Here is a 57,671-nt window from a genome sequence, read left to right on the forward strand (position 1 = left end):
GAAACGATTAAATACTTCACTTTTAACGTGAATAAAGTTGTCGAAGATTCATATGATAGTTTTACGTGGCTCACCCATTCAACAGATTACTTTTGGGCAGTGGATATTGTAAATATTAATCATGAATATGAATTTATTTATAGGTTTGTAGTAGAGTATTTTCAACATAACATGGAAGATTACTTATGGTTTGATGATGCTGAGTGGTATTACACAGCTGACGATATCTTGAAATTAAGTCAAAGGCCGTATAACCCAAAGTGGTGTAGCGAAAAGGTTGTGTAAATACGAGGGTGGAGGATTACTCTAGTGCATTAAAATTTAAAAAGGATACTACTTAAATGCACTTCTACACACAAGCGTAGAGGTGCTTCTTACTATAAAAAAAATTAGGAGAACAGCTTGCCATGATACTAAAGAAACGACTTTTAATGATCGGATGTTGTATTGCCTTTGTGATCTTACTTATTCTAACCTATAGCTTTTATAAAGAGAAAAGAATGTATGAACAGTATCTAACGATGAATGTCCGCCAAGATCTTGTTGATCTGAAGAGTGCGATTATCAATAATGATAGTTTATTTAACCGAATACTGGAGAATGACAAAATAACAAACGAGATGGTTGAGGATGGAGAGCAGGCTAGCCAGCTTTATTATAACTTTACAGATATGATACAGATAATCAATAAGTATAATTTGATGAATCTAAGTTTCAGTCAAGAAGCCAATTGGTTGGTCAAACCTGCAGCATTATTCACAGATGGCTTAGGTCCAGACGACATAATGCCACTTACCCTTCACCGTATGGGAATGACATTCGTGAGGCTGGATATAGCCAGTTATCCTGTAACAGCTGAACTTAAGGCTAGAATTGAGGAGTATCAGCAGTTAAATCAGCGATGGCTGAACATTGTTGGGGACTTTGAATCCAAGGAAACAAACGAAAAGGAATGGCCCCAAATATTGAATGATCTGGAGCAAGAGACCCGAAATTATTTTCAAGAGAATAATGTAAATTTTGTTGATGATGACGTTTGGAGAGAGGCTTTGAATCCAAGGTACGAATGATGAAGAAGAGTCAATTGATGCTAGATATGCGTTGCACCAAAGTGAGTACTCCTGCCGTTCATAGGCAATAGAGAGTGCTCTTTTTTTATATACAAACAACTAATGAATTTTTTTCCATGCTGGACGATAATAAAGTAGAGACCATATAACCAATACCAAGCATTTAATGATATCACATACATATCCACAACCATCCTAACTCTCGCGAGGTACATTCATGAAACAAGGCATATATGAACAGCTTATCAACACCATCACCAGACAGGAGATTTCGGCGCTGGACCCGGATGTGTATAACATTGGGACCGAGAAGTTGGATGCAGAGGAAGCGCGCAAGCTGCTGTCCACGTATTTGGCGGCGGTGACCCGGCGAGCGCTCAAGATTGTACGGGAACAGACGGAAGATAAGACAGCAGTGTTGGCGCAGATCCGAACGTGTAATGAGATTATTGCTACGCTGAAAGGCACGCTTGGGGAAGAAGAGTACAACGAATTGCAACTGGATGAGCAGGGGGAAGTGTTGACCCATGTGTATTCCAAGTTGAACAGCATTCGTGCGGTCCGGGATACCAAAATCGTTCGTCCAGATACGCCGATCTCCCAAAGCTCTTTGTTCACAGGTGCCAAGTCCGAGCCGAGTATGTTATTGGAGTTGCAAAAGGAGATCGTGACCGCCGATCGGATCGATTGGCTGGTGTCATTTATCAAATTCAGCGGACTTCGTCTGCTTCTGGAACAGCTTCAGCAATTTACGACTGGCGGAGGCAAGCTGCGGATCATCACGACGACTTATATGGAAGCAACCGACCTCAAGGCCATTACTGAACTTAGCAAACTGCCTAACACGGAAATCCAGATTTCCTATGATACCAAAGTGACCCGACTGCACGCCAAAACGTACATTTTTCACCGTGATACTGGATTCACTACTGCCTATGTCGGCTCTTCCAATCTGTCCAACCCGGCGCTGACCAGTGGTATGGAGTGGAAGCTCAAGGTGACGGAGAAGGATTCACTCGACGTGCTACGCAAGATTGAAGCGACCTTCGAGAGTTACTGGAATGACCGTGAATTTACCCGGTATATGGCTGAGGATGAAGGCCATGAGGCACAGTTGAAGGCGGCTCTGAATCGCAAAAAAGATCAGTCTAACCACTTTCACCTCGACATCCAGCCTTATGATTATCAAAAAGAAGTGCTGGAACAGCTGGACGCCGAGCGTACGCTGTATGGACGAACCCGCAATCTGATCGTCGCCGCCACAGGCGTTGGCAAAACAGTCATTTCTGCCTTCGACTACAAGCGATTCCGGACAAGCCATGCGGGAGCAAAGTTGCTTTTTGTCGCCCATCGGGAAGAAATCTTGAAGCAAAGCAGGGATACTTTCCGGTATATCCTGAAGGATATGAACTTTGGGGAGCTGCATGTCGGGAATCACCGAGCAGAGGCGTTGGACCACTTGTTTGTTAGTATTCAGAGCCTTAACTCCATGAAGCTGACGGAGATCACCAGCCCAGACTATTACAATTACATCATTGTGGATGAATTCCACCATGCCGCAGCACCTTCATACCAGAAGCTGTTGTCCCATTACGAACCGCAGATTCTACTCGGACTCACTGCAACACCGGAACGGATGGATGGCAAAGACATTACCGCCTACTTCGATCATACGATTGCCGCCGAGATCCGTCTAACCGATGCCATTGACCGGAAGCTGCTGAGTCCTTTTCAATATTTTGGCGTCACCGATACTGTCGATCTATCCCAGGTAAAGTGGTCGCGCAAAGGCTACGATCTGAATGAACTTGAGAAGCTCTACACTCATAACAAAATCCGTGCCAACCAGATCATCCAAAGTCTGAACAAATACGTAACCGATCTGGACGATGTGAAGGGGCTTGGGTTCTGCGTAGGGGTGGATCATGCGATGTATATGGCCAAAATATTTAACGAAATCGGCATTCCATCCATAGCCCTGCATGGCGGGTCGAGCGAACAGGAACGTCATTCTACGAAAGGACAACTGGTGAACGGGGAACTGCGCATGATCTTTGTCGTGGATCTGTACAATGAGGGCGTGGATATCCCTGAGGTGAACACCATTCTATTCCTGCGTCCTACCGAAAGTCTGACCGTATTCCTGCAACAGTTGGGACGTGGACTACGGATGGCGGAGGGCAAAGAGTGCCTGACCGTGCTCGACTTCATCGGACAAGCGCATCAGGAATACAGGTTCCAGGATAAATTCCGCGCCCTGATCGGCGCTACCAAACATTCCATCTCGTACTACGTCGAGAACGGCTTCTCGAACTTACCACGCGGCACGTTCATTCAATTGGAAAAGCAAGCGAAGGAATACATTATGCGCAACCTCAAGCAGATGAGTCGTAATCGTAGAGCGCTGATCCAGAAGCTGCAAACGTTCCAGCAAGACACCGGACTGCCGCTAACTTTGGCTCATTTTGTAGAGCATCACGGGATGACATTGTATGAATTGTATGGTGGACGTACGGGGAAAAGGTATTTCCGGGGCATGTTGGCCGAAGCAGGACTGACAGAGCCAATCGAGAGTGAGCAAGATGAGTACATCCGCAGACTGCCATCTGTGCTGACGATCAACTCCCGAAGCTGGCTGACGTTCCTGATCGACTTTATTGAAAAAGGGAAAGAACCGACCAACGCTGATGAACAGCGCATGTTGATTATGTTCTATTACACCTTCCACCGGGCCGCGCCTGAAAGATTAGGGTTGAGCAGCATCGAAGAGGGTGTGCAGCGTGTGTTGTCTTGTGAAGCATTCCGAGCAGAGCTTGTGGATATTTTCCAATATAATCGGGCTCATCTGCGATTTGTGGATAAAAGTAATTCGTTCCCGTACACTTGTCCACTGGATATCCACTGTATGTACTCCATGGACCAAGTGCTCGCCGCCTTCGGTTATTGGAATGCTGAGCAATCACCCGCCTTCCGCGAAGGCGTGAAGTATTTTGCAGATGAACAGACGGATATTTTCTTCATTACACTGAACAAATCGGACAAAGATTTCTCACGATCTACGCTGTATGAGGATTATGCGATCAACGAGCGTCTATTCCACTGGCATACTTAGAGCAGGGTATCAGAGCATACGGCTACTGCACAGCACTATATCCATTACGGGGAGACGGGCAACCGGATTGTGCTGTTCGTGCGGGAATATAAGGAGGAGCATAACTACACGTCACCATTTGTGTTTCTGGGTGAAGCCGATTATGTGAGTCATGAGGGGAACAAACCAATGAGCTTTGTATGGCGACTGCGGGAAGAGATGCCTGCGAAGATGGTGGCGGTGGCGAATAAATGTATTGTTTGATAGAGCACTATAAAGAAATCTGATATGTTAAGCAGGCTTTTTGTTCTAATCATATTAAAACATGCGTAAGTCGCTTGGAAATAATACCTATAAATCTTAATTTTGTACCTTAAGAACCATAAGTGTGGTATATTTATCCTATAAAAGGTCATTTATTGTAGATTAGTGCTTCGCATTATTGCATGTATTTAATTATTTCTTTTTTAACTTTATGTATGCGGGACCAAAGCATGGTCTATTACACAGTAAACAGCGTATGATGACAGACATGGTTCCTATAGGAGAACTATGTCTTTTTTTGCGAAGATTTATAAAAATGTGTTTTGGAGGATGGGGCATGTCTACAAATACTCATTTCATTGATGTTCTTAAGCGCTGTAAGCAGTCTTCTAAGGAAGCTGTTGAAAATCTTGAGGGGTTCAGTGAATTTAAAAAATATATGCATGTTCAGAGGCCAGTAGAGGAAGAGCTTGAGACGTATATCAAAGATGCCAATCAATCGAATCGGGCACAATTGATTTTGGTGTGTGGCGGAGTTGGTGATGGAAAATCACATATCTTATCCTATCTAAAAAGCAAATATGACTTTTTGGCTGATCCTGACCGTTTCTATTTACATAATGATGCTACTGAAAGTTTTTCTCCACGAAAAACTTCTGTTGAAACTTTGGCTAAAGTTCTTGAGCCTTTTTCTGATGAAGAGATTGATAGAGAGCAGAAGAAAAGTATCATTTTAGCGATCAACCTTGGTGCTTTAAATAACTTTATTGATGCTGAGGAAGGTAAGAAGTTCACTAGACTTAAGGAATATATTTATGCAAAAAAAATTATGGAATCCGTGATCACAGAAGAGGCTTTCAAAGATGATCATGTTTTCAAATATGTTAACTTCAGTGATTATCATATGTATGAATTGACGGAGAGTGGATCAAGTTCAAGCTACATTAAAGGGATCTTGGAGAAAATCACTCGGAAAACGGAACAAAATCCATTTTACGAGGCTTACCTTAGAGAAAAGAACGAAAATCCTGACGTCGCATTACAAAATCCGATTATTCAGAATTATGAATTACTACAATATGAAGATATTCAAGAAAAAATTATCGACTTATTAATCCAGGCAATGGTCAAAGAAAAACTGATTATTTCTACCCGAGCGTTACTGGATTTTGTTTACAATATACTTGTTCCTTCTTCACTCGATAATCTTGATCATAAAAGGATGATGGAATTAATCCAGATTCAGGGTTTTCAAACCTATATAGCATGTCTGTTACCTTTCCAATTATTTAATCGTGAAGATGCATCTTCTATTCATCAGGCTATAAATCAAATTAATCCTACTAAGTATCGTACAGAGTTACTGGATCAACATCTAATAGATTTTAAATCCAGCAAAGATGGCGCAGATCTATTTAGTCAATATATTGATGTGAATCGTATACCACATTTTGCGAAATCTCTGCTTTCTCATTCTCCATGGAAGAGTGAGGACAAGAAGGACATGTCCTTTAGAAATGAAATGGTAAAATTATTTATTTATTTATACTACTTAATTCCTCAAGAACCCCATAATTCATTTGAAGATCAGGTATACGACCAATACATGAATTATCTGTACCATTGGAATAGGAAAGCGTGGAGCAAGTTATCCAAGCTCTACAGGGAAGATGTTCGTGATGCCATTTATAAGTGGAATGGTGAGGGACATGGTGGACTTATTTATGTTCAGATTGGACAGCCTCAAACTCATTATTATGCGCTACAAAAATTAGATATAGAACCTGCCCTGGAACGTGTTGAACCGCGAGAAGAAAGCATATTAACAAAATTTATCCCTATGTTAACGATTGCTTTCAAACCCAAAGGCGGAGAGCCTGTTGAAATAGATATTGATTTTTCACTATATTCTTTACTAATTCAGATTAAGAATGGGTATCGCCCCAACAAAAAAGACAAATTCCAATTTATTAAGTTTGTTGAATTCATTGATCAATTAAGTAGTAAAGGTAATGACCAAAATGAATTGATCTTCGAAAGTAAGAAATTTGGAAAGTCACAACGATATCGTCTGAATTACGATGATCAATTTGACCAATACTCATTTACGGAGATGTGAGAAAATGGAATATAAGATAGATCTGCAGGAGATCAAAGACAAGTTTAAATTTGATTCCTCTATTAGACATAACCCTAAGATGTCTGTCGAACTCTTACCTTACAATACGAAGTTTAAAGACACTCAGTTTAACTTTAGAGAAGTTATAGGTGAATTTTTACGTCTGGTGGGGCAAAAGAAAATATCTTCAGAGGCTAATCCAGATCAGTTAGTTGAACAGGTGCTTGATTCTATTGAGTTTAAACATGTAAATCAAAAGAGCGAATTTAAACAGATGATTAAAACATTGTTCATTGATGAGAATAACCAGCTTTTTTTATTCCACCCTCAAACGCTTTACTATATCAACACTGTAGAAAACGAAAATAAAAAATTGGCCGAATTTCTTTACATGGTTTTATGGAATGGGAAAGAACCGTGGGAAATTAACAAAACAGAACGTCATACAGAAGATCTGATGAGTTCTTTAATTTTTAATGCTTTACCAGAATTACAAGATTCACAGGGCCAATCCAAAAAATACGATGTGTTGTTGCCTGAAATATCGTCATTATTTGCTTCTGATTTTGAATGGCTTTCAACGAAACAGGACTTATTTACACAACAATTAGAAAAATTATTATCGTATTATTACTTTTTTTATATGACTCAAATATCACGAAAAAACGAAACTCTTTTTGCTAAATATGAGCAGGGCATAACGCCTGTCTACTTTACATTTGAAGAGGAAGAACGGTTGTCAAAGACGAGAATCAGTTATGAATATGGATGGAAGAACATCGAGAGATCCATTAATCGGATGTTCACTCATGTGAATTTTCTGAAAATGCTTAATGTGTCAATGGAGGAAGTAGGACGTTATCTTTCCTATGATGAGATTGCGGAATTGATTCGCAACCATTCATATGAGAAAAATCTTGAATTAGAAGAGATCGTAGATACAGTAATTGAACAATATCGTGCAGGAATTTCAGATGTGAAATGGTCTCAAATGAATATGCATCCTGAACAATATGAAATTCCGTTGTTGAATAAATTGACACTACTTTTCCACATGATAGATCATCAGTTTAATAACTCATATAGATCAAAATCATATAATGGATACAGAACGTGGTTTGTACATTTTTGTCAGAAAACATTCCTTAAATCTAGGGGGAGATCTGGGAAAATGTTGATTTTAGATACGGATTATTTGTTATTCCTTACGAAAGTTATCATTAAAGACGAACCAAAAATAAGGATGAAAAAACTATTTGAGGAATTTGAAGTAAGAGGCATGATTTATGACCGAGATACAGAGGTTGCAATCATTGAATACTTTGAAAAGTTAAATCTGTTAGAGAAAAAAAGCGATAGTGGGGATGCTATTTATGTCAAAGCATTTTTATAGTTATCTTGCTCACCTTATAGATCGATTTTTGAGTGGAGTGAACATTCAACCGGGGGAAAAATATCATATTCAATTTGAGCGTGAAGAACAAGTAGTGAATCTAGTAAATGAAATTAAGAGTATACATCGAGTTAGCTCGTTCTCCATGTCAACAGAGGATGGAGATTATGAATCTCACACTTTAGATTATGATCAAACTAAGGTGTTGATCGCATCCAATATGGAGGAAACTACCCCGGACTTTCTGACAACATTACGAAATAAAGTTGGCACACAAGAAGAGCGATTCGAAAATCTTGCTATGCTCTTAATTCATAATTCGAACTTAGATAGTTTGGTTCAGGGAATGACCTCGTTTGCAAAAGAAGGTATGCCTTTCCATATCAATTCTATTGAAAAAGATCTACAAGAAATGATGAAGCAATCTAATCTATCATCAGAAGAGAAGCAAATTCTTAACTTTTCGATAGAGTCCATGAAAGCACAGCAGGGGCTTCATGAGAAAGTTGCTTTATTCGATTATGAAAATATACTTACTGTACTGAACAATGAAAAACTGGAAATGGATGAATATAAAAATTTCGGACTTTTTTATGATGCTGAACTTTTTAACACGCCTAGAACACCTAAGGAAATAAAAGAAAGACTGAAGGAAAATCATTTGTTATATGGTGCAGTCGAGATAGCTCACCAGTATGGTTCTGCTGAGATCAGCCTGGAGCGCCATTTTGATGATCAGGGAATTAAGGTATTGACAGAAGCTGAAACGTGGCAAGATGTTGATTTTGGTTCAGTACGAAGATCGAATCAGAAGAAATTAGAAGGAAAAGGCCTGGAATATGTAGAGGCTAGTAAGAAATTGACTTTGGAAGGGTTAGAGTATTGGGAGAGAGCCGATGGCGAGACGAAGAGTAGACAACGTAAAAGAAACATTATCGTATTCAATCCTGATCCAATAGAGAATATTACTTTAGAGTTTACATTTAATGATTTTATTAAAAATCAGTATATCACTGAAAATAAAATCAAACATGCGATACAAGGAGAACAAGCAGGTAAAAAGATCCGTTTACACCTGAAACATGAAATCGGACAGACTACATTTTACGGTGTGAAATACAAGACAGAGGTATCTCCAGCATATGAATTTAAAATTACGGTTGTTGAGACACAACCTAAGCTTCTCCAAACGATCCAAACATCTTATGCAATCAACTTATCAAAATCTAAATCAAAAGGGTCATCCCTATTGATTAACTCGGATGCAGAGCATTGGTTCTTCAATAAGGATGCTGCTGAGATCATTAAGGTTAATTTGACCGAATCTCAAAGTACCTTTGACGTCACGGAAGACCAAGAGTTAGTTGTTTCTCGCAATGATGAAAATAATAGTGATGAAGAAATGATTTATTTTAACATCCAGCTTCCTCATACAAGTATTCCATTTGCTGTACAAGATTTAGTTGAACGTCCTGTTCCTATTGGAGGGTTCAGTGTCTGGAAGTTGAAACGCGAGAAGGAGGAACATTTCAAATTCCGAATTGAGAATGAAAAGATGAAAATTGTTCAAGGAACAAGGGAGACTTTTGCTCAAGGGGAGTTTAAACGTAATTTAGAGCGAGAACGTAAGCTTTTAGAGACCAATCATCTGTATTTTTATGAAGATAACTTAGGCAAAATTGTTCCAGAGTCTATTTCGGTTTCGGAACCTTTAAAAGAAGCATATTGTGATCTTCTCCGATATTTCAGAACGAATGATTTGCTCCCTAGCTTAGCATATTTTGATGAGGATTATACTGCATTAGCCAGTAACTATATTGAAGCATATATACAGGAGCTTGAGCAGTTACAAAATGGCCAGTCGCTTAACCAGACTCAAAGGGATCTTGCTTTGATTGGAACGATTCGGAAAGAACATGTGAATCCAGAATGGTTGTTCACGCCGTTGCACCCTCTTCATTTGGCTTACCAACTACAGTTAAATCAATTGGTGGGTGACGAGCCGATCAGTGATGAATTATTGCATTCAATGAGACCAACTAATTTATTGCCTTACGTCAATTTCAATTCCAAACTGTACAAAGCAATTGAGATGATGGATTCGTATGAGTGGGCTTCTTACATGGATCAAAGCTTGCCAAGATTTGAATCTTCCAAGATATTTGTGAATAAATTGGTGCAAGAAAAAATCGAAGAATTTACGGGCCACTTTGGATATCTTTTTGAATTGGATCGTCGAGCGCCACTTAAAATCAACACGATTAATATGGGAGACTGTCAAGAAATTCTGCAAGGTCTTTTTGAATATTACAAGAAGCAACTAAAAGATAACTTGGAAAAAGGGAAACTCCTGCCGATTGAAATTCACATTTATGCTGAAAAAGGAATCAATAATGCATTCGAGGAGATGTCATATTATTCAGATGCTGAAGAGATCGCTAAACATTTCAATCTTAAATTGGAGCTGGAAGGATATCATCCGGAAGAATTGTTAAATGTTTTTAGAGACAAGGTGAGATTCTACTCTAAAAATGTGGATACAACGAGTTATGAATACAGTCATGTTACATTTTATCAAATGAATAAAATTGAGCAGATTGCTACAAGTAATGCTTCTGAAATGATTACAGGAGTATCGTTATTTGGACTGGTATCAGGTATTCCTTCCGTTTTCATCAACGAAGATTATAAAACGGGATTTGGAACCAGATATTATCCGACACAAGACGTACCGCTATTGAAAATGGTACCTAAATTGAATTCCTTATTGAGAGTAGCACGAACTCTGGATAATTACCAAGAGGATATTAATATTGTTACAGCGATCTCGGCAGATCACAAACAACAGCTAGATCAGGTGTACGACTCTGCTCATTGGGTTACCTTCATAGAGCCTAAAGTGGATCTAAGTTTCTTTAAGAATAGTGACGCTCAAAAAGATTTGCTGGTTATTCACTACAGTGACCAATTCACAACATCCAGTGGTTTTGATGCAATTACAGTCACCAGACGTTCTAAACAATACCAGCGTCTGATCAAAGAATTTCTGGGTCAGCAGACAATTTATGTTGAGGACCAGATGTTACCTCCAATCATTAATTTTTTTAATGCCATTAACGGGAATTGGTTGCTTCGTCTGTTGGCACAGAAAAACTATTTTCCCAAAGAAAAGATTAGTATTCTTTCTGCGGTAAAATTATCTCTTGCTGTGTATGCACATAGCAACATTATATGGATTCCCATTTCAATGGAAGAAATCCTTAGAATTTCGGGTGGAACGGGTCTTCGACAATCGGAAGGTTTATTTTCTGCAAGAAAACTGGGAAGATTCGGATCTTATAGCGATGACTTGTTATTGATCGGAATTGAGCCGCACGAAGAAGAAGTATTGGTTCACTTTTACCCAATCGAGGTCAAAATAGGCCATAATGGTGCCAAAGTGCAAGAGAAAGCTATGAACCAAGTCAAGGAAACGAAACAGTTATTAATGGAGTTCTTAACAGGTGACGAGAAGAGTTTCCAATCGGTACTTTATCGAAATTTCTTCATGCAATTAGCGATTGCAAGTGCGGAAAAAATGAAGCTCTATTCAGTTTGGCCTGAACAAACGTGGAATCGGATTACAGAACATGATGTTCGCGAGCGTCTTCTTAATGATAAATACAAGATTGTAAATACGTTGGATCAACACATTGGTCAAGGTGCTGTGATTTCCTTTAAAAAAGATGTCGTGTTTACAGATATTAAAATGAACGACAATGTTATGATCTTTGATTACCCTGAGAAGAGTGGATATGAATTCATACTCAAGAGTGTCGAGGAGATGAAGGAGTATATCCAGAGCAGTAAGGGGGACTTGTCTCCTGAGCAATTGCTCAGTAATTTATATGATTCTTCCAAACAAGATGAGAGGACTCAGATTGAAGACCAAGTCTTGCTTGTTACTGAAACTCGTGAACAATATGATGCAGGACTAGATGAAGTAGCAGCTACCACGAACATAGCTGATGACACACCAGTTGAATTAGAATCTGCTGAAGATTCTCACAGTTCTGTAGTCTCTAAAGAACCCGTGAAACCATTAGAAGTTCTATTTGGACATCATGCATCTTCCAATGAAGAGGTGAAATGGTTCCCTACTTCAACTGATCAGATTATGCACACCAATACAGGAATCATTGGAACGATGGGAACCGGGAAAACACAATTTACAAAATCATTAATTACTCAGTTGAGTCGTAACAGCTACGATAATGTTAATCAAACACCAATAGGCATATTGATCTTCGATTATAAAGGTGATTATATTAAACCTGATTTTACAGAAAAAACAAATGCGAAGGTCTATAATTTATATCATTTACCATTCAATCCGTTGTCTTTGTATAAGGCGGAAGCATTTAAACCCTTGTTGCCCCTTCACACAAGTAACTCACTAACAGATACGATTGTACGGTCTTTCAGTCTTGGGCAAGTTCAAGCGAATACTTTGAAGGACTTGATGATGGAAGCTTATTCTAAAAAGGGAATTATAAAGGGAGATTCTTCAACCTGGGATTTACCTGCTCCTACGATGAGTGATGTATATGAACTATACGTTGGTAAAGAAAATACAAAAGTTGATTCTCTCTATGCAGTACTTAAAGAGTTATATGAAAACGAAGTGTTTGAAACTGACTCGTCTCAAACGATCTCTCTTTTCGATATGATTGATGGGATCACCGTAATTAACTTGTCTGGCTACAGTGAGAGCATTCAGAACCTGGTAGTTTCCATTACGTTGGATGTCTTCTACAGTCAGATGCAAATGTTTGGACACAGCGCAATTGATGGAGCCTATCGCGAAATTACACGTATGATCTTAGTTGATGAGGCAGATAATTTCCTCAGCAAAGATTTCACTTCCATTAAGAAAATCCTGAAAGAAGGACGTGAATTTGGGGTAGGAACGATTTTATCAACACAGTTCTTAAGCCACTTCTCAACATCGGATAATGATTATGCGAATTATATTCTGACCTGGATTGTGCATAACGTCTCTGAAATGTCTGCGAAGGAGATTCGAATGGTATTTAGCACACAGAGTAAGTCTGAGGAAGAAAACATTATGAATCGGATCAAGTTGTTACAGAAGCACTTTAGTATTGTGAAGGCTGGTTCAAGACAGCCGATTTTGATGAGGGATAAGGCATTTTGGGAGTTAAATTAATTACAGATTCGTTTGTCACGGTTAGTTAAAAATGTTGTATTAATAAAGGCTATAAACAGTAATCAGTGCTTGACTTAATAAAACACTTATGCTGCACTGTTTATTGTGGAAATTAGGTTGTGTAGATGCTCAGACAACTAAATTTCGTTGGATACAATTTGTCAAGCACTGATTGTATAGGTTAAGCCTTAATAAATTCAATTAATTCCTTGTTTTGTATTTGACATAAAGCATAAAATTTGGCGGAGGGTTATAAATGGACTTTCATTCAGAACAAAAAACGATAAAAGAAATATTCACATCTGATAAAAAATATATTATACCAAGGTTTCAAAGAGAATATTCATGGACGATTGATGAGCTTACTGAACTATGGAAAGATATATTAACAAATATTCAATATTTAGATGATAGATTTGTTACAAGAAATTACTTTGTCGGCTCTTTAGTTATGGTCGGTGATCAGAGTTCTTCCAATCTACAGGTTGTAGATGGGCAACAAAGATTGACTTCAATTACAATTTTATTTAGCGCACTTGTTCAAACATATAAAGATTTAGATGAAGAAAAAAAAGCGAATGGTTGCTATAATTTTATTGAGGGAAAAACTCCTGATGACGATTCATATTTTAGACTTGAGAATAAAGCTTCTTCTGATTTTATTAAACAAGCTATTCAGTATGAAAAAAAAGAAGATTTAATTCCGAAAAAAGCTGAGGAAAAAAACTTAGCATTTGCATATAATTTTTTCAAAAAAAAATTAAAACAGCAAGATTTAATTGAAGAAATGAATCATTATACTAATTGTGGAAATGACAAAACAAAAGAAAATCATATTAGATGTGTTACGGCAATTAGAGACCAAGTACTTGCTTTTAAAACCATTTATATAACAGAGCCGAATGAAGATGAGGCTTATAATATTTTTGAAACATTAAATGCAAAAGGCCTTGATCTTTCAATGGCTGATTTGATTAAAAATCAAATATTTAAAGTACTTAAGGATCAACATCCAATAGATTATGCAAAGAATCAGTGGAAAACTCTCTTGAAGAATTTACAAGAAAGAGAGAATCAAATTGATATTAAAATTTTTATGAGGCATTTCTGGATTTCAAAGTATGAACATACAACTGAAGCTAAAATCTATCAGTCCTTCACTAAACATGTCTCAAAAGATAATAAAAAAAATATGAAGTTATTTTTAGACCAGTTAGTGGATGAATCAGAACAATATAAATTAATAACCTCACCAACTACAGATGATTGGAAACAACAACAGGATTTAGAAATTTATCAATCTTTGCAAGCTTTAAGTGTTATGAGGGTGATTTCCCCTCGACCTTTACTTTTATCTTTGTTAGAAGGAAAGAAAGATGGGAGGGTCTCATTAGATTCTATTAAAAGGGCTTTTAGAGCAATTGAGGAGTTTCACTTTGTTTTTTCAACAATTTGTTCGTCGAGTGCTTCAGGTTTAGAAAGTAAATATTCTAGATTTGCTAGAGATTTTAGGAAAGTAAAGAATAAACAGGAAAGTAATAAGGTGATAAAAGAATTAATCAATGATCTTTATGAAAAAAAACCAACCTATGACGAATTTCAACAACAATTTGTAAATAAGTTGCGTTTTTCAGATTCCTATACTAAAGAAAAAAAAGTTATTCAATATTTCTTTAAGAAAATGGAAAGATACTACAGAAAGAGTAATGAGTTGGATATAACTAACATTAGTATTGAGCACATACTGCATCAATCTAAAAAGGTTGAAGAAGCCTACTCTATAGGTAATCTATTACCACTTTCCCAAGAGCTTAATACAAGATGTGGAACAAAAGCTTACTTTGATAAGGTGAACATTTATAAACTTTCCAATTTTAAAGTTGTTAATGAGTTTGTTAATGATTACGATGGAAGAACTGATTGGAATGTAAAAGATATAAGAGATAGATCGTTATCGCTTGCTTCGCTAGCTTATAATGAAATATTCAAAATTAAATAACAGATTTTGAATTTATTGTAGGGACCTTCTTTTAGGTTGGTCCCTATTTAATTAAACCTGAATTTCAAAAAATGAATTGATTAAATCAGACATGTCAAGGAATACAAGTGCTTTTTCTTCCACCAATTTGGTGCACGTTGTTTTTAGCAAGAAACTCAGTAATGTAAAGTCCTATAGCTGATTTGTCAACGTCTGTTTTCGAAATTTGGGTTAGAATTAAATCCCACTTATTTTGTTTTTATTAGTTAATCTCTCTAAACAAATCCAAATCAGATTCACTTACATCAGCGCTTAACGTGATTCTAATGGTCTGTCTAACCTCCTCTAACGATTTCCTCGCCGCGCTTAGAACATGACTTGGTTTACTTGAACTACATGCTGAACCAGATGAAAGTGCAATGAAGCTGGATAATTTTTTTAGCAGTAGCTCATTATTTACACCGATAAATTGAAGGCTAATTAATCCTGGAATTTTATCTTGTGTGTCGCTATTGAAAGTAATCTTGTTACCTAAATTTGTCTTAAGAATATCGACAAGATAATTTTCCAACTGAGTTAGACGCTGAACATTTTCCTCTAGCTTCTGTGATGCAAGCTCAGCAGCTTTGCCCAATCCAACAATATTGTGTACAGCGAGAGTTCCACTTCGATAATTGTTTTCCTGTCCTCCTCCGTGAAGGAGGGGGGTTAGGCGAGTGAAAATCTCTTTCGATTGTTTCCGTATGATGGCGGCTCCGATGCCTTTGGGGCCGCCTATTTTATGTGCTGACATCGAAAGGAAACGAATTCCTTTGTGTTTCCGCAAATCAACGGGTACTTTTCCGATAATTTGAGTTGCATCAGTATGAAAGAATAACCCGTTGGCTGCGTATAATTTGGAAAGTTCACCAATAGGATTCAGTGAGCCAATCTCATTATTTCCCCACATAAATGAAGTGAGCAGAGGTTGGATCTGGGTAACTGCTTCTGTGACATTTTCAATAGTTACTCTTGCAAAAGAATCGACACCAAGGAATTTCGTACTGAAACCACGATCACCCAAGAATTGAACTGTTTCGAGAACAGATGGATGCTCGGCAGCAGAAGTCAACAAATAATTGGATGCGTTCTGTCTATGACCGTAGTAGTCAGCAACGCCTTTAATAATCATATTATTGCTCTCGGTAGCTCCACTTGTAAATACAACCTCGTCTGGATCACATCCTAATAGTTGAGCGACTTGTTGGCGAGATTTAGCTACAGCTTTTTTAGCGTTCTCTGCCAGAGAATAAAACTTACTGGATGGATTACCATATTCCTCTTGAAGATAGGGAAGCATTGCTTCCAAAACCTCAGGATGGATCTTAGTTGTGGCGCTATTATCCAGATATAACATTGGGATCACTACTTTCGTTAGATTAACAAATTACGAATGAATTTTTCGTAATTTCCTGCGCTTTTATACTCTGAAGCCAAAGCGCGTATGCCGCGTTCCAGATGAGCGTTAAAATAAGAAGGAAAGAATTCTTCATCTGTTAATTCGCAACCAGCGGCTTGTGTAACCATTGCACGAAAGGCGTAATCAAACTCTCCTGTAACTGTGCTCCGATTCAATACAAGCCCATCTGTAAAATCCTTTGTAATAGGTACAATTGGATTACTTGAATCATTATTTCTCAGAGATAGAGCAACTGCATACCGGATCAAAATGTTGGGAGTAATACCGGTTGAGGCATGAAGTTGTGTTAGTGTCTCTTTAGCATATTTGGATGTTTTTAATGTAAAATTCATGAATTTTGTCCCGCCTCTCTAACGATATCAAAGTAGCGGTTTTTCACAATTACTGCACTCTCTTGAGAGGCATCATATTCTAGCGTGTAACAACGAGCCGTAATTTCTTCAATCACATGAAACTGTTCTGAAGTGATTTCAGAATCTGTTGTGAACATAAGGACTTGTTCTCCACAACGCGGTATAAAATGTTGAATAAGAGACTTTTTGTGGTCCTGGTCAAGTCTTCCCATGAGGGTGTCGAATACAAACGGCAGTTTCCAACCTGACACTTTAAACATAGCTAGTATTACTGTTAACATCAGCATTTCTTTTTCACCAGCAGAAAGACGTTCTTTTGAAATTTCTTGGTTCATCAAGTTATATAGCTTTAATTCGAAAGTCGTGTGATCAATATGAATTCGTTTTATGAAATCTTTCTTACGGAAGAGTACGTCAATCATACGCACAGTTTCATTAGCAACGTCATCAAGTTTTTTACGCCATTGGCGTTCTCTAAAACGTTGACTAACTTTTAGTAATTTCTCAGTCATTTCATATGACTTTTCAGATTTATGATATTCTCGAATCTTGTCTTCTACTTTTTCTTTTTGCAGTATTTTAGCATGCAAGCTTTCAGACAGGGCTTGAATTTCAAATTCAATTTGTTCCATCATCATATTGTGTTGCTCAGCTTGTTTTGTTTTCTGTTCAATTCGTTCCAGAAGTTCTTTGAATTCGCTGGCTTGATCATTCGTTTCTAATTGAGTCCTTAATTCTTGAGATTCTTTTAACAAGATAGCATTTTCATCAAAACGGCTAACATATTCGGTTACATTAAGTGCTTGAATTTGTTTATTCAAATTATGAATCTCGCTACGCTGCTCAAACGATGCACGATGAATTAATTTGGTTTGATCGGGTTTTATTAAATTCAGTAGACCTTCAAATACAGATGTTACTTCACGTTCATCAACCTCTTTGCTTGGCCCAAGTACATTATTAAGAAGAGAAGCTAGCTTTTCTTCTACTAGTGAGTTTGCAACATAATCGTATGACTCAAATTGTTTTTCTCCATTTAGCTGATGATATACTTGTCTGAGTTGTTTCCTCGCTATAAAGAAGGGAAGAAGAGATGAGACGAAATGCCGTACATGTTCTGAATTCGTTTTGCGTTTGTTCTCAATAACGTTTATTCTAGAAACAATTTCTTGTCTTTTTTCCTGAAGTAAGCCACCGTGAATTTCGAAATCCTTTTTATCTTGTTTAATAGCATCATTCAGATTGTTTATCTCTTCTTCATGCAGCACTGTAAGCTGTTGTTTTTCGTCGATTGTTGCTTTGAGTTGATCAATCTCCATCTCGAGTTTTTCATACTGAGCAACTTCTTCTGCTGCACTGGCATTTTGCTGAGCATATTGTATTCGGTATGTGTTCAAATCCTTTTCCAAATTTACGAATAGATCCAGATTAAATAGAATCTTACCTGACTCTTTCAAGTACTCTGGAATTTTTTCTTCAGAAACAATACGCGAAATATCCTCACCATCAAAAAGGCAAAGTTCAAATAATTTTGGAGGCATTTCTTCACGTAATCGACTTTGGAAATCAGAAGTTTGTTGAGCAGATAAGAATTGATTATCACGTTTAACTGCAAAACTCTCACGAATACGATCATTTTTTATTCGCCAGCTTCTTACTAATGAATATTCATGTAATTCGAAATCCTCAGTGGAACTGTAATCAAGAGTAATCTGAAATGCGTCAGTCACATTCTCATTAATTGCTTTACGATTCAGTAATGTTCTAATTTTACGATAATAGGGTTCATTCTCAGTAACAAAACCATATGCCATAGAGCCAAATAAAACGATTCTTAAAGATTCTAGTATTGTCGTTTTACCAGCACCATTTTTCCCACCAAGTAGTATTACGTTACGGTTAGTCTTTGTACGGAAATCAAATTTATTGAGCTCTCCATAGTAAGCACCTATATTTCGGAGAGCCAGTTTTTGAATGTGCATTGATTATTTATCCACCTTTATAAATGTAAGAAATCTTGTCTGAGTGTTTTATCAAATGCCTGGAATAGTCCTCTTCTTACTTTTACACCGGAGTATTCTTTCTCAACAGATATTAATTCTTTAAGAAGGTTAAGGTTGACTCCTTCTTCTTGACAAAGAGATTCAAGATCGGTAACTTGGTCTTCTTTGAATACAGGACGATCATTTTGATGCCAATCGTAAACTATACCTGTTTCTTCTTCGACGATCAGAGGAAGTCGATCTTCCCACTGTAGGTCGTCATGCCAATATTTCCGAATCGCCTTAAGCTCTTCAAATGTGATTAATTCAACGTTAGGGTCATGCATTTGGCGAATTTCTTCTTGAGTTTGTAATAATTTTCGAAGAATTTCTTCCCGAGCTTTCATTGTGAAAGGACCGACGCCAAAACGTTTAGGAAGAGCATCTGGATTCTCATCATCAACGATTAAAATATCCAATTCCTCCACAGAAGCAAGGTTAATTTTATTTTCTTCAATATAATGCTTCATTTCAGATTTGTAGATTCTCGGATGACTCAAATCATCAGGATCTATTCCGCCTAAATTTGTTGTCAGATAGACTTCGCCATTCATACGATGTTTTTGTCTTTTCGTACGGTCTTCACGTATTTGAACAAGGAAATTTCTAAAATCATATAATGGACGTAACCAATCTACACCGTTATTAATAAATCCGCTTAACGCCTTATCTTCATTAACAACTGTACATGTCCAACACCCAAAACGACTGTTTCCACAAGAACCTGCACTTTCTTTTATCTCTTTGTCTACCACGAGAGGGCATTCACTACTTGAATCTTGATAGAGCTGAAGCAGTTCATTATTATCATCGCCCCATGGTGACTCATACTGCAATAAAAATTCCCATACATCATCAAGAGTGTAGGAGCGAATCGGAGCAAAAACAAATGCGTTTCGAAGTGTAGAGTGACGCATTAAATTTGAACCTTCTATAGTATGAGACTGCATTACTCCTGCTCTTGTAGAACTTTCGGAATCTCGAACTCCTAGTAACATAACCACTTCACCAAACTGATCTACTTTATCAAGAATGAAGCGGTTAGCAGGCTCGATTTTCAAACGATCCGTACACCATCTGAACTTTTGACGAGGAGTAGGATAACCTTTTCCAATAATAGAGGCCCAAAAGGTTTGCTCAACTTTTGGACGTACCTTGTGTGTTTCAATAGGCAAACCTACAGCGAGTGCTTTATTTTGTATGCGTCCAAGAGTTCGCGTGATTTTGTCTATAATTAAAGGAGTTTCTACTTGAGTATCTGATGAAATGACGTACACTTTTTTCTTCAGAAGAGAAGGTTCTAGCTCAGATAAGGCTTGAAAGACTAGTTGTACAACTGCCGTTGAGTCTTTTCCCCCACTGAAACCTACGACCCAAGGCTTCTCATCTGCTAAATAGACTTCTTTGACTAGTTCTTTGGCTTCAACGAACTTGCTTCCAGTATTAAATATATTAAACATCAGTAGATGTACCTTCTTTTATTTTATTTTCAATTTTCTGCTCGGCTTCTGTTAAGGGGAGCCCTAATTTAAATTTTATGAGATTTGCAGTCAATTGAATGGTCTCATTTGTCTTGTTAATACGTCCGGTTTGTCCATAAGCACGACCTAACCAATCCGCTTTATTATCGCGGCTCCAGTCGATTTTGGATAGTTCTTTTACGTACAATTCCCATTGATCTGCATGATAACGATAAAGATAGTGCCCAACTATACCAATAGCTTCGAGAAATACACCATGCGCTACAACCGAACCAATACGAAGATCTCTTGGCGAGGTTCGCTTATTGAGTACATCTTGCCATTCCAATATAGAAACACAAAGTAGAGCCCAGAACTCAGAAACAAATTTTTTCTCCGGTTCTGAGATTAACTCACCTTTGCGCTTACCTAACAGTTTACAGATCGTATTGAAAATGTGATTCAGAGCAAACAATTTAGGAGAGTTTTTGGACAACGACACTTTCTCACGATCCGTATATCGCTCCAATAAAGGAATTTCATTAATTAAACTTTTAGTGATCAAAGATAGTTGATCACGGTGATCGTATAGAATTCCGATTGAAGATGTGGTATTCACTGCATGACGATTCAAATCCGAAAACATTTGCTGAGAGCGCAGAAGTCCAAGGTCATGAAAGAATACTACTGATATTGTTTCGTCACCAAGTTCAGGCGAAATTTTGAGAGCTTCTTCAATAGCTGCACGTCTATGTTGACCGTCATTAATGAGAAATTGAGCATCTAAAGAAATATTCAAATAACCAAGATCTTTAAACTCTTCTGATTGTGGCTGGAAAATTAGCTCGCCGTTTACTGATGCAGTTAACGAAGAGAAAATATAATCTTTAGGATTCTCAAGAATATAGTTCGTAATATCCGGAATTCTTGATTTATTCATTAAACGTTGTGCACGGTGGTCGGCCGGAATTTCCTCCTCATCAAAAAGGAATATCCGAGGTATTAATTTCAATGGGCACATTACTGTATAAAAATCTCTTCCAGCTTGAATCCCGCGAATCGCTGGAAAACTATAACTGAAGTTCATAGGCATCCCCCTGTTTTACGTACGTAATAACGTAGAATGTATATTGATTTTATCGTAAGACGAACAAATGTTCAATGTCTAAATTACATAATAAAGTAAATATAGTACGTAATTACGTGAATAAAAGATGAAGGAATAATGAAAATAACGAGGTAACATTCCGGTCGTGTACGATCGGCGTGCTCCTCGTTATTTTAGTTTTTATCATAAGTATCGAAGATCTCAGTAATTATATTAAGCACCATTAAAATGTGCTTAGGTTCATGGGTTCTTAATAGAGAAATGATCTTAGTAATATTGGAATCATCCTGCGAGAGATCTTCACGCTCCTTAACGTATGTAAACAGTTCATATACACCGACATCTAAAGCGGCAGCAATCTTTTCAAGATTTTTTAAAGATATATTTCGTTCTGCTCGTTCAATAAAACCAATGTAACTTGGATTAAACCCCGCATTTTCAGCTAATGCTTCTTGAGACAGATCTCTAGATTTTCTTAGATCTCTTATTCTCGCGCCCACTAATTCTAAAAGTTCGGACATATGAACACCTCTCTTTAATTAGAAGTGTAGAGAAAGAATCATCGTTAATTAACCGATAGATAATAAGTAATTTGTATTTAAAACTACTATGTAGTAATATTTGTTTGTATCTTGCCCAAAAGTTTTAAAAAATTATGCAGAGTGTTCAAATGTAGTGTGGATTCTAAACTAAAATATTGAGGAGTTGATTACCTTGAATCACGCTTACTCCTACACGAATCGGCAGAATGATGAATTTGAATATCAACGACTTTCCCAGTATCACATCAAACTTGCTGCAATTATGCATAATCACAATCAGTTCAAAGCCTGCCTGATTCTCTGCGATTGGGCTCTAGCCTCCATGATCAAGGCGCTTTATATCCATAAGTATCATTCAGTTCATCCACCCAAGGAACTCACCATGAACGTAATCTTGCCTTTAGTGCATACGGACACTGAACCCGGATTGGATATTGCCTTGTTCATCGGTACGATGCAACATATGTCATCCCTAGCGGATTACCCACATGACCAGCCAATAGAACTGGACAACATTGAAAAGCTTCTTCAACGAACAGAAGAGATATTGGACGAGTTAGCCACTCGATTGGAGGATGATTCATCAGAGTAAGATGTTTTTTTAATTGATCATTTGGGTTAAATGTTTGATTAATCTATGTTACGCTTACAAGATGACATCATCCAAATAAAGGATATGTGATGCAGAGATTACAAAGGATGCTCTTTGCTTTGCATCTGGAAAGTAGGTGTACATTTTGAAAAGAGTAATTGCTATCGCGTTTTTCATATTATCTATATTGGAATTGGTTACTTTAATCCTAATCGGTAAAAGCATGATGATTGGGTATATGGAACCGAGTACGTTTAGCGGGATAATCTCATTCCCACTAGGCGCTACGTACCTCTCGATCTGGATGTTCTTTTCAAGGCAAGAGTTTACTGGAGGACGAGTCGCAGGACAGATCAGTTTGACAGCGGCATTGTTGACGTCGTGCCCGTTGGTGTGTTTGTTAATTATTTTCTATTAACTCAACCCATCCCTCCACATAGCAACTTGTATAATCGCAACAAGGGAGATTTTGGATCGGGGCTGGGAGACTTCAAGAGCAGAAAGGATGTTATACCACATGCCTACATATAACAAATTGGTGCGGGACAAGATTCCGGATATTATCACATCCAGCGGTAAGGAATGCCGGACCCGCATTCTAGACTCGGAGGAGTATAAGCAAGAATTAAGAACGAAGCTACAAGAAGAATCGGATGAGTACTTAAATGCATCAAGCGATCAGGAAGCGTTGGAAGAGTTGGCAGACATGCTGGAGGTGATCCGAGCGCTGGCGGAGGTACACGGGGCGAATGCAGCGCAGCTGGATAAGCTTCAGGCAGACAAAGCGGAAGCGCGCGGTGCATTCCAGGAACGGGTGTACCTGATTGATGTCGACGAAGCTTAACGTTAAACTCATTACAGATAACCTGGTCGATGAACTGATTACCCGGATGCACCATGCGTCCGGGATTTATATTATGACGTCCTTTATCATGCAGTCCGGGGTGAAACTACTGGCCCCGCACTTAAAGCGGGCGGCGGAGCGTGGGGCCGAGGTGCGGATGCTCGCGGGAGACTATCTGTATATCACACAGCCGGAAGGCTTGCGGGCGCTCTGTGAGGTTAAACCACGAATTGAGACACGTTTGTGGCGAAGTATGGGTACTTCTTTTCACCCGAAAGCTTATCTGTTCGATGCCGATTGTATAAAAATCATAATCGCTTCATACAAAAACCTCAAAAAAACCTCATCGCCAAACTGATCAAAATAACCCGCATAGCGACGATCCGTCGTATAGGCTTCCGCAATACATCTCAAAATCTCAGCATCACAACTCATAAATTGCTCCAGACAACTCTTCCATTCACGCAATAGCGCCTGCACCTCACCAGAAGCAGGAGATAGATCCTGATGCTTCGCCAACTCCCGAAATACCTGCTCCATGTTGACCGAGAACTGCTGGTAGGCTTTTTCTTGTTCTTCCACAGACAGCTCGCTCACATTGGCTTCGAATTCCTGATATTTCACGGTATCTCCGTAGATGAACTTCGCCTCGGATTCATATTGCTCTTGAATGGACAGAATGGGAGAATCGTCAAACAGATTAAGATGAGAGAGATCCGTTCCATCCACATACTCGTCCAACTGGTCGATGATGGTTTCGAGCTTTTGTTTGCGTTGAACGAGTGTGCTGCGGTGCTTTCTTAGGATATCTTTCTGTTCTTCTTTGGAGAGTTGCATCATGGCCGCAATGTCTTTTAATGAGAAATTCATTTCTTTGAACAACAGAATCATTTGCAGATTCCCGAGTGCCTCTTGATCGTAATACCGATAGCCGTTGTCCTCGACTTTGCTCGGTTTTAGGAGATCTGTTTTATCGTAATAATGTAATGCGCGTTTGGTGATGCCTGTGATCTGAATGATATCTTTAACGGTGAAATAGGGTGTCTTCATTCCAAAAGTCCTTTGTTTCAGCAAGGATGACACTTGCCGGAGTGATGGTTGCTTCGGTGATCGGTGTACCTGTTTTGTTCAGATAATATTGGATTAAGTGATAACCGCAGGCATAACCAGCCGCGTAGGGCATACCTACGGGCGTGAAGTTTTGCAATCTTGCAAGTTCATCGCCGTATAGATACGGATTAATTTGGTCAAAACCGGTGACATACAGCTGATCTTTTATCTTTGGTTTAATTACTTTATTCAAAGTCTCCATATCCGTTTTAGCTACCCAGGGGCCTAACAACTCTTCTCCATACAGGGATGTCGCAAAGCTCTCGGCCAATCCCTCACTAACAACCATCTCGCCAAGCGTAATCTGTGGATTCCACTGGATATATTGATATCTCACATTATGATTGCACTCATGGGCCAACACCGATTGCATACGAGGTAGAGTATACCTATTGGGGATCAGGTTCGCAATAATATAACCCGGGATTCCACCATCTCCGCTGATACCTTCGTTCACGGTGAGTGAAGGACTATTCTTGTCGCCTAATAAAATCGTATATAGATATTCGGAGACCAATAGCTCAATCCCGTGCTCTGTAAAGGTGGATAGACTCGTACAAACGGCTTCATGACACTGTTGCCAAAATGTTTCAGACGAAATCGCTGCTAACGATTCGTTAATCTCAGGTGTGATATCTGCTGGAGCGATATTCATAAAGTTATTCATCATGATCACATCGAAGCCGTGAGGCTCTTGAGAGCGAAACGGGATCTGTTGAATGTTCCATTTGTTCATGAATGGACTCATCATTCGTTCACGGTATAACTCCAATTTCTCATCGGGTGCAGCCTGAATGATTTCCTCATAGATTTGATCTGAACGTAACGCGGTAATCTTCATCCTTAATCTCTCCTTCATGTAAGCTTGAGATCATTATCAAGTATGACCTAACGTAACAGTCAAGCGTTGATGTTACGCTGCTGGCTCTCTGAATGATTCTGCATCTTCATTGCGAATATCAGAGCAGACAGGATGTAGATCAGGCTTAACAAGAGATAAGGGAGTTGCAACGAGAATACGCGATCAAATGTCGATTCACTAACCCGCACCAATAGCCCACCGAGAAGCGTACCAACGGCACTAATCCCAAAGGACAGAAAGCGAAACACACTTCCGACCCGGCCAAGCATCTCATTAGGAACGGAACGTTGCAGGATGGAGGAACGGGTAACATTGTAGACAATAATGAAAAATGCAGCACAGAAGTACAGACTACCTACCATATACGCATTTTTAGTTAGACCCACCACACCGTAGATGATTCCCATGCACAGAATGGAGGAGATAATCAATTGTTTTGTACTCCATCTCTTACGCATATAAGCAACAGCTTGGCTCCCCACAATGCTGCCGATTGTTGCAATGGAGATGAGGATACCAAATGCAAAAGCATCCAACTGAAGCACATCTCGTACAAAGAAGATCTGAGTAGCCAGAATGATCGAATACATCAGCGTAACGGTGACAGACAGAATGGCTAATCCGCGGAGAAAACGATCATGATAGACATATTGAATACCGGACCACATCTCACGTTTCCAATTCTTCATCGGGCGAGCTTCCTTCTTGCTTGTTTCCGTATTCCCGGGGTAGAAGTTTCCCCTCAAACTGATTAAAAAAAGCAGAGCAATAACAGCCGTTACAGCGTCTATGGCAAAAGGAAAAACAATATGCAGGGTTATGATAAACCCTCCCAGAGCAACGCCCAGAATATCACTTGTGATTAACTGTCCGGCGGTGAACTGCCCATTTGCTTTCTCCAACTTACTCTCATCTACCAGTTGTGGGATCACCGTCTGCACTGTACTGTCGAATACAACTCGGCTCAGGCCAATCCCAAACATGAACAGTGCCAGAATCGGAATGCTCACCCATCCTCCCCAGATACATAACGTCAGGACTAGCAGAAGGATCATTCGCGTAAAGCCTGCGCCAATCAACATATGTTTGCGTGAGTAACGGTCGATGAGGACACCTACAGGAAGACTGAATAGTAGCCAGGGTAAACGAAGTGCCGTCATGGTGACAGAAGCATACAGCGTATCACTTGTAAGGGTTGATATGAGCCAAGGAACCGCAGCCAGTGTAAGTCCATCACCCAAAAATGTAAGCGAAAATGCGCCAAATAACTTGGAATAGTTCGACTTGATTTTCATCGTTCCCTTCACCAATAAGATGTAAAGCATAGCAACTTCGAGGTTGGAAAATAATGTGTTTTCACATAAACCAAATTTAAGTTATTACAAAATGGTTTTCAATCCTATTTTTACATTAAATAACTTCACAAAACGCTTACAAACTTTCAATTCTACCCTACCTTTTCCGCTACGAAGCTGAGATAATGGGAGAGGAATAAGGTATGAAACAGACGCGACAACCACGTTCATCAACAGCCAAAAAATAAAAAGCTGCATATCCATAGGAGGATTATTAATGACGACACAACCATTGAATCTGATCCAATCCACGGAGGGACAAGCGCTGCTTGCCCAAATGTATGGACAATCACAAGTAGTGGAACAGACTGCACGTTACACAAAGCTGAACGTAACGTTCGAAAAGTACTTTGGCGCACAAGAAGGAAGCAAGTTGTTCAGCGCGTCAGGACGCAGCGAGATTGGCGGCAATCACACGGATCATAACCATGGTAAAGTGCTGGCGGGCAGCATTACGCTGGATACGATTGCAGTGGCAGCACCAACTGCGGATTCGGTTATTACCTTTTATTCAGAAGGTTATGACAAGAAATATGTAATTGATCTCACGGATCTCACGCCAAATACCGAAGACGATGGCACAACAGCATTGATTCGCGGTATGGCTGCGGGATTTGGAGAGTTCGGATATAAGGTAGGCGGTTTCCAGGCGTATCTCTCAAGTAACGTGTTCTCGGCATCAGGGGTGAGTTCCTCGGCGTCATTTGAGATGCTGATCTGTACGATTTTGAATCACTTCTATAACGATGGAGCACTGGATGTTGTCACCTTGGCCAAAATCGGTCAGTATGCGGAGAATCATTATTGGAATAAACCTTCCGGTCTGCTGGATCAGATGGCTTGTGCGTACGGCGGACTCATTGCTATTGATTTTGAAAATCCTGCACAGCCGGTTATCGAGCCTGTTCAATGGGATTTCCAACAAAACGGCTACTCATTGGTCATTGTGAATACAGGTGGCAACCACGCCGATCTGACGGAAGATTACGCTGCTGTGCCATATGAGATGAGAGCGGTTGCTCAGGCACTGGGCAGTGAGTATGTTCGGGAAATTACAGCTGACGCAATCTACGCCAACCTCAAGAAGGTTCGTGAAGCTGCTGGGGATCGTGCCGTGCTGCGTGCGCTTCATTTCCTGGAGGAAAACAATCGTGTCGATGGTCAGGTTCAGGCGTTGCGTGATGGACGTTTTGCTGATTTCTTGAAACTGATTACGGCGTCTGGTAACTCGTCATGGAAGTGGCTGCAGAATGTATATCAGAGTGGTGCTGTGAAGGAACAGGAGATTGGCATCGCGCTGGCACTGACCGAGAATTATCTGCAAAACCTTGGTGATGGTGCTTGTCGGATTCATGGTGGTGGATTCGCAGGGGTTATTCTGACGATCCTTCCGAACGAAAAAGTAGAAGAGTATATGTCATGGATGCACGACATGCTGGAAACGCCGATTATCGTTGTTAATGTGCGTGCACAAGGCGCAGTATGTCTGAATGCTTTGATCGCTAACGCAGGCTAAAAAGCACTCAGATAAATAGTTCTAGCATGATTCAACGAAGTCCGGGCTATGCCCGGGCTTTTTGGGTTGTTCATTTTTTTGAAAAAACTTCAAACCTTGAAGGTCTGTAATGTGTTATTTAAGTAGTGGCTATATCTCAATAATGTTCTCATGGGAGGAAGGATCAGATGATTACACCTACAGTGGCTGGGCAGGAAGAGGCTCAATTATATGAGGAGTTGCGGCGTGCGATCGATGAATTCGAAGAGGGTGAGCAGCGGCAAATAGTTCTGAGTCGGATGGTCAGACAGCTCAGGTTCGCCAAGTGGCGCAAAGATCGGATGCGCAAAGTCGATGCATATTGCCAAAAGATCAAACCCGCGACACTTTGGATCATATTAGCCACAGGCGCACTTGCACCAGTCTTGCTGTTTAGCATGTTCATCTGGGTATCGTTGTGGGTGGAATGAAGCTGTAGAGAAGAGGGATAATAATATGAAGTTAATAAAAAGAACCGTTAACCATCGGATTTTCGTATTCCGACTGTAACGATTCTCTGAACTATCTTTAGGGTTAGTGGGACATTTGTGTAGACTTACCGTCTAAAGATTGCACTTGTCCCTGGATATACTGGTGGTAATCGCGGAAGCTGCTGATGTGATGCAAGGAATCAGAATTCTCGGACTGGATCTTAATTTTACCGTCCTGAGGCAATTTTTTCATCTCAGCAATGACGGATTTGGAACCTTGGATATCACCGGACATGTCTTGAATTCGCTGTAATAATGCCGGATGTCCATCATGTTGGAGCATTTCGGCGAGTGGTCTCATTTCCTCCAACTTTTGGCTCGACCGTTCAAGTGTGGTCATCACTTTGTCTCCATCTGTACTTGCGCTAAGCGAAACCATTCGGTGGATGTGATCCTTCTCCATACGCTCAAGCGCTTCAAGATGGGAAGCTTCCAGTCGTTTGGGATCGCTCCAACTCTCCGATCGAACGGTGTCATTCTGTTGCTGGGAAGCAGTATTCGCAGTGCCATTGCCACAGCCCCATAACAGAGTTGAGCAGGTTAACACGGCTCCAACGGCGATGATACTTTTTAACCTCATGCTGTCACTCCTTCAATAATTTCCTGAAGGTAGTATGAGCAATAATATCCAATATCATGCTTCATCTTTTCATTTCTTTCCCATAAAAATGGAGCGTACATACTCTTGGCTACGGATAAACAAAGTGATAGTAATGTAGCAAATGACCCCAATAAGTGAAGTTACAATTGCAACATTATGTAATGAGGTGACAAGCATTATGAATCTTTACACTAATAACATATGGCGCTGGACCATTAATCTTCTGTATCCTGCCATTATCTTTGTCTTCCAGAGCTGGGGACCGATATTGGATTCTTGGATAGGTCCTATTTTGTTCGTCGCGCTGTTCTGCTTTCTATGGAGCGATGTAAAAGACATGTTCGTTTCGACAGGATTGACATGGTTTATTGCCATCCCGTGTTGGTGGTATTGGATTGAGCGTCCGAAACCATCGTTTGGTGCGGAGAATTTTGCCGCACATCTATGGTTAATTGTACTTATGTATATTGTTTTTGTGCTCATTCCTCAGACCTTGATCCTGACTACTCGGTTGCGGGTGATGCATTATTATAAGAAGTAAAAGTTAGTTGAGAGTAGGCGGCCATTGGCCGTTTTTTTAAATAAAATGAACGCATGGGAGAGAGTTCGATTGTTAAGCAAAGATATAACAAGAAGTAAAGAAAGAAGTTACTTGTACATCATGATTTTCACCCTAATATATGGTCTGACATTACTGATCTGGCCGTTGATCGCATTTGCCATGGGAATGTCGCTCGCTGCACCCACTCCATCTGAGTATCAGGTGGCAAGTCGTTTGGAAGGCAATATACTGATGTCATACCCACTCTCTGTTATTGCGGCTTTGGTTTCGGGATGGGTTTCTTATCATGAGAAAAGATACATCTTTCCTTACTGGATCATGCAGTTGCCATTGTTATGGATCGTTGCATGGATGCTGGTAGATTACTTCGAGGCAGCACTATCTGACATACCATTTCTACGATAATTAATTGTTTATAAAGATTCAATTTTAAGGAGAGGTTAATCTATGCCCAAGACAAGCAACCGTAAACGGGTAGCGTACGTGTTGTTCTTTGTATTGGTCGCTCTGTTTTTGATCCGCTCTTGTGGTCCTCAGGACATCGATTCAGTGCTCAGCCAAAATGGTATTGATTCCGAACAGGTGAAGCTAATTACAACTATTGAACCGCGAACACAATTGGTTTTATATCAAGATTTCACTACGAATAACCTGACTCCTGCTTTGATCCAGCAAAAGATGTGGTTCTCCGAACTTGCCAGAATAGGCGGTGGCTGCAAGATAATCCGGCCGAGCCGCTTTCTTCTCATATATCAGGATACGAGGAGTCTAAAGGCAAAATGATCTATATTATATACGGGTATCTCCACGATGCTGACATTACCCAGGTGCATATTCGCTACGAACCAAATCTGGCATCTTCACGGTTGGAAGCGGAAATCGTGAAATCGTCTTCCAATCAATCCAGCGGCAGGTTGTGGTATGCGGTAATCCAGCAGCCGATTCACGAGATGATATGGGACATAAAAGGATTGAACGACGAAGGTCACGTCATCTACTCATCTCTCGATAGTGAGGATTAGGAAGCAGGCTGGCTGATGGAATGGAAACTTCGCAGTCATAGATCCGCATGATCCGAATTGCAAATGAACGACATCTTAAACTTAAAACCCCTTATCTGGCTGCATACCGGACAAGGGGTGTTTCGCGTTCTTGTTACACTTTCCGTTTATATTTCCCTGTATATGGGATGGTGAGGTGGATTTTCAGATCTTGAATCGAGTCTTCGGTAAGCATCATCTTGCTGCCATTGTTCGATAACTTACGCCAGAGTTTCGGATTTTTGCGATACAGCTTCTCCTGAAGACCGTAAATATCCACACCACGCTCAAGGCCGTGACGATAGGTCTGCATGATCTGCTCCCGCAACTTCACTTCACTGATCTGGATCATCTCTTCATAAGAAGTGGGCACCAGGTATTCGTACAGGGCAGTGAGGTAGTGGGCGTCAATGTTGAACGTAACGTCTTCACCCTGAATGACAGGTTTAATTTTGATCTTTGGTAATCCTACACTGAGTGCCCCGTAGATCGTTCCATCCTTCTGGACAAGTAGGGGGGCACGCCGCATGTCTTTGATTAGCCAGTGATAACCGGGAAGCTGACTGCGTGGAAAGTATTCAAAGTCAAAGCCAGTCTTCTCAAAAAAGGCCCCTTCCACCAGAAACAAATCATGTTTCTTCTCATTCTCAGCCCACTGGGTATCGTTCAATGCAAGACTCGGCAGATACGTCGTGGTAGCGGGATCATTATGGGTTGCAATGAGCTTAAAGCTGAGCACGGGCGGATACAACGATTCTTCCATGTACGTGGGGAGCGGATTGTGAAGAATGCTGTCCAGTGGCGACATATTATAGATGGACGTTGCACTTAGGATTTTCTCCAGAGGCTCGCGTGTTCCATATACCCAGGTTGTATAACGGGATTCTGGAAATCGTCCCAGCATGTCGAACACTTCTTTGATGTGTTTGCTGGTGAGCACCCCTTCAGCCATAACGATGGCTGTCACATGCCCCCAAGCCATGTGTAATTGAGCCGTACGGAACAGTTCGTTCAGCGCCAGACTCATGGTTTTCCCTTCGGCATGTCCGACCCATACAGGCGGTGTATCTGCACTTTTGGTTGAACTTTCACTTTTGGCGACACTGGCAAAATCCAGCGTTTGTACATACAGGTGATACATGCCGTCCTTATAATCAATCCCAAAGGCTTTGGCGTAGTCCACCTGTTGAATCTCAAAGGCACTCCAGCATCCACTTGTCATCACGCACATCGATAGGCTTAACAGACCCAGCAAACATCGCTGTAACAAGTGCTTCATCGTCCGTTTCCTTTCTTACGCGGTTCTTGAGTCTCAAGATAGACGGGTCTTCGTTTACCTAACCCCTTTGGCAGTTTGAATAATGAAGCTATTGCTTGTTTGAAATGAAGCGGTGTTAACGGCGTGAGATACGGAATGCCAAATGATTTGAGATCGGTCAGGTAGATGAGGAACAGAATCAACGACAGGATGAACCCATAGATGCCGAGGGATGCCCCCAGGACAAAACAAAGGAACCGCAGGATCAGCACAGAGCTGGTCATGACCTGATTCACAATGGTTGCTCCAGCTACGACGGTAACTGCGATGATGACAATCATGAGGGGAGAGACCATGCCGGCTCGAATGGCGGAATCCCCGATGATCAGACCTCCAACGACAGTTAGTGTCTGGCCGATGGCACTTGGTAAACGTACCCCCGCCTCTCGAAACAGCTCCATTAGCAGCATAATGAGAAACATCTCCACCCCCGATTCCATCGGAAGTCCCATGCGTCCAACCGAGATCGTTGCGACTAGAGGAAAGGGGATCTGATCCATATGAAATGAGGTCAGCGCAATATAGAATCCGGGCAGGAACACGGTGATCATCAGACCAAGAAAGCGCAGCATCCGCCCTACGTTGACAGCTAAGAAGGGAAAGCTGGCATCTTCCGGTGATTTGAGCAAAAGAAACAGGTTGACTGGCCCAATAATGGCGCTGGGATTGCCGTCTACAATGAGGATAAAACGTCCATTCAGGAGACATTCTGCAGCAAAGTCAGGCCTGCCCGTATAATGGGTAACGGGAAACAAAGTAATCTTCGAAGGCGACAGCAATTCTTCCAGTTCATTGGCGGTCAAGATGCGTTCGGTCTCAATCTTACGCAACCGATCCTGAACGTCTTCGATCAGCTCCGGATTGGCGATATTTTTGATATACATCAATGCCACCTTGGTTGCAGAACGTGTACCGATCAGTTCGATATTGCAGGCCAGTTGGTTCGTACGCAGACGGGTGCGTATCAAGGCAACATTGACGGCGAGTGGTTCAATGAACCCATCTCTTGCCCCGCGGATCGAAACTTCGGTGGTGGATTCCTCCGGTGTCCGAGTAGGGAGGTTAGATATATCAATACTCCACATGGTTTGCAGGGAAGGAATACAGATCAACATATGGCCTTCAAAAACACGGAGAGACATCAGTTCAGTTCCAAATGCCGGATCTTGCAGATCCATTCGGGTCCAATCCAGGCTGATGCACTTTTCAATGTCGGATGTACGAATAAAGTGTGTGTTTTCATATGTTCGTTTGAGTTCCGGGAGAATAATATCGTAGATTGCTTCACTATCTACCATACCGCTGCAATAGGTCATAAGGAGTTGCATCGGAGGTTCTCCGAACATATGACTATTGATGATGACATCATCAGATCCGGCAAAAAAGGTATTCAAGTTGTGCTCGTTCATTCGGAACGGTTCAACTTCACGATTATTCTTGGGTTGGGTTGAGATCGGCACGTTTGGGAGCCTCCTTGTCCTTTTTGTGGATTAATGCAGCAATGGTTAATATCACGGTAACGACTGAGACATAGGCCAGCATGACCGGAAACTGAATATGATCCACGTAATAATCCACGTAATCAATGCGCCACCATTGCATCGCCATAAAGCTCATGATGACGGTAATGATGAGAATTGCGATATATCGTTTCTTCGGTCTGCGGAAATTCAGCAGATCCACGATGAGATACATGGATATGGCGACCCTTGCGAAGGAACCACTTAGCCACTGATAGATGGACAAAAAATCAACGTGTTGCAGCAGCTTTCCGATATTCACAAGCTTCCATTGCTCATAGGGACTGTTTCGTTGTTTGGCTGCTTCTTCAGGACCGAATTCCACGATAGCTCCGATCGTTGGTCCGATCGCCATACTGAGCATAAACACGCCGAGGATCAGAACATACCACCAACGAATTTTGCCTTTGACTTCATGTTGGAACAACATAAGAATCCAGATTTCCATAAGCCCGGCAAGAGAGTAGATCATGCCCCGCCACACGGGACCCATGCCGTTCTCCATAATCGGGAACAATAGACTGTAGTCTTTATATTTCATATTGGCGGACATTACAAAATAACCAAGCAAAATGACAAAGGGCAGCAGCAGACTGGAAGTCATCGCAATGGAGCGTATGCCTTTAGCCGCTGCCCACGCGGCAACCAGTGCTCCGCCACCAGCCAGAACGTAAGGTGGCGTGAATTGAAGATATGTGGACACGGTCCAGTTAGTTGTCTCATACAACGTATGTGTGCCAAGCGTGAACAGCAGAATGGAAGCGGAGATTCGGAAGATCCAGGAAGGGACTGCACCGAATTCTCGCGTAATCCAATCTGTTAGCCGCTGTCCACGTACACGCCGAATGATGATATACATCATACATAGAAACAACATGAACAAGGGAGCGGCTGCTACAACAGACAACCATCCATCTCTGCCGGCAGCTTCGAGAATTGCTGGGATGGACAAGACATGGCAGACCAATCCGGCACTTAATAAAATGATGGAAAAGGACAACCAAATGGTAATTTGACCTTTTTCACGACTCATGGAAATCCTCCTTTCCAATGAAGGAAGTTTCCGTTAGGTTGTACAGCATACAGGAAGTTGATTCCTTTTTCAGATTTTTTCACAGAAAGCTGCAAGCGATATGGACGGACTACGCAGAAAGCTTTAACATACAGATATAGCAATGTCGAAGACAAGCACTGAGCGAAGCATAGAGAAATAGGGAGGAAACCTGCGATGACAAATACAACGAAGGCACCTGGAGAGACAAAAGTTGGCTTTATTGGTACAGGCGTGATGGGTAAAAGCATGGCTGGGCACATCCAGCAAGCGGGATATCCGCTGCATGTGTACACGCGAACTGCTGCCAAAGCAGAAGCATTGGTGAAGGAAGGTGCCGTATGGCATGACACACCAGGCAAACTGGCTGCCACGTGTGATGTCATCATCACAATGGTGGGGTATCCGAAAGATGTAGAGGAGATTTATCTCGGTGAGGATGGTCTCGTAGCCAATGCCAAACCGGGTTCATATCTGATTGATATGACGACCTCGAGTCCGTTACTGGCTGCACGAATCTTTGAAGCTGCGGAAGCCAAAGGACTGCATGCACTGGACGCGCCTGTATCGGGCGGTGATATCGGAGCGCAGAACGCGAAGCTGTCCATTATGGTTGGAGGTAGTTCGGAGGCCTTTGAAGCCGTGCGTCCGCTGTTTGAGCAGATGGGCACCAACATTGTGCTGCAAGGCAAGGCGGGAGCCGGGCAGCATACCAAAATGTGCAACCAGATTGCCATTGCCTCTGGCATGATGGGTGTATGTGAAGCACTTGCCTATGCCAAGACCTCTGGTCTGGACGCGGAGACCGTGCTGAAGAGCATTGCTACCGGCGCAGCCGGAAGCTGGTCGCTCAGCAATCTCGGTCCGCGCATGATCGCAGGCGATTATGAGCCTGGATTCTATGTGAAACATTTTATCAAAGACATGGGAATTGCACTGGAGTCTGCAAAAGCGATGGGCATGAAAACGCCTGGGTTGGCTCTGGCCGAATCTCTGTATCAGGAAATAGCGAATAATGGTCTGGAAGAGAAGGGTACTCAGGTGCTCTACACCTATTATCTTCAGGCTTAACATCAAGAGAACAGCAGCGTATTCTTTTTCTATTCAGGAAAGGGTTGCGCTGTTTTTTTTCAATTTTGCGGCTTGTTTATGCGTCTAAAGTCACGGAATTGGTTAAAAGTTCATATGTACTTTGCGTATTGGAGAGATTTTGATCGTTTTCCCTTTATTTTTACCCCGCTTTATCCGACATAAGTAATAGAAGTTTACATAATGAATGTGTCAAAGGATGTTATTCCTCCTGTAATGGTCACCCGTAACCCACACTATAATAGAACGGAGCTTGCCCATGTTCAAGAAAATCCTGTCTCTGTTCAAGACACAACCAGAGCTTGCGAACCAGATTACAGCCTCCGCTTCAGCGTTACCATCAACGACAACCATTCCCCCGCGTATGGTCCGTAGTAAGCGCAAGAAAAAGGCGGAAGGGGATTGGACACGCCAGCCGGAGGAGCCTAGTACAGCAGATCAGCTGATAGGTCTTCCAAGTCAATATAAAGTGCTGAACGACCTGCTCGTTACCAATCCGAAGTCACGCTCCGGTTATTCGCAGATTGATCATGTCGTAATCGGCCCTCGGGCAATCTTTGTGATCGAAACCCGGAATCTGACGACAGGTGAGATCCGCGGCGGCCGAAGAGAGGCCAATTGGTCGGTCAGCAGCAGCCGGGTCAAAATGTACAATCCACTCATGCAGCATCGTGCACATGTGGAAGCCATCCATGCACACCTCGGAGACTACAAAAGAGTGCGTCTCGTCTCCATGGTGACCTTCACGAACCGTTGCCGCATCAGTGTTGATCCGGCTGTGAGATATGTAAATTCGGATGAACTGATCATCTACGATCATGAATTGGTAGAGACGATTCAGCGTAAGACGGAACGACTTGAGACTGAAGTTCCCGAAACCGTTTTTCAAGAGAAGGATATTCAGGCGATCTACGCTCTGTTATCATCGGTCAATTCCACCGATCCTCAGATTCGGTCAGAGCATATGGAGAAGGCTAAAGGTATCAAATAATTACGCTTCACGAACACTGTTGTCCATACGGGCGGCAGTGTTTTTGCGTTGGTCCGAGAGGTAATGTGCAAGTAGTAAAAGGCTTTAGACACAGGTATATCGTCGTATACAACCGATTTTTAACTTATGATAGAATGTAGACCATGTCCAATTGTGTGAATCAAGCATGTTATATGAAAGGATATTTTTGTAAGTGGGTGTTCAAGTCTTGAAGCAGAGGTTAATGGTTCTCAGGAATATACATACGATAGGGGAAGATTATACGATGAAATGGAATTATACGATAAAGACGTTCACAGTTATGTTCAGTTTGGCAGCGATTCTGACAGCTTGTGGTGGCGGAGCGAAAGAGACGTCATCGCCGGAGTCTGCTTCCGGTACAGAAGTTGCTTCATCAGAAACAAGCAGCTCGAATGCTGCCGTAACAGAAACCGCAGCAACCGGTTCGAATGGGAGTGAGGAGACAGGTTCAACTACAGAAGAATCTTCTTCAGCTGACGACGGCAAGATTGGAAAGGACTCCACACTGGAAGAGTTGAAGCAGCAATATGCCGATAAGCTCGGTTATATCCGTATCCCGCTTACGGATCATCCAGTGCGTCGGGTCAGTGAGGCGGGTTCCAAAAACATTAATGTAGCCAACTACAGCGATGCCGTTGTGGACATGAATGCAGGGGTGCCAATTCACTCCGATTCGCAGCGGTTGATTGATGATGCCTTTCCTTTTTTTACAACCGTACAAGCACCTGACGAATCTTATATAACTTGGGAAGAAGCAACCAATCTGGAGCGTGCCATGGTGAAAACACTGTTTATCGCCCGTGAAGGCCTGCTGATTACCGAAGATGCGATGAAAAATAAGGATTATAGCAGTACATCGTTCCAGGATTCGATGGATTTCTTCAGAGTCACAGCGAAATTTGAATCCATGGCACCTGTTGCACAACATCCGCGTGATATCACGTTGAGTACGCTATACGACAAAGCCCGCACGTCATGGGGCAAGCTTGCTGCAATGGACCCGGAGCAGGATGAAACGGCGTTTGCCGAGATGTACAAGACGACGAGAACCGATGCCAATAATGCGATGGGGTTGCTTAATGTTCTGTTGTCTACGAATGAGGAAGAACGGATCAAAGAGATTTACGGGGAATAAAAATGCCGTGATCCAGAGTTAATCTGGATCATCCTGGTAACATGTCTGGATCACATGCCTTCAAACTCTGACTATCGCTTAAAGCGGGGTCAGGGTTTTTCTGGTTTTTTCCAATAGGTGTATGATATGTTTTTAGGAGTAAGACATGTACGGAGTATAGGTGAGGTGTGTGAAAGATGTGGTGGATGAAATTTTGTAAACGCTTTAAATTTAAAACGAAGCTAATCTTGTTTTTATCTACCGCAACGGTCTTAATCTCCGGAATCACAGGGTTGATCACCTATCGCATCCATATCGACCTGTTCAATGAAGAGGTCAGTCGCCAGTATAGTCTTACCGCAGAGCAGATTCTTGCACGTCTGGATTCCAGGGTACACGACATGTATAAAGTCACCGATTATATCACACTGAATCCCTCCGTAAAAAATGCCATCAAAGCACAGACCTCTGGCATCTCGTCCTATGATCAGATGAAGCTGGAAGATGAACTGGATGATCAGTTGTATCAGGTAAGGCTGGATGCACCGGAGATCATGGGGCTCCGCATATATGACCTGAAGGATAACATATTTAATCTCGGCGCCTTTGCTGGCTCATTTCAACAGATGGATCCTTCCTATCTGGCAGAGATGGTTCATAGACTGGAAGGTACGGGCGGCGAATATGGTTGGAATCGTTTGGGGCCAGATGCCTTCTTGCAGGAGGAACAATCCAATTGGATTCTGGCGGGACGATTAATGCGGTCTGTTGATCTGGAGACCTATGGCGTCATGCTAATTCTGTTTAACACCTCGTTGTTCGAATCGTATCTCAAAGATCTGCGACTGAATGAGGAAGTTGCTGTCTACTTGTTTGACGCAGATGGTGAGCTTCTTTATGCATTTCATAATCAGGATGCGGATCCACCACCACTTACCGAGCTAAACCTAGGGGCGACTGAGATCAGGGACGAGCAGGGAACAACCCAATTGTATACGAAGCAAACGTCAGACAAAGCGGGCTTCACCCTGGTCAGCAAGGTCTCACTCGCTCAGATTCAGAACAAGGGAAAGATCATTGTAAAAGTTGCCGTGTTCTCTGCGGTAGCCAGCATATTATGCTCCTGGTTCATCATTACCGTAATTAGCGGCAGACTGTTGCGTCCACTTGCGAGTCTAGTCAACGCGATGAAAAGAGTGCGTGATGGACAGTTCGATACACGGGTACGGATCGAGACACGGGATGAGCTCGGTTTCATCGGTGAACGATTCAATGCAATGGCTTCCCGGATTGATACGCTTATACATGAAGTGTACGAGCGGGAACTCAGTGAAAAAGAAGCTGAACTCAAAGCTATCCAGGCCCAGCTGAATCCCCATTTTCTGTATAACACGCTGAGCATGTTTTTCTGGAAGTTCTATATGCTTGGTGATGAGAAATCGGCTCGCCTGGTCACTGCCTTGTCTGAGATGCTGCAGTATACGCTGGAACCCGTGCAGCAACTGACGACCGTGCAGGATGAGATGAAGCAAATAGATCACTACCTGCAGATTCAGCAGGCCCGGTATCAGGAAGCCTTGTCGATTGAAATTGCCGTTTCTGCTGAATTGCTTCGCTGTCAGGTGATCCGACTGTTGCTTCAGCCCATCGTGGAGAATGTTTTTGTTCATGCCTTCTCGGACAAAAGGAACAACCGCCATCTGGAGATTCGTGGCTCGCGGCAAAACGGGCATGAGGGAGAACCGGATATGCTCATCATTGAAATTTCAGATAACGGCTGCGGCATGCATGCATCGGTCATTGAACGCATTATGACGCCAGTGGCACATGCAGATGAGGAACGTCAGCACATTGGCATGCGGAGTGTACTTCGAAGAATTGAGTTGATTCACGGTGAACAATACGGTGTACAGATCGAGTCGACTGTGGGAGAGGGTACGCTAGTACGTCTTCGTTTGCCTTATCAGATCGGTGAGGACTCATGCCGGGAAATTCAGGTGACTGAGAGGAGTAGGTTCTGTTGAATGGACGTATGCTCGTAGTGGATGATGAAGCGTTATTTCGTCAGGGTCTGATTCATCTGGTTCGCAATAACCCCCTCGGGTGGGAGGTCGTTGGGGAAGCGGCCGATGGAGAAGAAGCGATACAGGCTGTACACAGCTGCACACCTGATCTGATCATTACGGACATCAACATGCCTGTGATGGATGGTCTAGATTTGGCCGAACGCATACACGAGAGTGGACTGGACATTATGATTATCATTTTGACAGGTTATCGTGAGTTCGAATATGCACAGCGTGCCATCCGCTATGGGGCAATTGAATTTTTGTTAAAGCCGTTCTCGCTCGATGAAGCATGTCAGGTGTTACAAAAGGCACATGAACGATATCGCCGAAAACAGTCCGACATTCGGATCAGGGAACAATACAGCCAGGTGGACCGTACCGAGAGACTGCGAGAGGAACTGACTTCACTGGTGCTCCATCATCAATTCGGAGTGATAATGAATCGGATCGAGATATTGCTGGAAGAAGTGTCCGGGATGAGCTTGTCGGAAGGCAAAGCGGAGATTCATATGCTTATGAAGGTCATGACAGACTTGCTGGTACAACAGCTTCAGCCTCAGGAATCCGGTGGGATGGACTCCACTGCCCCAGATCCACTACTTTGGATTCATACCATTCCTGAAGTCATCGTTTGGGCCCGTTGCAAGAGTGAAGAGTGGGTGGATATGCTGATGCGGCTAACTCAGGAACAGCAGGATCATGTCGTTACACGAGTTATACAGTATATTGAAATGAACTATTCCAGCACATGCACGTTGCAGGCCGTGGCTGCCCATGTTCATGTGACACCCAACTACTTGAGCCATTTGTTCAAAAAAGAGACAGGACAAGGCTTCAGCCAATATGTCAGCAAGCGACGAATTGATAAGGCGAAGCTGCTGCTGCACAGCACTCGGCAGAGTATGGCAGATATCGCGGAACTGACCGGGTTCGATAACTCCAGTTATTTTACAACCGTATTCAAACAGATGACGGGAGTATCGCCCCGCGAATATCGCAAGCAAGTAGCTAAGTAAAGTGCCCGGTAGCAATCCCCCTTGAACTGCTGCAAGGTCACAATTAAAGAGAAACCTCCTCTTAATATCTGTTCGTTTCCAAGTTCAACCCCACCATGTGGGGTTATTTTTGCGTAGAAAATTATAAAAGGATCGTTAAATAACAAATGTTTACGCTTACATTTTTATCTAAAATACAACTATAGTACATCAACAGCAGAGAGGAGTGATGGATGTGAAGGGGGAACTGACCGCAGGTCCGCCGTCTGGATTACAACCGCCGGACAGTGAAATGAAGCAGCGGCTTCGGCAGCAGCGGCTTCGACGATTCAAGATGAATATACCGTTAATCTTGATGTTTGTTCCGGTGATTATGTTCTACCTTACCTTTCGTTATGCACCCATCGGAGGGCTGGTCATGGCCTTCAAGGATTACAACTTCTATGATGGGCTGTGGAACAGTCCATGGGTGGGCTTTCAGCATTTTCAGACGCTGTTCAGTGATCCGCGCACGGTGGAGATTATTCGCAACACCTTGTTCCTCAGTCTGTTAAGCATCATTATCGGGTTTCCCATTCCGATCATTCTGGCCATTATGCTGAATGAAGTGCGAAACATGGCCTTTAAGCGAACGGTGCAGACGGTGGTCTATATGCCACACTTCTTTTCCTGGGTCATCATTGCGATGATGATTATGACGGTTTTCTCTTTGGAAAATGGGATCGTCAACCGCTGGGTCGAGGCCTGGACGGGAGCACCTTATCCGTTCATGTACAACAAGGGTTCGTGGGTTGCGGTGTTTGTTGGCTCAGGGATCTGGAAGGACATGGGCTTCAATGCCATCATTTTTCTCGCGGCACTAACGACCATTGATCCGAGTCAATACGAGGCTGCACAGATGGATGGGGCCAGCAAAATGCGCCAGATCTGGCATGTCACCCTTCCGGGTATACGCTCCACCATTATTCTCCTGCTTATTCTGTCGATGGGGCGGGTGATGGAGGTCGGATTCGACCAGGTGTATATGCTTCAGAATTCCAATGTCAATGAGATAGCGGATGTAATCAGTACCTATATCTACCGCACCGGTCTTCAGGGAGCACAGTTCAGCCTGACAACGGCGATGGGATTGTTCGAATCCCTGGTTGCATTTATCCTCATTTTTAGTGCAAATTATATCGCGCGGCGATTTAACGAAGGTTTGTGGTAGGGAGGGAGAACAGCATGAGAAAAACCAAAGGAGAAAAAGTCTTTTATCTAATCAATTATGTATTGTTGTCATTGGTTGCCGTCAGCTGTATCCTGCCCTTACTGAACATTGTTGCCTTGTCATTTAGTGATGCGAGAGCGGTTGTTTCAGGTCAAGTGGGGTTATGGCCCGTCGATTTCACCTGGTTCTCCTATCACAGCCTAATTACGGGAACGCCGATTCTGAATGCATTCTGGAACAGTGTGGAGATCACATTGATCGGTACAGGGCTCAGCATGGCGGTGACGATTATGGCGGCATATCCGCTGTCACGTAGACATTTTTATCACCGGCGCTTCTTTACGATGGCGATGGTGTTCACAATGATTTTTAACGGTGGACTCATCCCGACTTATTTGGTCGTGCAAAATCTCGGTCTTGTGAACAGTTACGGCGCGCTTTGGCTACCGGGTCTGGTGAGCACGTACAACATGCTGATTATGCGATCTTATTTTGAAAATCTGCCGGGAGAAGTGGACGAGGCTGCGCGCATCGATGGTTGTGGTGAACTGGGGCTTTTGTTCCGAATCGTGTTGCCATTATCCAAACCTTTGCTGGCGACTATTGCTCTCTTTTACGGCGTGGGTTACTGGAATTCGTTCATGAGTGTGATGATTTATATCAATGATACATCCAAATACAACATGACCGTGCTTGTCCAAAATATGATTATGTCCAATCTGAATGTACAGGATTTTACCGATCCAACGATGATATCGAATCTGACCCCGGAAGGCATCCGGGCAGCAGCTGTCATTGTGATGGTCATACCCATTTTGGCAGTGTATCCGTTCTTGCAGAAGTACTTCGTTAAAGGGGTCATGCTTGGATCAATTAAAGGTTAAAGCAGGCTGTGGGTTAACCCGCATGGGTTCATAATACAGGAGAGAAAGAGGGTCTTATCTATGGCGTTAACGATGAAGGCATGGATGAAGTCGGGTCTCGTTCTGGGCTTGATCGGTGGTTTGCTGGCGGGATGTACAGGAGGTAACGGTAGCGAACAGGCGGAAGGGGAAGGCAACAGGGGGAACATCACGTCAACGATCTATGATCGGGGCGCGGTCCCAAGCGGCATGGGTACAATCGAAGATAATATGTGGTCCAAGTGGATTAACGAGAATGGCCCGGCAAATGTAAAATATACAGCAGTTCCCCGCTGGGAATCCCAGTCCAAACTTAACGTATTATTCGCTTCTGGCAGTGCACCGGATATCATTTTTGAATTCGGTACGCCCATCCGTAACACACTATTTAATCAGAAACAGCTGATGCCGCTGGATGAGTTGATCGAGAACTCGAGTGTGGAATACAAAGCCTTGATGGAGAAATATCCCCAGCTCAAGAAGGCTGGCATCAAAAGCGATGGTAAGCTCTATGAAGTGGGACGTATGAACGAGGTCTTTCCACTAACGAGCTTTTTCATTCGGGAAGACTGGCTGGAAAAGTTGAATCTAGAGGTACCGACTAATGAGGAAGAGATGCTGGCGGTAGCCGAGGCCTTCACGGAGAATGATCCCGATGGAAACGGAGCTAAGGATACATACGGCATCGGTGGATTCCAGTTCGGCGATACAGCGGGTCTGTTCCGCTATATGTACAACGCCAACTGGGTGAATGTCGAGGACGGAGAGATGGTAGTCGGTCCCAACAACATGAAAGAAGCCACGGCATTCAAACGTGCATTGTATGAAGCAGGCGTGGTGGATAAGGACTTATTGACCGACAAAGACGGGGCCAAGGCGAAGCAGGATTTCCTGAATGGCAAAATCGGTATGTACGCGGCCATGACTTCGGATTATACCGGGTTTGCAGCGAAGGAACTGGATACACTGATGCAGAATGTTCCTGAAGCCAAATTAAAGGTCATCGCTCTGCCAACCACGTCCGTAGGACAGCACACGATGGTGTGGAATAACCCGGTTCAGATGACTGCAGCTGTGAATGCACGAGCCAAAAATCCGGAAGCAGTTATGCAATATATCGATTTTCTTACCAAAACAGAGTCAGGCCGGACCTTCAAAAATGGATTTGAAAACACGCATTATACGTTGAATGATCAAGGCTGTCCGCGCATCTCGGATCAGGAGAAATACAAGCAGGAGATCAGCTGGGCAGGCGATTACGCCATGTTGTACAGCCGTCTGGAGGAAGGCAAATGCGGGTACACAGAAATGCTGTTCAGCGAAGAGATTCCGTCCCAGAAGGAAGGACTTCGACTCTTCAAGGAAGCGCGTGAGGTATACATGACGGATCTTCCAGTGGGAGAGGGCGTTACCCATTCGGAACATATGCCGCAGTTGCCGAAGGAACTCCAGGTGAAGCTGACCAATGTCACGACAGCCATTAACGATATCTTTACCCGTTCCATCATTGGCGGAAGCAAATATACGGTGGAACAGGCTTCTGCCGAAGCACAGCAGAAGTGGGAACAGGGCGGTGGCCCGGAGATTGAAGCATGGTACAAAGACTGGTGGAGCAAGGAAAAGGATAATGTACTAGTCTGGGACGACTTCTATGAAATCTATGAACAACAACAGGCTGATTTTGAAAAAGCAGAGTGAATTCATGGATTCAAATCATTCTTAAGATTTATAATTTTGGTGTTGGTAGAAATAAGCGCTCTGATCCCCTGATCAGAGCCTTTTTATGTTTGGGCTTCAAATAGGGGAATATTTGACTGAAAAATGAAGTGAATAGAAAGTTCTCGCATCTTGCTTGAAACTATATCCAGAACGATGCGTATCATAAGGTATTAATTGTTTTTTTATGTAGAATATTGCCGTATTTCAGAGTATAGTTAAGGAATAATTTAACTTATATTCAATCATGATGTAGGAATGAAAATTTACTGAAAACCATGAAAAAGTGTGAAGAACACCATGTATGAAACTATTGGAGGTTGAGTATGAGTTCATTTAAAAGCTGGTTGAATTCAACAAAACAAGGACTTGAAGAGCAAGTCAAAAAGTTTAAAAATAAAGATTTTATGGACGCCGTAGTTGCAGGCTGTGCACTGGTTGCTTTTGCAGATGGTTCCATTGACGAAGCGGAAAAGAACAAGATGGCCGGTTATATCAACCTGAGTCAGGAATTGAAAGTATTTGATATGGCTGAAGTGATTACACGTTTCAATCATTATGTCGCGAACTTTGAGTTCTCTCCAGAGATCGGGAAGCAGGAAGCACTGAAGGCCATTGGGAAATTCAAAGGTAAGCCAGATGTAGGACGTGTTATTGTGGGTGTATGCAGTGCAATAGGTTCAGCGGACGGCAACTTTGATGATCAGGAGAAAAGAGTTGTTGCCGAGATCTGCAATGTACTTGGACTGAACCCGGGTGAATTCAATCTCTAAGTAGAGTAGATATTTTACATGTGAAGGGAGGTGAAAATCAGTGGCAAGCATTAATTTGGTCAAAGGACAGAAGATTGATTTAACCAAAGGCAATGCAGGACTTACGCAGGTGATTGCTGGTCTCGGTTGGGACCCGGTAACTGCCAAAGGGTTCTTCGGAAGAAAGAAACAAGCGGATATCGATTGTGATGCATCGGCGATCATGTTGAATGAAGAAGGCAAGTTGGTTAAGGACTCCAACCTGGTTTGCTTCCACAACAAGCAAAGCGCATGTGGTTCGGTTATCCACTCAGGTGACAATTTAACAGGACAGGGAGACGGTGACGACGAACAGATCAAAATGGATCTGTCCCGTATTCCTGCTGATGTTCATAAAGTATTAATCGTTGTTAATATCTACGATTGTGTCAATCGCAAGCAAGATTTTGGCATGATTGAGAAAGCTTATATTCGTATTCTGGATGGTAAAAATTCCAGTGAGCTCGTGAAGTTCAATCTATCCGATAACTACACAGGTTCAACAGCGTTGATCTGTGGTGAATTGTATCGTCATGGAGGCGAATGGAAATTCTCGGCAATTGGAGAGGGTTCCCATGCGGTACATATCAACGAACTCGCTCGCAGGTACTCCTAAGTACAAGATTTAACCTAAATCGACAATAATCCTGATATTCATATGTCACGATAACTACAATACACTTAAATAAGCGAGGATGATCATACGATGGCAATTAATCTCTCTAAAGGTCAAAAAATCGATCTGACTAAAACGAACCCAGGTTTGACAAAAATCACAGTAGGCTTGGGATGGGATACCAATAAGTATGATGGCGGAAAAGACTTTGACTTGGATGTGTCGGTATTCTGTGCCAATGCAAACGGTAAAGTAGAAGGCGAGAAAAACTTCATCTTCTTCAACAATCCACAAAATGAAAATGGTTCTGTTGTTCACACCGGTGACAACCGTACAGGAGATGGCGATGGTGATGATGAGCAGATCAATATCGACCTGCCTAACGTACCCGCAAATGTAGAGAAAATTGCATTCTCTATTACGATCTACGAAGCTACAGAACGTAGCCAGAACTTCGGACAAGTCTCCCGTGCTTATGTGCGAATCGTCAACGAAGCAAACAGCGAAGAACTGATTCGTTTCGACCTGGGAGAAGACTTCTCCATTGAAACGGGTGTAGTTGTTGGTGAATTGTATCGTCATAGCGGCGAGTGGAAGTTCAGCGCCATCGGTAGTGGTTACCAGGATGGATTGGTTGGATTGACACGCGATTACGGTTTGCAATAGGACGTACAGAACGACTTACAGGATGGGAAGAACCGTCTCCTGGACGGTTCTCCTTTTCATTTAATCACATATCTTGGAAAGGTGGAAAAACAAATGACGATCAGTCTTGCCAAAGGACAACGTATCGACCTGACTAAAACGAATCCGGGCCTTACCCGTGTGGTAGTTGGTTTAGGTTGGGACACAAACAAATATAGTGGTGGAGTCGATTTTGACCTGGACGCTTCGGCTTTTTTGTTGTACGAAGATGGAAAAGCCAAAGGTACGGATGACTTTGTTTTTTACAACAATCCAAGCGGCGGTGCGGGTTCAGTGACACATACCGGTGATAATCGTACGGGTGAGGGTGACGGCGATGATGAGCAAGTTGTTGTTGACTTCAGCAAAATCCCTGCGCACATTCACCGGATCGGTATTACTGTAACCATCTACGATGGAGATGGACGAGGGCAGAATTTTGGACAAGTCTCCAATGCTTTTGTCCGTGTTGTGGATGCTGCAAGTGATCGGGAAGTGCTTCGGTTCGACCTTGGAGAAGACTACTCTACCGAAACAGCTGTGGTGTTCTGTGAGTTCTATCGTGCAGGTGCGGACTGGAAATTCCAGGCGGTAGGCAGCGGCTTCACAGGTGGACTATCTGCTTTATGCAAAAATTACGGACTGGATGCACAATAACTTGGCATAGAAAGGTGAGTCTGCTATGGCGATTTCTGTCGTGAAAGGCCAGAAGAGTGATCTGACCAAAACCAATTCGGGTTTGTCCCGTCTAACGGTAGGCATTGGTTGGGAGGCAGCCTCGGGTGTGGAGCTGGACACATCAGCATTCCTTCTGGGTTCAGACAATAAAGTGGCTGGAGATGAGGATTTTATCTTTTATAACCAGCCCTCTACCGCGTTTATCACGTATATGGATGGTGGACAGGTTGGTGGCGAGAAGAAACAATTCGCTATTGATCTTGGCAAAATCCCTGCCCGAATTGAGAAAATCGCCTTCAGCCTGACGATTCATGACGGTGAAGCACGACGCCATCATTTTGGACAGGTTCAGCATGGTTTTCTACGGTTTGCCAATGCAGCTACAGGTCAGGAAGTAATGAGATATGATCTGGGAAGCGGTTTTACAGTGGAGACCGCGATTGTCATCGGTGAATTGTATCGTCATAACGGAGAATGGAAGTTCAATGCGATAGGATCGGGTTTTGCAGGTGGTTTGAATGCACTCTGCGCTAACTTTGGTGTGGATGTGGATGGTGGATCAGACCCTGCACCAACGACTTCAACCGTTCCCCCGACAGCTGTACCGACTCCGCCACCCCCGGCACCAGAGCCGACGCCTGCTCCTGTGAATTCGATCAATTTCAGCAAAATTGAATTGAAGAAGAAGGGTGACACCATTAACCTCAAGAAAAATGCGGGGGGACTTGGTGAAATCCTGATTAACCTGAACTGGAATCAACAGGGTAGCAAAGGGTTATTTGGTCGCAGCAAGAGTGTGGATCTGGACTTGGGCTGCCTGTTTGAGATGAAGGATGGTACACGAGATGTAATTCAGGCCTTGGGACAAACGTTTGGTTCACTGAATCGTTTCCCTTATATTGCACTGGATGGGGATGACCGGACGGGATCGGTTAAGACGGGAGAGAATCTGCGGATTAATGGTGCCCGTATCTCGGAAATTGAGCGCATCTTGGTATTCACCTATATTTATGGTGGTGTGGCCAACTGGTCTCAAGTAGACGGTGTGGTAACCATCCAGCAGAAGGACGGCCCGGATATCATTGTCCGAATGAATGAATATGGGAGCCCGCTTGGCATGTGTGGCATCGCGATGTTACGTAATGTGAACAATGAGACATTCAGTATTGAACGAATCGTGCAGTTCTATAATGGGCATCAGGCGTTGGACGAGGCTCATGATTGGGGAATGCAGTGGGTTGCGGGAAGAAAGTAATCATTTGTATTTATTCAATATATAAACGCTGTATCGGTCAGCACCATTGCAAGGATACTGTTGACCAACGTTATCCTCGATAATAGACCATCAATCCCTCCAGATTAGGAGGGATTGGTTTTTATGCCCCGACAGCTGGAATCAACTATTGCAGATTGGCTATTGCCAAAGGTGCGAGGAGGAGACACCCCTGAAATATTTTAACTTTTTGAGTCTGGAAGAAGAAGATACTTTATTTTTCTCTTCACCCGTCTCGTTCAATCACCGGACTTCCAAAGATCTACTGGCATATGCTGTTGGGGCTGCTTTATATATGCCCGCGACGCGCACACATATCGCGGACGACATTATGAATGGTAAACATGAAGGTCTGACGACCATTATTATTGATCTGGAGGACGCTGTGGGTGACGACCAAGTAGAGTTTGCCGAGCAGTGTCTGGTACAGCATCTAACTCAACTGATGACTTATATGGAGACAGGCATGCTGAGTCAGGATCAAATGCCTCTTCTGTTTGCTCGTGTACGTTCACCACAACAGTTGGAACGTCTCATTGATACGTTGGGAGAATTGGTGTCCATGCTGACAGGCGTGGCTTTGCCCAAGTTTTGTGTGGGCAATGGAAGAGCCTATTTTGACCAGATCCGCAAGTATAATCAACGGAAACCGGAGCATTATCCCGTTCTCTATGGAATGCCTATATTGGAAACGGTTTCAATTATATATCGGGAGACACGTTGGGAGACCTTACTGGGCCTTCGAAACATCCTCGATGAAAATGTTGAATATGTGCTCAATGTACGCATAGGTGCGACCGATTTCTCCAGCTTGTTTGGACTACGCCGAAGCCCGGAATTGACCATATACGATATCGCCACGATCCGTGACTGCATCTCGGATATTATCAATCTGTTTGGACGGATGGACAAGCCGTATGTGATCTCAGGTCCTGTCTGGGAATATTTCAGTCAGCGGGAGCGTGTGTTCAAACCTCAATTACGACAGACTCCATTCGAAGAAACCCTGGGCAAATCAGGGCTGCATCTGAGAATGAAATATATTACGAACACAATGGATGGATTGATGCGTGAAGTCATGATGGACAAGGAAAATGGAATTGTAGGCAAAACGATCATTCATCCTTCTCATATTAAGCCTGTACAAGCGATGTACGTTGTTACACATGAGGAATATTCCGATGCACAAGACATCATCGCCCGTAATGATGGTAGCCTGGGTGTGTTCAAAAGTAATTACTATAACAAAATGAATGAGATTAAACCACACTTGAGCTGGGCGAATCGAATTCTAATCCGATCACAAATATATGGGGTGTTACATGAACAGCAGCATTTTGTCGGGCTCTTGCCCAAGCATGAGCAACAACACAACTACGTTCCCAATTCTTGATCAATTCAGTCTGAACGTTCAGGTTACACATAACCCGCTGCAACTTCCACTAGAATCTCTATTTTCCATGGCTGCACGAATCAATAAGAAACGTTCATTTCTGTTTGTAAGCAGACTGCTGGGCAAGCACATCCCGGTTAACCCGTATACCTCGCTTCTGAGCGGCGCGGCATTGGCTGTTCTGTTATATGAGCACCTGACTGAAAAGACGGAAGAGACGAAAGTTCAGATCACCGAGTGGAAACGGGAAATGGTCGAGGGGCTGATTGACCCCCAACAAGCCCGGCAAGCGTACAACATGCTGTTGCAAGAAAGCTTGAGTTTGCCGGAAACGATTCGTTTTGTTGGTTTTGCCGAGACAGCTACAGCGTTGGGACACAGCATGTACGAGATGTTTGCTGATCAAGCTTCCTATATTCACACCACTCGCGAATATGTTCCAGCGATGCATCCAGATATTCAATTTGAAGAAGAACATTCCCACGCGATGGCTCATCGTTGTTATGCGCTGGATCATGAAGCCTTTGCAGGAGAAGGCCCGATTGTTCTGGTGGACGACGAGATTACGACGGGCAAAACCACGTTGAATATCATTAGGGATATTCAGGCCAGATATCCCCGGAAGCAATATGTGATTGCTTCACTGTTGGACTGGCGTACGGAAGCGGACGAACTTCGGTTTGCCGAACTGGAAGCTGAATTGGGAATTACCATTACACCGTTAAGCCTGTTGAAGGGCCGCATTGAAGTGGTGGGTACTCCCCAGTTGGAACCAACACCCCAGGATGAGCAGCTATCCCATCCTGCCGTGACGATTCAGACCTCTACCGTTGCAGATGCCTTCCATCAGCTGCACGCTACTTCCGAGGATGGTGAAGGTAAACGTAGCACAGCGAGCTACGTCCAGCATACGGGCAGGTTTGGTATGCAATCCCGTCATAATGGCGTACTACGTCAGGAGATTAGCCGGATTGCAGAACGACTTCGGTCGCAGCGTAAGGGAGAACGGACGTTGGTGATGGGAACAGGGGAGTTCATGTACATTCCAATGCGTGTTGCTGCCGAGATGGGAGAAGGCGTGTTGTATCAATCCACTACCCGCAGTCCAATCCATACACATCCGGCTCCAGAATATGCTGTTCGTAGTGGTGCTGGATATGCCTCACCGGAAGACGCATCCGTTCGTAACTTTATCTATAACATCGCTCCAGGACAATATGACGAGATTTTTGTGCTGCTGGAGAGACAGATGTCCGAAGAACGAATGGAACCGATGTTGAAGGTACTGGGGCAGTTGGGATGCGGACACATTCATATCGTATATTGCGGCTTGCCAGAGAAGACAGGGGACAACGAGCAATGAACTTAACTACACTGGAGCTAATCAGACAACGTGAGATTCCGTCTCCCGAGCCGATGGGCAGCTATGCTGCATCCGACGTTGTTTTCCTACTGAAGGATATCAGCCATGTGGATCTGGAAAAGGGAACGGGTGAACGGGAGCAGGCGATTCAATCCGGGGTTCATTATTCGGAGATGCTGCCCGTGGAATATCAGCCCACAGCAGAATACATCGAGCTGTTCCATCAGACGCTGGAACAATCCGCTGCAAGAATCGCGCGTCATACCGCTATTGTGGCTGAGAAGATTGTAGAGCGCAGGGGACTGAATCTGGTGCTGGTATCTCTGGCTCGAGCCGGAACACCTGTGGGCATCCTGATCAAGCGTTATATTGAATTGAAATACAAGGTAACGATTCCGCATTATAGCATTTCAATTATTCGTGGCAAGGGTATGGACGAGAATGCAATTTTATATATTTTACAGCAGCATGGTCTGGAAACTGACATTCAATTTGTAGACGGTTGGACAGGCAAAGGGGCTATTCGCAAAGTGCTGAAAGAGTCCTGTGACCAAATGGAACGGACTTATGGCATAAGTCTCGATGATGATCTTGCCGTGTTGGCCGATCCGGGGCAATGCTCAGGCACCTTTGGGACAAGGGAAGATTATCTAATTCCTAGCGCTTGTCTGAATTCCACTGTCTCTGGACTGGTTAGCCGTACAGTACTTCGCGATGATCTGATTGGGCCGGCAGATTTTCACGGGGCCAAATGGTATCGTGAATGGTCCTCTGCGGATGTGTCGACCCAGTATGTAGATACCATCGCTCAGCATTTTCAGCAGATGATGGACCAAGTGGAGGTTCGCTCGGACGACAATGCTACCGATACTTCGGAAATCACATGGAAAGGCTGGCAGGATATCGAGTCCATCCAGCAATCCTTTGGCATTACGAACATTAATCTGATCAAACCTGGAATCGGAGAAACAACCCGGGTGTTACTGCGCCGTGTCCCTTGGAAGATTCTTGTGGATCGATTGGATAATCCGGATTTGCAACATATCACGATGCTCGCCAGAGACAGAAATGTACCGGTTGAGGTATATCCGGGATTAACCTATTCCTGTTGCGGCATTATTCAATCCCTGGGAGGTGGAGGAGAATGATGATCTACGCAAGTGATCTGGACCAGACGCTGGTGTACTCTCGTCGTGCGCTCCGTATTCCCGAAGATACACCGGGACTTGTTCCCGCAGAGTGGATTAACGGCAAGTTGTCCGCTTTTATGTCAGCATATGCACTGGAGCGGTTGCAGTCTTTGCCACAAGACATTGTATTTATGCCTGTGACTACACGTACCGTGGAACAGTATCGGCGCATTCACATTTTTCAGAGCGAATGTATTCCGAAATATGCGGTGACAAGTAATGGTGGCAACATCATTGTTGACGGTCAGGTGGATGATGAATGGAATCTGCACATCCGTTCATTGCTTCGTCAGCGGGCAGCTACTCCCGAAGAGATCCTGGATTTATTTGACGATGTGCTGAGCCCGGAGTGGGTAATTAATCAGCGATTGTGTGATGAGCTGTTCTTTGCATTGCTGATCGAACGTGACAAGCTCCCAATGGAGCGTATTGCGGAGAAGATTCGGGTGTTAGAGACGCTGGGATGGGAGAGTTCGATTCAGGGTCGGAAGCTCTATCTGGTGCCTTCGGCCGTGAACAAACGAGCTGCAGTGGAGCATATTAGGCAACGCATTGGCGATGTGCCTGTGATTGCTTCGGGTGATTCCTTGCTGGATCGTTGTTTGCTGGACTTTGCGCACTACGCCATTGCTCCGTCTCACGGAGAGTTACATGTGGAGAGACAGCGTGCACCTGAACTGGTGCCATATCAATTTACGGAACAATTCGGTGCTTTTGCAGCAGATGAGATTCTCGATTACGTTCACCGTATCCATAACGATCAACAGACCCAGATAGACCATGCCGAGATAAGGGAGACCGTATAAATGAAAAAAATGAAGATTTACTTCAACCGTTGGTTCTCTGTAACGTACCATTATATGAATGCGATTCGGGACAATGAGGACGGCATGGAATTTGAGATCTACGGTACTCATCCTGATCCGGGACACATGGCATTACAGGGCTGTGATGTTGCGGAAGTTGAACCGCGTGTAACGGGCCGGGAATATGTAGACTTTTGCCTCGACTTTTGCCGTCGTCATCAGATTGATGTGTTTATTCCACGCTGGAACATGCTGGACATCAGCAGACATATCTCCCTGTTCGAAGAGATCGGTACACGGGTTATCGTATGCTCGGACACGGAATTGCTGGAACAATTGATGGAGAAAGACCGCTTCTATGAATCGGTGCGTGAGAAGGGCATTATGGAGATTCCGGATTATTTCACGGTCAGTAATGCTGCGCAATTCCAGCAAGCCTATGAGGCGCTGCGTGCACGTGGACATGATGTATGCTTCAAACCATGTAATGGTGAGGGCGGCATGGGATTCCGGGTGATTAATAATGAACGTGATCCGTTGCAGGAGTTGTTCGGATACGCGCTTAACTCGATTTCATATGAAGATGCCCTGCGTGCGTTCTCTTCTGCTCCGTCCTTTCAAAATGTCATGGTGATGGAGGTACTGGAAGGATATGAATACAGCATTGATTGTCTTTCGGATCGCAATGGGAAACTTATAACGGCCATACCGCGTAGAAAAGAAAGAGGACGTTTGCGTTTGCTTGAAGAAAACGAGGAATTGCTGGCGATTGCCCGCAATGTGGCAGAAGTATATCGGATTCCTTATAATTTTAATATACAGATGAAATATCGCAAGGATACACCGAAGCTGCTGGAGATCAATCCGCGTATGTCGGGTGGGTTGCACATGTCTTGTCTGTCCGGCGTGAACTTCCCGTATCTGGCGGTCAAGTCTGCACTTGGCCATGATATTGGACCACTTCATCCGAAGTTTGGCATACTGGGAAGTCATATCGAACAGCCATTTATAATCGACGTTCAGAAGGTAAGCGGAGTACACCACGTCTAGCTGAGAATTTTCCTCAACATTGACACCTTCTGGATGGTTTTTTTACAATACGGATAAGTGTTGTTAAGGCAGGAGGACAAGTAATGTTACGGAAAACGAAGATAGGTATAGGCGCATTGGTCGGTTATGGTCTCGCGGCGATCTCGAGTCCCTTTCTACCGGATGTCATCACGTGGGCAATTCCGGCACTGGCAACTGTGGTCGGGGGACTAATTCCTTCACGTTCCACGTCACGTACACAGGTCGAGGGTTCGTCATCAGCCCCTGTACCCATTACAGATATCGGAAATGAACCATCCCGCTTGAATGGTGGACAAGCGCCGAGCGCAGTGCCAACAGGGGCAAGAGAAGCTTCTCTGGTACAGCCCCAACCGAGCTCCACTCCCGCACAACATTCGGGCTCAGAACAAGCGAAGCCTTCCCGGACTGAACCAGATCCTGTATTTGATCCGGTGATTGAATACCTGGAAGTTCTGGAGGACATGATCATCTCCGAAGGTCAGAAGAACGAGCTGGATAATGAGATCGTGGAGAAATCACTGGCTTTGTTTGCCCGTCTGCAGCGTGTGATTCCTTCCCTTCAGGAGCTAAACAATGGGGATATCAATCATACGGTGCGCAGACTGATTTTGAAAGACCTGAACGGTTTTATTAATCCATTTCTGCGTTTAAGTGGAGAAGCCAAACGTAATAATCGGCGTATGCTGCTGAATGGTCTTCGAGACGTGGATTCCAAGATATCGGATATTGTATCAACGATTGAACATAAAGACTTAATGGAGCTTCAGAACAAAGCGGAACTAATACATCAACGGTATAACAGCTCTGAATTATAGGAGGGATTGGCATGGCAACGGAATGGGCTCAGTTGAAGCAGGAAGATGAGCAACGGATTAACCAGGAAGCAACGCAGCTTATTCAGAAAGTGTCCCAAAGTGATCCGGCTCACCTGGATACCTTAATGGATGATATCGGCAAGTTGGGCGTGAAAACACAAGAGAGAGCAGGACAGACTCTCAAGCTGCTTGATCGTCCAGTCAATGAACTAATGTCCGGGAATCGGGCAGAGGTATCCAACATGATCCTGAAGCTCCGTGATGAATGTGAGAGTTTGCAACAGAGTAAAAATGTGAGTTTTGTCGGGAAGTTGTTACGTAAAAGCCCGTTGAAAAACTATGTATACCGTTATCAATCTGTTCGTACGAACATTGACGCCATCATTAACGGTTTGCGGGACGGCAAGGACAACCTGGAAGAAAGCATCGTGAATATGCGCCAATTGAAACGTTCTTCCATTCAGGAGATCTACAATCTGCAGACCAAAATTTCTTTTGGTAATCAATTGAAAGCGTTGTTCGAAACCGAGATCGCCAAGCCTGAGAACGAGAATCGCAAAGCACATCTGGAGCGTGGGTTGCGCAAAGTGGTAACACGTACCCAATCTATGACAGAGATGATCATGCTGTACAATCAGGCAATCGCAGCTACCGACATCATTAATGATAACAATGACAAGCTGATTGATTCCGTTAATAATGCCATTGATAAAACAGCAAATCTGATCACCGTTTCGGCCATGATTGCCATGGCTCTTAATGATCAGGAGAAGGTCATTTCTGCTGTGGAAGCTACGAATAAGACAATCGAAGATCAATTCAAGGAGAACGCCAGATTGTTGAAGACAACAACAGAGAAAACGAATGAACTGTTGTCTAAACCGGCTATGTCCCTTGAAGCAGTCAATCAGGCGATGGGTGATCTGATGTCTGCGCTGGATCTGTCCGAGCAGTCGAATCGCCGGATCATCGAGAGCTGTAATGACTACACCAACAAGATGACAACACTTAACGCCAAAATGAGCGATCGACTGGGTCTGGAAGGGCCGAAGGCTGCTGCCATTCCGGAGAAAAACAAACCGGATTCCAGTGCATTAGGATCTTTCCTGGATTAGGGTAAGACTCGCTGCATATGGCATGGGCATCACTACATGGTTTTATTTTCTGCGAGGGACGCTGAGTGCGTCTCTTTGTTTCATTTATTTGATAGAATATAGCTAAAATCTGGGGTTGTGCGAAGGAGCTTGCTGAACATGCTGGACTTTTCATTTGAGATTATTGATGAGACCAAGATTAATATTCAATACAAATATGGCAGTGAGTTCTTTAACTTTAACCTGTATTATGCAAACGGGGAGTGGACGCTGCATCCATTTGACGGCATACTGATCCAAAACCGTGAAATGTGCAGTCTGATTGTATCGGAGCTGCTCCGTAACAAAGATTTTCATGTCATGTTGGCCAAAGAGAAAATCATCTTATCCCAATTACGCACCAGTGTTAACCTTCAGTCCAATGAGCCGGATGAATGGGTAGCAGATCGGAGAAACGCAGATTATTCCACACATGATGATGAATTAATGGATTACATAGGGAACCACAGTTTCGAAGACATAGTACAGCTTGAGCAAGAACAGATTGAGGCCAGAGTACAATTCTTTCAACAGATCATTCAGAGAATGTTTATGGAGGGACTTGGACCGGAAGATGCTGATTTTATCAAAGTTCAGGCCGTGATTCGGATATATAAGGAGACGTACGATCGCCTGGGCGAGTTGAATGATGACTACCGGGGTGACCGTGGACGTAGAAGATGGTAGGATGTAAAGTTGAAAAAAAGGTTCATCAGCCATAGGCAGATGAACCTTCTTCTTCATCTTCTGATATTCAAGGAAGATGAATGGTTTGGATATGAT

50 protein-coding genes and 1 pseudogene (2 of these 51 only partly in view) are annotated in these 57,671 nt (G+C 43.1%); 37 read left to right on the forward strand and 14 right to left on the reverse strand.

Translation table 11 applies throughout. The features are described from left to right. The 7 genes and pseudogenes from MHI12_RS04900 to MHI12_RS04930 form a co-directional block, all read left to right on the forward strand. On the forward strand, positions 1-285 hold the 3' portion of the coding sequence (locus tag MHI12_RS04900) for a hypothetical protein (RefSeq protein WP_405171719.1). The gene continues 201 nt to the left of window position 1, outside the view; the window shows 285 of its 486 coding nt (coding positions 202-486); its start codon lies off the left edge, out of view; it ends in the stop codon at positions 283-285. A gap of 122 nt (positions 286-407) precedes the next feature. Then, positions 408-1,070: a hypothetical protein gene (locus tag MHI12_RS04905; protein ID WP_405171720.1), complete on the forward strand. Its 663-nt coding sequence runs from the start codon at positions 408-410 to the stop codon at positions 1,068-1,070. A gap of 217 nt (positions 1,071-1,287) precedes the next feature. Further along, positions 1,288-4,425, forward strand: a pseudogene (locus tag MHI12_RS04910) (DUF3427 domain-containing protein). A 337-nt stretch (positions 4,426-4,762) separates the two neighbouring features. Further along, entirely contained in the window at positions 4,763-6,544 is a 1,782-nt protein-coding gene (gene dptF, locus MHI12_RS04915; RefSeq protein ID WP_405171721.1) for a DNA phosphorothioation-dependent restriction protein DptF, read from the forward strand. Positions 6,545-6,548: 4 nt separating this feature from the next. Further along, positions 6,549-7,937, forward strand: a complete 1,389-nt coding sequence (gene dptG / locus MHI12_RS04920) for a DNA phosphorothioation-dependent restriction protein DptG (protein ID WP_339189582.1) — start codon at positions 6,549-6,551, stop codon at positions 7,935-7,937. Then, entirely contained in the window at positions 7,918-13,146 is a 5,229-nt protein-coding gene (gene dptH / locus MHI12_RS04925) for a DNA phosphorothioation-dependent restriction protein DptH (RefSeq protein ID WP_405171722.1), read from the forward strand. Before dptG ends, dptH begins: the two co-directional genes overlap by 20 nt. 256 nt (positions 13,147-13,402) lie before the next feature. Next, on the forward strand, positions 13,403-15,145 hold the full coding sequence (locus MHI12_RS04930) for a DUF262 domain-containing protein (protein ID WP_405171723.1): 1,743 nt from the start codon (positions 13,403-13,405) through the stop codon (positions 15,143-15,145). 241 nt (positions 15,146-15,386) lie between these two features. Here the strand turns inward: MHI12_RS04930 and MHI12_RS04935 are convergent, their stop codons facing one another. From MHI12_RS04935 to MHI12_RS04960, 6 genes are all read right to left on the reverse strand, one after another. After that, complete coding sequence (locus MHI12_RS04935) at positions 15,387-16,520, reverse strand: cysteine desulfurase family protein (protein WP_405171724.1); 1,134 nt, start codon at positions 16,518-16,520, stop codon at positions 15,387-15,389. Positions 16,521-16,537: 17 nt separating this feature from the next. Beyond that, on the reverse strand, positions 16,538-16,915 hold the full coding sequence (locus MHI12_RS04940) for a DndE family protein (protein WP_339189575.1): 378 nt from the start codon (positions 16,913-16,915) through the stop codon (positions 16,538-16,540). Beyond that, positions 16,912-18,918 (reverse strand): DNA sulfur modification protein DndD, encoded by a 2,007-nt coding sequence (gene dndD, locus MHI12_RS04945; RefSeq protein ID WP_405171725.1) that lies wholly within the window; start codon positions 18,916-18,918, stop codon positions 16,912-16,914. The genes MHI12_RS04940 and dndD overlap by 4 nt, the downstream gene beginning before the upstream one ends. 17 nt (positions 18,919-18,935) lie before the next feature. Further along, entirely contained in the window at positions 18,936-20,438 is a 1,503-nt protein-coding gene (gene dndC, locus MHI12_RS04950) for a DNA phosphorothioation system sulfurtransferase DndC (RefSeq protein ID WP_127547359.1), read from the reverse strand. Continuing rightward, on the reverse strand, positions 20,431-21,525 hold the full coding sequence (gene dndB / locus MHI12_RS04955; protein ID WP_338020314.1) for a DNA sulfur modification protein DndB: 1,095 nt from the start codon (positions 21,523-21,525) through the stop codon (positions 20,431-20,433). Before dndB ends, dndC begins: the two co-directional genes overlap by 8 nt. A gap of 194 nt (positions 21,526-21,719) precedes the next feature. Next, positions 21,720-22,067: a helix-turn-helix domain-containing protein gene (locus tag MHI12_RS04960; protein WP_076332993.1), complete on the reverse strand. Its 348-nt coding sequence runs from the start codon at positions 22,065-22,067 to the stop codon at positions 21,720-21,722. A gap of 193 nt (positions 22,068-22,260) precedes the next feature. Here MHI12_RS04960 and MHI12_RS04965 point away from each other — a divergent pair, with 193 nt between their 5' ends. From MHI12_RS04965 to MHI12_RS04975, 3 genes are all read left to right on the forward strand, one after another. Continuing rightward, entirely contained in the window at positions 22,261-22,680 is a 420-nt protein-coding gene (locus MHI12_RS04965) for a HEPN domain-containing protein (protein ID WP_405171726.1), read from the forward strand. A gap of 517 nt (positions 22,681-23,197) precedes the next feature. Continuing rightward, entirely contained in the window at positions 23,198-23,524 is a 327-nt protein-coding gene (locus MHI12_RS04970) for a phosphoribosyl-ATP pyrophosphohydrolase (protein WP_405171727.1), read from the forward strand. Continuing rightward, entirely contained in the window at positions 23,508-23,882 is a 375-nt protein-coding gene (locus MHI12_RS04975; protein ID WP_405171728.1) for a hypothetical protein, read from the forward strand. Before MHI12_RS04970 ends, MHI12_RS04975 begins: the two co-directional genes overlap by 17 nt. Here the strand turns inward: MHI12_RS04975 and MHI12_RS04980 are convergent. The 3 genes from MHI12_RS04980 to MHI12_RS04990 are packed head-to-tail and all read right to left on the reverse strand — an operon-like array spanning position 23,804 to position 26,791. Further along, entirely contained in the window at positions 23,804-24,574 is a 771-nt protein-coding gene (locus tag MHI12_RS04980) for a MerR family transcriptional regulator (RefSeq protein WP_405171729.1), read from the reverse strand. The two genes, MHI12_RS04975 and MHI12_RS04980, sit on opposite strands and share 79 nt — an antisense overlap. Beyond that, positions 24,549-25,475 (reverse strand): DUF2268 domain-containing protein, encoded by a 927-nt coding sequence (locus tag MHI12_RS04985; RefSeq protein ID WP_405171730.1) that lies wholly within the window; start codon positions 25,473-25,475, stop codon positions 24,549-24,551. Before MHI12_RS04985 ends, MHI12_RS04980 begins: the two co-directional genes overlap by 26 nt. Before the next feature lie 59 nt (positions 25,476-25,534). Next, complete coding sequence (locus tag MHI12_RS04990; RefSeq protein WP_405171731.1) at positions 25,535-26,791, reverse strand: MFS transporter; 1,257 nt, start codon at positions 26,789-26,791, stop codon at positions 25,535-25,537. 277 nt (positions 26,792-27,068) lie between these two features. On the opposite strand from MHI12_RS04990, the gene MHI12_RS04995 reads away from it, so the two are divergent. Continuing rightward, a complete protein-coding gene (locus MHI12_RS04995) occupies positions 27,069-28,367 on the forward strand; it encodes a galactokinase (RefSeq protein WP_405171732.1) in 1,299 nt (432 codons plus the stop codon). Positions 28,368-28,534: 167 nt separating this feature from the next. After that, entirely contained in the window at positions 28,535-28,816 is a 282-nt protein-coding gene (locus MHI12_RS05000; protein ID WP_405171733.1) for a hypothetical protein, read from the forward strand. Positions 28,817-28,919: 103 nt separating this feature from the next. Here the strand turns inward: MHI12_RS05000 and MHI12_RS05005 are convergent, their stop codons facing one another. Then, on the reverse strand, positions 28,920-29,456 hold the full coding sequence (locus MHI12_RS05005; RefSeq protein ID WP_405171734.1) for a hypothetical protein: 537 nt from the start codon (positions 29,454-29,456) through the stop codon (positions 28,920-28,922). 199 nt (positions 29,457-29,655) lie between these two features. On the opposite strand from MHI12_RS05005, the gene MHI12_RS05010 reads away from it, so the two are divergent. From MHI12_RS05010 to MHI12_RS05025, 4 genes are all read left to right on the forward strand, one after another. Next, positions 29,656-30,018, forward strand: coding sequence for a hypothetical protein (locus MHI12_RS05010; protein ID WP_405171735.1), 363 nt, complete (start codon positions 29,656-29,658; stop codon positions 30,016-30,018). Positions 30,019-30,087: 69 nt separating this feature from the next. Beyond that, positions 30,088-30,444, forward strand: a complete 357-nt coding sequence (locus tag MHI12_RS05015; RefSeq protein ID WP_405171736.1) for a hypothetical protein — start codon at positions 30,088-30,090, stop codon at positions 30,442-30,444. A gap of 42 nt (positions 30,445-30,486) precedes the next feature. Further along, positions 30,487-30,822, forward strand: coding sequence for a hypothetical protein (locus MHI12_RS05020; protein ID WP_405171737.1), 336 nt, complete (start codon positions 30,487-30,489; stop codon positions 30,820-30,822). Further along, entirely contained in the window at positions 30,819-31,061 is a 243-nt protein-coding gene (locus tag MHI12_RS05025; RefSeq protein WP_405171738.1) for a hypothetical protein, read from the forward strand. Before MHI12_RS05020 ends, MHI12_RS05025 begins: the two co-directional genes overlap by 4 nt. A gap of 133 nt (positions 31,062-31,194) precedes the next feature. Here MHI12_RS05025 and MHI12_RS05030 read toward each other — a convergent pair whose 3' ends face one another. The 3 genes from MHI12_RS05030 to MHI12_RS05040 are packed head-to-tail and all read right to left on the reverse strand — an operon-like array spanning position 31,195 to position 34,950. Further along, complete coding sequence (locus MHI12_RS05030; RefSeq protein ID WP_405171739.1) at positions 31,195-32,358, reverse strand: Ger(x)C family spore germination protein; 1,164 nt, start codon at positions 32,356-32,358, stop codon at positions 31,195-31,197. After that, positions 32,355-33,857: a spore germination protein gene (locus MHI12_RS05035; RefSeq protein WP_405171740.1), complete on the reverse strand. Its 1,503-nt coding sequence runs from the start codon at positions 33,855-33,857 to the stop codon at positions 32,355-32,357. Before MHI12_RS05035 ends, MHI12_RS05030 begins: the two co-directional genes overlap by 4 nt. After that, positions 33,829-34,950, reverse strand: coding sequence for an endospore germination permease (locus MHI12_RS05040; RefSeq protein ID WP_405171741.1), 1,122 nt, complete (start codon positions 34,948-34,950; stop codon positions 33,829-33,831). Before MHI12_RS05040 ends, MHI12_RS05035 begins: the two co-directional genes overlap by 29 nt. Before the next feature lie 195 nt (positions 34,951-35,145). Here MHI12_RS05040 and MHI12_RS05045 point away from each other — a divergent pair, with 195 nt between their 5' ends. The 21 genes from MHI12_RS05045 to MHI12_RS05145 all read left to right on the forward strand — a co-directional run bounded on the left by MHI12_RS05045 (position 35,146) and on the right by MHI12_RS05145 (position 57,575). Then, on the forward strand, positions 35,146-36,039 hold the full coding sequence (locus MHI12_RS05045; RefSeq protein WP_091015816.1) for an NAD(P)-dependent oxidoreductase: 894 nt from the start codon (positions 35,146-35,148) through the stop codon (positions 36,037-36,039). 277 nt (positions 36,040-36,316) lie between these two features. Continuing rightward, positions 36,317-37,048, forward strand: coding sequence for a nuclease-related domain-containing protein (locus MHI12_RS05050; RefSeq protein WP_017690394.1), 732 nt, complete (start codon positions 36,317-36,319; stop codon positions 37,046-37,048). Between the two features lie 265 nt (positions 37,049-37,313). After that, on the forward strand, positions 37,314-38,204 hold the full coding sequence (locus MHI12_RS05055) for a hypothetical protein (protein ID WP_405171742.1): 891 nt from the start codon (positions 37,314-37,316) through the stop codon (positions 38,202-38,204). Between the two features lie 227 nt (positions 38,205-38,431). Then, entirely contained in the window at positions 38,432-40,207 is a 1,776-nt protein-coding gene (locus tag MHI12_RS05060; protein WP_405171743.1) for a sensor histidine kinase, read from the forward strand. Continuing rightward, entirely contained in the window at positions 40,204-41,268 is a 1,065-nt protein-coding gene (locus MHI12_RS05065; RefSeq protein WP_405171744.1) for a response regulator, read from the forward strand. Before MHI12_RS05060 ends, MHI12_RS05065 begins: the two co-directional genes overlap by 4 nt. A gap of 271 nt (positions 41,269-41,539) precedes the next feature. Further along, the gene (locus tag MHI12_RS05070; RefSeq protein WP_051446994.1) at positions 41,540-42,457 is read left to right on the forward strand and encodes a sugar ABC transporter permease; all 918 of its coding nucleotides are present in this window, start codon (positions 41,540-41,542) and stop codon (positions 42,455-42,457) included. A gap of 14 nt (positions 42,458-42,471) precedes the next feature. Beyond that, positions 42,472-43,341, forward strand: coding sequence for a carbohydrate ABC transporter permease (locus MHI12_RS05075; RefSeq protein WP_036606256.1), 870 nt, complete (start codon positions 42,472-42,474; stop codon positions 43,339-43,341). Between the two features lie 60 nt (positions 43,342-43,401). Further along, positions 43,402-45,057 (forward strand): extracellular solute-binding protein, encoded by a 1,656-nt coding sequence (locus tag MHI12_RS05080; protein WP_405171745.1) that lies wholly within the window; start codon positions 43,402-43,404, stop codon positions 45,055-45,057. 344 nt (positions 45,058-45,401) lie between these two features. Then, positions 45,402-45,848: a tellurite resistance TerB family protein gene (locus MHI12_RS05085; protein WP_091015805.1), complete on the forward strand. Its 447-nt coding sequence runs from the start codon at positions 45,402-45,404 to the stop codon at positions 45,846-45,848. 40 nt (positions 45,849-45,888) lie between these two features. Beyond that, positions 45,889-46,482: a TerD family protein gene (locus MHI12_RS05090; protein ID WP_091015803.1), complete on the forward strand. Its 594-nt coding sequence runs from the start codon at positions 45,889-45,891 to the stop codon at positions 46,480-46,482. Positions 46,483-46,572: 90 nt separating this feature from the next. Next, positions 46,573-47,148 (forward strand): TerD family protein, encoded by a 576-nt coding sequence (locus MHI12_RS05095; protein WP_036606264.1) that lies wholly within the window; start codon positions 46,573-46,575, stop codon positions 47,146-47,148. A gap of 93 nt (positions 47,149-47,241) precedes the next feature. Further along, positions 47,242-47,823, forward strand: coding sequence for a TerD family protein (locus MHI12_RS05100; RefSeq protein WP_036606267.1), 582 nt, complete (start codon positions 47,242-47,244; stop codon positions 47,821-47,823). A 25-nt stretch (positions 47,824-47,848) separates the two neighbouring features. After that, positions 47,849-49,099: a TerD family protein gene (locus MHI12_RS05105; RefSeq protein ID WP_405171746.1), complete on the forward strand. Its 1,251-nt coding sequence runs from the start codon at positions 47,849-47,851 to the stop codon at positions 49,097-49,099. A gap of 190 nt (positions 49,100-49,289) precedes the next feature. Further along, positions 49,290-50,510, forward strand: a complete 1,221-nt coding sequence (locus MHI12_RS05110) for an HpcH/HpaI aldolase/citrate lyase family protein (protein WP_405172932.1) — start codon at positions 49,290-49,292, stop codon at positions 50,508-50,510. Continuing rightward, positions 50,440-51,873: a phosphoribosyltransferase family protein gene (locus tag MHI12_RS05115; protein ID WP_405171747.1), complete on the forward strand. Its 1,434-nt coding sequence runs from the start codon at positions 50,440-50,442 to the stop codon at positions 51,871-51,873. Before MHI12_RS05110 ends, MHI12_RS05115 begins: the two co-directional genes overlap by 71 nt. Then, complete coding sequence (locus MHI12_RS05120; RefSeq protein WP_405171748.1) at positions 51,870-53,021, forward strand: cysteine protease StiP family protein; 1,152 nt, start codon at positions 51,870-51,872, stop codon at positions 53,019-53,021. Before MHI12_RS05115 ends, MHI12_RS05120 begins: the two co-directional genes overlap by 4 nt. After that, a complete protein-coding gene (locus MHI12_RS05125) occupies positions 53,021-53,869 on the forward strand; it encodes a hydrolase (RefSeq protein ID WP_405172933.1) in 849 nt (282 codons plus the stop codon). Before MHI12_RS05120 ends, MHI12_RS05125 begins: the two co-directional genes overlap by 1 nt. Then, positions 53,870-54,919 (forward strand): ATP-grasp domain-containing protein, encoded by a 1,050-nt coding sequence (locus tag MHI12_RS05130; protein ID WP_307414783.1) that lies wholly within the window; start codon positions 53,870-53,872, stop codon positions 54,917-54,919. A gap of 83 nt (positions 54,920-55,002) precedes the next feature. Continuing rightward, on the forward strand, positions 55,003-55,755 hold the full coding sequence (locus MHI12_RS05135; protein ID WP_405171749.1) for a hypothetical protein: 753 nt from the start codon (positions 55,003-55,005) through the stop codon (positions 55,753-55,755). Positions 55,756-55,766: 11 nt separating this feature from the next. After that, on the forward strand, positions 55,767-56,870 hold the full coding sequence (locus tag MHI12_RS05140) for a toxic anion resistance protein (RefSeq protein ID WP_036606281.1): 1,104 nt from the start codon (positions 55,767-55,769) through the stop codon (positions 56,868-56,870). 138 nt (positions 56,871-57,008) lie between these two features. Further along, on the forward strand, positions 57,009-57,575 hold the full coding sequence (locus tag MHI12_RS05145; RefSeq protein WP_405171750.1) for a hypothetical protein: 567 nt from the start codon (positions 57,009-57,011) through the stop codon (positions 57,573-57,575). 67 nt (positions 57,576-57,642) lie between these two features. On the opposite strand, the gene MHI12_RS05150 is transcribed toward MHI12_RS05145, so the two are convergent. Then, positions 57,643-57,671, reverse strand: the 3' end of a protein-coding gene (locus MHI12_RS05150) for a DUF2642 domain-containing protein (protein WP_253505938.1). It continues 634 nt past the right edge of the window; only the last 29 of its 663 coding nucleotides appear in the window; its start codon lies beyond the right edge, outside the window; the stop codon is at positions 57,643-57,645.

It is taken from the genome of Paenibacillus sp. FSL H8-0280, assembly GCF_045040665.1.
Lineage (GTDB): Bacteria > Bacillota > Bacilli > Paenibacillales > Paenibacillaceae > Paenibacillus > Paenibacillus xylanexedens_A.

What these genes read in the sequence shown, in the direction of transcription:
- MHI12_RS05055 (WP_405171742.1), top strand. Translation starts at nt 37,314, where the DNA reads ATGAAATGGAATTATACGATAAAGACGTTCACAGTTATGTTCAGTTTG.
- MHI12_RS05075 (WP_036606256.1), top strand. Translation starts at nt 42,472, where the DNA reads ATGAGAAAAACCAAAGGAGAAAAAGTCTTTTATCTAATCAATTATGTA.
- MHI12_RS05010 (WP_405171735.1), top strand. Translation starts at nt 29,656, where the DNA reads ATGAATCTTTACACTAATAACATATGGCGCTGGACCATTAATCTTCTG.
- MHI12_RS04940 (WP_339189575.1), bottom strand. Translation starts at nt 16,915, where the DNA reads ATGAATTTTACATTAAAAACATCCAAATATGCTAAAGAGACACTAACA.
- MHI12_RS04995 (WP_405171732.1), top strand. Translation starts at nt 27,069, where the DNA reads ATGACGACACAACCATTGAATCTGATCCAATCCACGGAGGGACAAGCG.
- MHI12_RS05135 (WP_405171749.1), top strand. Translation starts at nt 55,003, where the DNA reads ATGTTACGGAAAACGAAGATAGGTATAGGCGCATTGGTCGGTTATGGT.
- MHI12_RS05070 (WP_051446994.1), top strand. Translation starts at nt 41,540, where the DNA reads ATGAAGCAGCGGCTTCGGCAGCAGCGGCTTCGACGATTCAAGATGAAT.
- MHI12_RS04985 (WP_405171730.1), bottom strand. Translation starts at nt 25,475, where the DNA reads ATGAAGATTACCGCGTTACGTTCAGATCAAATCTATGAGGAAATCATT.
- MHI12_RS05040 (WP_405171741.1), bottom strand. Translation starts at nt 34,950, where the DNA reads ATGAGTCGTGAAAAAGGTCAAATTACCATTTGGTTGTCCTTTTCCATC.
- MHI12_RS04970 (WP_405171727.1), top strand. Translation starts at nt 23,198, where the DNA reads ATGCCTACATATAACAAATTGGTGCGGGACAAGATTCCGGATATTATC.
- dptH (WP_405171722.1), top strand. Translation starts at nt 7,918, where the DNA reads ATGTCAAAGCATTTTTATAGTTATCTTGCTCACCTTATAGATCGATTT.
- dndB (WP_338020314.1), bottom strand. Translation starts at nt 21,525, where the DNA reads ATGAACTTCAGTTATAGTTTTCCAGCGATTCGCGGGATTCAAGCTGGA.
- MHI12_RS05120 (WP_405171748.1), top strand. Translation starts at nt 51,870, where the DNA reads ATGAACTTAACTACACTGGAGCTAATCAGACAACGTGAGATTCCGTCT.
- MHI12_RS04960 (WP_076332993.1), bottom strand. Translation starts at nt 22,067, where the DNA reads ATGTCCGAACTTTTAGAATTAGTGGGCGCGAGAATAAGAGATCTAAGA.
- MHI12_RS05095 (WP_036606264.1), top strand. Translation starts at nt 46,573, where the DNA reads ATGGCAATTAATCTCTCTAAAGGTCAAAAAATCGATCTGACTAAAACG.
- dptF (WP_405171721.1), top strand. Translation starts at nt 4,763, where the DNA reads ATGTCTACAAATACTCATTTCATTGATGTTCTTAAGCGCTGTAAGCAG.
- MHI12_RS05030 (WP_405171739.1), bottom strand. Translation starts at nt 32,358, where the DNA reads ATGAAGCACTTGTTACAGCGATGTTTGCTGGGTCTGTTAAGCCTATCG.
- MHI12_RS04975 (WP_405171728.1), top strand. Translation starts at nt 23,508, where the DNA reads ATGTCGACGAAGCTTAACGTTAAACTCATTACAGATAACCTGGTCGAT.
- MHI12_RS04930 (WP_405171723.1), top strand. Translation starts at nt 13,403, where the DNA reads ATGGACTTTCATTCAGAACAAAAAACGATAAAAGAAATATTCACATCT.
- MHI12_RS04905 (WP_405171720.1), top strand. Translation starts at nt 408, where the DNA reads ATGATACTAAAGAAACGACTTTTAATGATCGGATGTTGTATTGCCTTT.
- MHI12_RS04990 (WP_405171731.1), bottom strand. Translation starts at nt 26,791, where the DNA reads ATGAAAATCAAGTCGAACTATTCCAAGTTATTTGGCGCATTTTCGCTT.
- MHI12_RS05140 (WP_036606281.1), top strand. Translation starts at nt 55,767, where the DNA reads ATGGCAACGGAATGGGCTCAGTTGAAGCAGGAAGATGAGCAACGGATT.
- MHI12_RS04980 (WP_405171729.1), bottom strand. Translation starts at nt 24,574, where the DNA reads ATGAAGACACCCTATTTCACCGTTAAAGATATCATTCAGATCACAGGC.
- dndC (WP_127547359.1), bottom strand. Translation starts at nt 20,438, where the DNA reads ATGTTTAATATATTTAATACTGGAAGCAAGTTCGTTGAAGCCAAAGAA.
- dndD (WP_405171725.1), bottom strand. Translation starts at nt 18,918, where the DNA reads ATGCACATTCAAAAACTGGCTCTCCGAAATATAGGTGCTTACTATGGA.
- MHI12_RS05145 (WP_405171750.1), top strand. Translation starts at nt 57,009, where the DNA reads ATGCTGGACTTTTCATTTGAGATTATTGATGAGACCAAGATTAATATT.
- MHI12_RS05115 (WP_405171747.1), top strand. Translation starts at nt 50,440, where the DNA reads ATGAACAGCAGCATTTTGTCGGGCTCTTGCCCAAGCATGAGCAACAAC.
- MHI12_RS05125 (WP_405172933.1), top strand. Translation starts at nt 53,021, where the DNA reads ATGATCTACGCAAGTGATCTGGACCAGACGCTGGTGTACTCTCGTCGT.
- dptG (WP_339189582.1), top strand. Translation starts at nt 6,549, where the DNA reads ATGGAATATAAGATAGATCTGCAGGAGATCAAAGACAAGTTTAAATTT.
- MHI12_RS05005 (WP_405171734.1), bottom strand. Translation starts at nt 29,456, where the DNA reads ATGAGGTTAAAAAGTATCATCGCCGTTGGAGCCGTGTTAACCTGCTCA.
- MHI12_RS05100 (WP_036606267.1), top strand. Translation starts at nt 47,242, where the DNA reads ATGACGATCAGTCTTGCCAAAGGACAACGTATCGACCTGACTAAAACG.
- MHI12_RS05050 (WP_017690394.1), top strand. Translation starts at nt 36,317, where the DNA reads ATGTTCAAGAAAATCCTGTCTCTGTTCAAGACACAACCAGAGCTTGCG.
- MHI12_RS05130 (WP_307414783.1), top strand. Translation starts at nt 53,870, where the DNA reads ATGAAAAAAATGAAGATTTACTTCAACCGTTGGTTCTCTGTAACGTAC.
- MHI12_RS05080 (WP_405171745.1), top strand. Translation starts at nt 43,402, where the DNA reads ATGGCGTTAACGATGAAGGCATGGATGAAGTCGGGTCTCGTTCTGGGC.
- MHI12_RS05000 (WP_405171733.1), top strand. Translation starts at nt 28,535, where the DNA reads ATGATTACACCTACAGTGGCTGGGCAGGAAGAGGCTCAATTATATGAG.
- MHI12_RS05085 (WP_091015805.1), top strand. Translation starts at nt 45,402, where the DNA reads ATGAGTTCATTTAAAAGCTGGTTGAATTCAACAAAACAAGGACTTGAA.
- MHI12_RS05020 (WP_405171737.1), top strand. Translation starts at nt 30,487, where the DNA reads ATGCCCAAGACAAGCAACCGTAAACGGGTAGCGTACGTGTTGTTCTTT.
- MHI12_RS05105 (WP_405171746.1), top strand. Translation starts at nt 47,849, where the DNA reads ATGGCGATTTCTGTCGTGAAAGGCCAGAAGAGTGATCTGACCAAAACC.
- MHI12_RS05025 (WP_405171738.1), top strand. Translation starts at nt 30,819, where the DNA reads ATGATCTATATTATATACGGGTATCTCCACGATGCTGACATTACCCAG.
- MHI12_RS04935 (WP_405171724.1), bottom strand. Translation starts at nt 16,520, where the DNA reads ATGTTATATCTGGATAATAGCGCCACAACTAAGATCCATCCTGAGGTT.
- MHI12_RS05045 (WP_091015816.1), top strand. Translation starts at nt 35,146, where the DNA reads ATGACAAATACAACGAAGGCACCTGGAGAGACAAAAGTTGGCTTTATT.